Source organism: Pseudomonas kurunegalensis, from assembly GCF_030291635.1.
Classification (GTDB): domain Bacteria; phylum Pseudomonadota; class Gammaproteobacteria; order Pseudomonadales; family Pseudomonadaceae; genus Aquipseudomonas; species Aquipseudomonas monteilii.
Window position 1 is genome coordinate 285,142 of sequence record NZ_CP127871.1, and the last position, 55,428, is coordinate 340,569.

General features: G+C 61.3%; 51 protein-coding genes, 2 tRNA genes and 1 pseudogene (2 of these 54 cut by a window edge). 21 read left to right on the forward strand and 33 right to left on the reverse strand.

Going from position 1 to position 55,428, the window contains the following annotated elements:
* The 3 genes from hslO to QQ992_RS01145 form a co-directional block, all read left to right on the forward strand.
* Window positions 1-170: the end of an Hsp33 family molecular chaperone HslO gene (gene hslO, locus QQ992_RS01135; protein WP_019096894.1), read on the forward strand. It extends 730 nt beyond the left edge of the window; only the last 170 of its 900 coding nucleotides appear in the window; its start codon lies off the left edge, out of view; it ends in the stop codon at window positions 168-170.
* Between the two features lie 179 nt (window positions 171-349).
* On the forward strand, window positions 350-1,891 hold the full coding sequence (locus QQ992_RS01140) for a phosphoenolpyruvate carboxykinase (RefSeq protein WP_286111981.1): 1,542 nt from the start codon (window positions 350-352) through the stop codon (window positions 1,889-1,891).
* A gap of 261 nt (window positions 1,892-2,152) precedes the next feature.
* Window positions 2,153-2,593: an acyl-CoA thioesterase gene (locus QQ992_RS01145; protein WP_060501251.1), complete on the forward strand. Its 441-nt coding sequence runs from the start codon at window positions 2,153-2,155 to the stop codon at window positions 2,591-2,593.
* Window positions 2,594-2,648: 55 nt separating this feature from the next.
* Here QQ992_RS01145 and QQ992_RS01150 read toward each other — a convergent pair whose 3' ends face one another.
* The 3 genes from QQ992_RS01150 to fdhD form a co-directional block, all read right to left on the reverse strand.
* The gene (locus tag QQ992_RS01150; protein ID WP_060501250.1) at window positions 2,649-3,128 is read right to left on the reverse strand and encodes a YMGG-like glycine zipper-containing protein; all 480 of its coding nucleotides are present in this window, start codon (window positions 3,126-3,128) and stop codon (window positions 2,649-2,651) included.
* Window positions 3,129-3,324: 196 nt separating this feature from the next.
* Entirely contained in the window at window positions 3,325-5,670 is a 2,346-nt protein-coding gene (locus QQ992_RS01155) for an FdhF/YdeP family oxidoreductase (protein WP_286111982.1), read from the reverse strand.
* Between the two features lie 5 nt (window positions 5,671-5,675).
* A complete protein-coding gene (gene fdhD / locus QQ992_RS01160; protein WP_286111983.1) occupies window positions 5,676-6,506 on the reverse strand; it encodes a formate dehydrogenase accessory sulfurtransferase FdhD in 831 nt (276 codons plus the stop codon).
* A 177-nt stretch (window positions 6,507-6,683) separates the two neighbouring features.
* On the opposite strand from fdhD, the gene lysM reads away from it, so the two are divergent.
* Window positions 6,684-7,124: a peptidoglycan-binding protein LysM gene (gene lysM, locus QQ992_RS01165; RefSeq protein WP_286111984.1), complete on the forward strand. Its 441-nt coding sequence runs from the start codon at window positions 6,684-6,686 to the stop codon at window positions 7,122-7,124.
* Window positions 7,125-7,174: 50 nt separating this feature from the next.
* Here lysM and yrfG read toward each other — a convergent pair whose 3' ends face one another.
* Entirely contained in the window at window positions 7,175-7,837 is a 663-nt protein-coding gene (gene yrfG / locus QQ992_RS01170) for a GMP/IMP nucleotidase (RefSeq protein ID WP_286111985.1), read from the reverse strand.
* A 64-nt stretch (window positions 7,838-7,901) separates the two neighbouring features.
* On the opposite strand from yrfG, the gene nudE reads away from it, so the two are divergent.
* Window positions 7,902-8,468 carry an ADP compounds hydrolase NudE gene (nudE, locus tag QQ992_RS01175; RefSeq protein ID WP_060501240.1) on the forward strand — a complete coding sequence of 189 codons (567 nt, stop codon included), beginning with the start codon at window positions 7,902-7,904 and terminating at the stop codon, window positions 8,466-8,468.
* The gene (gene cysQ / locus QQ992_RS01180; protein ID WP_286111986.1) at window positions 8,465-9,283 is read left to right on the forward strand and encodes a 3'(2'),5'-bisphosphate nucleotidase CysQ; all 819 of its coding nucleotides are present in this window, start codon (window positions 8,465-8,467) and stop codon (window positions 9,281-9,283) included. Before nudE ends, cysQ begins: the two co-directional genes overlap by 4 nt.
* Window positions 9,284-9,395: 112 nt before the next feature.
* Here the strand turns inward: cysQ and QQ992_RS01185 are convergent, their stop codons facing one another.
* From QQ992_RS01185 to rfbC, 4 genes are read right to left on the reverse strand one after another with little or no spacing between them, the layout of a single operon-like run.
* Window positions 9,396-9,851, reverse strand: coding sequence for a thioesterase domain-containing protein (locus QQ992_RS01185; protein ID WP_110741907.1), 456 nt, complete (start codon window positions 9,849-9,851; stop codon window positions 9,396-9,398).
* The gene (locus tag QQ992_RS01190; RefSeq protein ID WP_060501234.1) at window positions 9,851-11,257 is read right to left on the reverse strand and encodes a sigma-54-dependent transcriptional regulator; all 1,407 of its coding nucleotides are present in this window, start codon (window positions 11,255-11,257) and stop codon (window positions 9,851-9,853) included. Before QQ992_RS01190 ends, QQ992_RS01185 begins: the two co-directional genes overlap by 1 nt.
* Window positions 11,254-13,068 (reverse strand): sensor histidine kinase, encoded by a 1,815-nt coding sequence (locus QQ992_RS01195; protein WP_060501232.1) that lies wholly within the window; start codon window positions 13,066-13,068, stop codon window positions 11,254-11,256. The genes QQ992_RS01190 and QQ992_RS01195 overlap by 4 nt, the downstream gene beginning before the upstream one ends.
* Before the next feature lie 42 nt (window positions 13,069-13,110).
* Complete coding sequence (gene rfbC / locus QQ992_RS01200) at window positions 13,111-13,656, reverse strand: dTDP-4-dehydrorhamnose 3,5-epimerase (RefSeq protein ID WP_286111987.1); 546 nt, start codon at window positions 13,654-13,656, stop codon at window positions 13,111-13,113.
* Between the two features lie 278 nt (window positions 13,657-13,934).
* Between rfbC and aguA the strand changes: the two genes are divergently transcribed.
* Both aguA and QQ992_RS01210 read left to right on the forward strand, forming a co-directional pair.
* A complete protein-coding gene (aguA, locus tag QQ992_RS01205; RefSeq protein ID WP_286111988.1) occupies window positions 13,935-15,041 on the forward strand; it encodes an agmatine deiminase in 1,107 nt (368 codons plus the stop codon).
* Window positions 15,042-15,236: 195 nt separating this feature from the next.
* Window positions 15,237-15,434, forward strand: coding sequence for a hypothetical protein (locus QQ992_RS01210; RefSeq protein WP_019096882.1), 198 nt, complete (start codon window positions 15,237-15,239; stop codon window positions 15,432-15,434).
* A gap of 68 nt (window positions 15,435-15,502) precedes the next feature.
* Here the strand turns inward: QQ992_RS01210 and QQ992_RS01215 are convergent, their stop codons facing one another.
* A complete protein-coding gene (locus tag QQ992_RS01215) occupies window positions 15,503-17,599 on the reverse strand; it encodes a TonB-dependent receptor (RefSeq protein ID WP_286111989.1) in 2,097 nt (698 codons plus the stop codon).
* A 476-nt stretch (window positions 17,600-18,075) separates the two neighbouring features.
* Here QQ992_RS01215 and QQ992_RS01220 point away from each other — a divergent pair, with 476 nt between their 5' ends.
* Complete coding sequence (locus tag QQ992_RS01220; protein WP_105947381.1) at window positions 18,076-19,395, forward strand: OprD family porin; 1,320 nt, start codon at window positions 18,076-18,078, stop codon at window positions 19,393-19,395.
* 29 nt (window positions 19,396-19,424) lie between these two features.
* On the opposite strand, the gene QQ992_RS01225 is transcribed toward QQ992_RS01220, so the two are convergent.
* The 3 genes from QQ992_RS01225 to QQ992_RS01235 all read right to left on the reverse strand — a co-directional run bounded on the left by QQ992_RS01225 (window position 19,425) and on the right by QQ992_RS01235 (window position 23,321).
* A complete protein-coding gene (locus tag QQ992_RS01225; RefSeq protein WP_286111990.1) occupies window positions 19,425-21,092 on the reverse strand; it encodes an FMN-binding glutamate synthase family protein in 1,668 nt (555 codons plus the stop codon).
* Between the two features lie 137 nt (window positions 21,093-21,229).
* Window positions 21,230-22,606: an ATP-binding protein gene (locus tag QQ992_RS01230; protein ID WP_286111991.1), complete on the reverse strand. Its 1,377-nt coding sequence runs from the start codon at window positions 22,604-22,606 to the stop codon at window positions 21,230-21,232.
* Window positions 22,599-23,321, reverse strand: coding sequence for a response regulator (locus QQ992_RS01235; RefSeq protein WP_286111992.1), 723 nt, complete (start codon window positions 23,319-23,321; stop codon window positions 22,599-22,601). The genes QQ992_RS01230 and QQ992_RS01235 overlap by 8 nt, the downstream gene beginning before the upstream one ends.
* A gap of 140 nt (window positions 23,322-23,461) precedes the next feature.
* Between QQ992_RS01235 and QQ992_RS01240 the strand changes: the two genes are divergently transcribed.
* Window positions 23,462-25,759 carry a TonB-dependent siderophore receptor gene (locus QQ992_RS01240; protein WP_286111993.1) on the forward strand — a complete coding sequence of 766 codons (2,298 nt, stop codon included), beginning with the start codon at window positions 23,462-23,464 and terminating at the stop codon, window positions 25,757-25,759.
* Window positions 25,760-25,943: 184 nt separating this feature from the next.
* On the opposite strand, the gene QQ992_RS01245 is transcribed toward QQ992_RS01240, so the two are convergent.
* Window positions 25,944-26,150 (reverse strand): DUF3079 domain-containing protein, encoded by a 207-nt coding sequence (locus QQ992_RS01245; protein WP_286111994.1) that lies wholly within the window; start codon window positions 26,148-26,150, stop codon window positions 25,944-25,946.
* Between the two features lie 218 nt (window positions 26,151-26,368).
* Between QQ992_RS01245 and QQ992_RS01250 the strand changes: the two genes are divergently transcribed.
* The 4 genes from QQ992_RS01250 (at window position 26,369) to QQ992_RS01265 (ending at window position 29,615) form a co-directional block, all read left to right on the forward strand.
* Window positions 26,369-26,842 (forward strand): helix-turn-helix domain-containing protein, encoded by a 474-nt coding sequence (locus tag QQ992_RS01250; RefSeq protein WP_286111995.1) that lies wholly within the window; start codon window positions 26,369-26,371, stop codon window positions 26,840-26,842.
* 283 nt (window positions 26,843-27,125) lie between these two features.
* Complete coding sequence (locus tag QQ992_RS01255) at window positions 27,126-28,721, forward strand: sensor domain-containing diguanylate cyclase (RefSeq protein WP_286111996.1); 1,596 nt, start codon at window positions 27,126-27,128, stop codon at window positions 28,719-28,721.
* Between the two features lie 223 nt (window positions 28,722-28,944).
* Window positions 28,945-29,175 carry a DUF4160 domain-containing protein gene (locus QQ992_RS01260; RefSeq protein ID WP_286111997.1) on the forward strand — a complete coding sequence of 77 codons (231 nt, stop codon included), beginning with the start codon at window positions 28,945-28,947 and terminating at the stop codon, window positions 29,173-29,175.
* Window positions 29,163-29,615, forward strand: a complete 453-nt coding sequence (locus QQ992_RS01265) for a DUF2442 domain-containing protein (protein ID WP_286111998.1) — start codon at window positions 29,163-29,165, stop codon at window positions 29,613-29,615. The genes QQ992_RS01260 and QQ992_RS01265 overlap by 13 nt, the downstream gene beginning before the upstream one ends.
* 216 nt (window positions 29,616-29,831) lie before the next feature.
* Here QQ992_RS01265 and QQ992_RS01270 read toward each other — a convergent pair whose 3' ends face one another.
* The 9 genes from QQ992_RS01270 to QQ992_RS01310 all read right to left on the reverse strand — a co-directional run bounded on the left by QQ992_RS01270 (window position 29,832) and on the right by QQ992_RS01310 (window position 38,834).
* Window positions 29,832-30,179, reverse strand: coding sequence for a hypothetical protein (locus tag QQ992_RS01270; protein WP_286111999.1), 348 nt, complete (start codon window positions 30,177-30,179; stop codon window positions 29,832-29,834).
* A 336-nt stretch (window positions 30,180-30,515) separates the two neighbouring features.
* A complete protein-coding gene (locus QQ992_RS01275) occupies window positions 30,516-33,032 on the reverse strand; it encodes a TonB-dependent siderophore receptor (protein WP_286112000.1) in 2,517 nt (838 codons plus the stop codon).
* Between the two features lie 98 nt (window positions 33,033-33,130).
* Window positions 33,131-34,114 carry a FecR domain-containing protein gene (locus QQ992_RS01280; RefSeq protein WP_286112001.1) on the reverse strand — a complete coding sequence of 328 codons (984 nt, stop codon included), beginning with the start codon at window positions 34,112-34,114 and terminating at the stop codon, window positions 33,131-33,133.
* Window positions 34,111-34,626 carry a sigma-70 family RNA polymerase sigma factor gene (locus QQ992_RS01285; RefSeq protein WP_286112002.1) on the reverse strand — a complete coding sequence of 172 codons (516 nt, stop codon included), beginning with the start codon at window positions 34,624-34,626 and terminating at the stop codon, window positions 34,111-34,113. Before QQ992_RS01285 ends, QQ992_RS01280 begins: the two co-directional genes overlap by 4 nt.
* Window positions 34,627-34,746: 120 nt before the next feature.
* Window positions 34,747-35,022 (reverse strand): hypothetical protein, encoded by a 276-nt coding sequence (locus QQ992_RS01290; RefSeq protein ID WP_286112003.1) that lies wholly within the window; start codon window positions 35,020-35,022, stop codon window positions 34,747-34,749.
* Complete coding sequence (locus QQ992_RS01295; protein ID WP_286112004.1) at window positions 35,019-35,999, reverse strand: integrase domain-containing protein; 981 nt, start codon at window positions 35,997-35,999, stop codon at window positions 35,019-35,021. The genes QQ992_RS01290 and QQ992_RS01295 overlap by 4 nt, the downstream gene beginning before the upstream one ends.
* A gap of 929 nt (window positions 36,000-36,928) precedes the next feature.
* Window positions 36,929-38,248 carry a tyrosine-type recombinase/integrase gene (locus QQ992_RS01300; protein WP_286112005.1) on the reverse strand — a complete coding sequence of 440 codons (1,320 nt, stop codon included), beginning with the start codon at window positions 38,246-38,248 and terminating at the stop codon, window positions 36,929-36,931.
* 163 nt (window positions 38,249-38,411) lie between these two features.
* Window positions 38,412-38,487 (reverse strand) — tRNA-Thr (locus tag QQ992_RS01305).
* A gap of 98 nt (window positions 38,488-38,585) precedes the next feature.
* Window positions 38,586-38,834 carry a hypothetical protein gene (locus QQ992_RS01310; RefSeq protein WP_016714488.1) on the reverse strand — a complete coding sequence of 83 codons (249 nt, stop codon included), beginning with the start codon at window positions 38,832-38,834 and terminating at the stop codon, window positions 38,586-38,588.
* A 524-nt stretch (window positions 38,835-39,358) separates the two neighbouring features.
* On the opposite strand from QQ992_RS01310, the gene QQ992_RS01315 reads away from it, so the two are divergent.
* Complete coding sequence (locus tag QQ992_RS01315) at window positions 39,359-39,649, forward strand: DUF3077 domain-containing protein (RefSeq protein ID WP_286112006.1); 291 nt, start codon at window positions 39,359-39,361, stop codon at window positions 39,647-39,649.
* A 292-nt stretch (window positions 39,650-39,941) separates the two neighbouring features.
* On the opposite strand, the gene QQ992_RS01320 is transcribed toward QQ992_RS01315, so the two are convergent.
* The 5 genes from QQ992_RS01320 to QQ992_RS01340 all read right to left on the reverse strand — a co-directional run bounded on the left by QQ992_RS01320 (window position 39,942) and on the right by QQ992_RS01340 (window position 44,229).
* Window positions 39,942-41,147 (reverse strand): methyltransferase, encoded by a 1,206-nt coding sequence (locus QQ992_RS01320; RefSeq protein WP_286112007.1) that lies wholly within the window; start codon window positions 41,145-41,147, stop codon window positions 39,942-39,944.
* 108 nt (window positions 41,148-41,255) lie between these two features.
* Window positions 41,256-41,945 carry an ABC transporter permease gene (locus QQ992_RS01325; RefSeq protein WP_016497592.1) on the reverse strand — a complete coding sequence of 230 codons (690 nt, stop codon included), beginning with the start codon at window positions 41,943-41,945 and terminating at the stop codon, window positions 41,256-41,258.
* Window positions 41,945-42,637: an ABC transporter permease gene (locus tag QQ992_RS01330; RefSeq protein WP_119368530.1), complete on the reverse strand. Its 693-nt coding sequence runs from the start codon at window positions 42,635-42,637 to the stop codon at window positions 41,945-41,947. The genes QQ992_RS01325 and QQ992_RS01330 overlap by 1 nt, the downstream gene beginning before the upstream one ends.
* 54 nt (window positions 42,638-42,691) lie before the next feature.
* Window positions 42,692-43,444, reverse strand: a complete 753-nt coding sequence (locus tag QQ992_RS01335) for an ABC transporter substrate-binding protein (protein WP_011953233.1) — start codon at window positions 43,442-43,444, stop codon at window positions 42,692-42,694.
* An 11-nt stretch (window positions 43,445-43,455) separates the two neighbouring features.
* Window positions 43,456-44,229, reverse strand: a complete 774-nt coding sequence (locus QQ992_RS01340; RefSeq protein WP_003255746.1) for an ABC transporter ATP-binding protein — start codon at window positions 44,227-44,229, stop codon at window positions 43,456-43,458.
* A gap of 631 nt (window positions 44,230-44,860) precedes the next feature.
* Here QQ992_RS01340 and gabP point away from each other — a divergent pair.
* On the forward strand, window positions 44,861-46,246 hold the full coding sequence (gabP, locus tag QQ992_RS01345) for a GABA permease (protein WP_019096869.1): 1,386 nt from the start codon (window positions 44,861-44,863) through the stop codon (window positions 46,244-46,246).
* A gap of 181 nt (window positions 46,247-46,427) precedes the next feature.
* Here gabP and QQ992_RS01350 read toward each other — a convergent pair whose 3' ends face one another.
* A complete protein-coding gene (locus QQ992_RS01350; RefSeq protein WP_286112008.1) occupies window positions 46,428-46,871 on the reverse strand; it encodes a hypothetical protein in 444 nt (147 codons plus the stop codon).
* A gap of 222 nt (window positions 46,872-47,093) precedes the next feature.
* Between QQ992_RS01350 and QQ992_RS01355 the strand changes: the two genes are divergently transcribed.
* A complete protein-coding gene (locus tag QQ992_RS01355; RefSeq protein ID WP_286112009.1) occupies window positions 47,094-47,315 on the forward strand; it encodes a hypothetical protein in 222 nt (73 codons plus the stop codon).
* A gap of 40 nt (window positions 47,316-47,355) precedes the next feature.
* Here the strand turns inward: QQ992_RS01355 and ppk2 are convergent, their stop codons facing one another.
* Complete coding sequence (ppk2, locus tag QQ992_RS01360; RefSeq protein ID WP_286112010.1) at window positions 47,356-48,336, reverse strand: polyphosphate kinase 2; 981 nt, start codon at window positions 48,334-48,336, stop codon at window positions 47,356-47,358.
* Between the two features lie 149 nt (window positions 48,337-48,485).
* Here ppk2 and QQ992_RS27955 point away from each other — a divergent pair.
* A pseudogene (locus tag QQ992_RS27955) lies at window positions 48,486-48,626 on the forward strand (type II toxin-antitoxin system RelE/ParE family toxin); the annotation flags it as partial.
* A 9-nt stretch (window positions 48,627-48,635) separates the two neighbouring features.
* Window positions 48,636-48,938, forward strand: coding sequence for an addiction module antidote protein (locus QQ992_RS01370; protein WP_119368535.1), 303 nt, complete (start codon window positions 48,636-48,638; stop codon window positions 48,936-48,938).
* Window positions 48,939-49,074: 136 nt separating this feature from the next.
* On the opposite strand, the gene QQ992_RS01375 is transcribed toward QQ992_RS01370, so the two are convergent.
* From QQ992_RS01375 to QQ992_RS01390, 4 genes are all read right to left on the reverse strand, one after another.
* A tRNA-Phe gene (locus QQ992_RS01375) sits at window positions 49,075-49,150 on the reverse strand.
* A 90-nt stretch (window positions 49,151-49,240) separates the two neighbouring features.
* Window positions 49,241-49,513: an oxidative damage protection protein gene (locus tag QQ992_RS01380; protein ID WP_003255742.1), complete on the reverse strand. Its 273-nt coding sequence runs from the start codon at window positions 49,511-49,513 to the stop codon at window positions 49,241-49,243.
* Window positions 49,510-50,577, reverse strand: coding sequence for an A/G-specific adenine glycosylase (gene mutY / locus QQ992_RS01385; RefSeq protein ID WP_286112012.1), 1,068 nt, complete (start codon window positions 50,575-50,577; stop codon window positions 49,510-49,512). Before mutY ends, QQ992_RS01380 begins: the two co-directional genes overlap by 4 nt.
* Window positions 50,574-52,832: an AsmA family protein gene (locus tag QQ992_RS01390; protein ID WP_286112013.1), complete on the reverse strand. Its 2,259-nt coding sequence runs from the start codon at window positions 52,830-52,832 to the stop codon at window positions 50,574-50,576. The genes mutY and QQ992_RS01390 overlap by 4 nt, the downstream gene beginning before the upstream one ends.
* 250 nt (window positions 52,833-53,082) lie before the next feature.
* Here QQ992_RS01390 and QQ992_RS01395 point away from each other — a divergent pair, with 250 nt between their 5' ends.
* Together QQ992_RS01395 and hisB are read left to right on the forward strand one after the other, a co-directional pair.
* Window positions 53,083-54,744, forward strand: a complete 1,662-nt coding sequence (locus tag QQ992_RS01395) for an OFA family MFS transporter (protein WP_286112014.1) — start codon at window positions 53,083-53,085, stop codon at window positions 54,742-54,744.
* Window positions 54,745-54,965: 221 nt separating this feature from the next.
* A protein-coding gene (gene hisB / locus QQ992_RS01400; RefSeq protein WP_009682881.1) for an imidazoleglycerol-phosphate dehydratase HisB crosses the window boundary here: on the forward strand, window positions 54,966-55,428 show its 5' portion. 131 nt of this gene lie beyond the right edge of the window; only the first 463 of its 594 coding nucleotides appear in the window; it begins with the start codon at window positions 54,966-54,968; its stop codon lies beyond the right edge, outside the window.

A 55,428-nucleotide genomic window follows, 5' to 3' on the forward strand; every position in this document is an offset into this window, starting at 1 on the left:
CGCTGGTCAGCCTGGGTGAGCACGACGCCAAGGCGCTGGTGGAAGAATGTGGCGGGACCGTGGAGATCGATTGCCAGTTCTGCAACGAGCGCTATTTCTTCGATGCCAGCGATGTGGCGCAACTGTTTGCCGGTGGCGGCACGGACGTAGCCTCAGAAACTCGTCACTGAAACGTTTAATTGCAGGGAAATCTCCTGTCGAATTGCGCAAAAGCGCGGTTACGACAGGAGGGGCCTACTTTTTTTGGGCGTTTCTGGCATAATCCGGCCACTTTTTTCGCTGTAGTAGTTTTTTCAAGACAACTACAAAACGTTTGGAGCACTCGGCCTCGGGCCGGATGGGGTATCTCATGACGCAAGCCAACAACACCGTGTACACCGACCTGAGCGTCGATGAGCTGGTAAAAGAAGCGCTGCAACGCGGTGAAGGCGTACTAGCCGATACTGGTGCACTGGTCGTGGAGACTGGTCACCGTACTGGCCGTTCGCCGGCTGACCGTTTCATCGTCGAAGAACCTTCCACCCAGGACGCCATTTCCTGGGGCCCGATCAACCGCAAGTTCCCGGCCGACAAGTTCGATGCCCTGTGGGACCGCGTCGAGGCGTTCAACAACGCCCAGGATCACTTCGTTTCCTACGTTCACGTAGGGGCGGCGGCCGAGCACTACCTGCCGGTGAAGATGACCACCCAGACTGCCTGGCAGAACCTGTTCGGTCGTTGCCTGTTCATCAACCCGGAGCAGTTCAACCTGGCTAAACGCGACGAGTGGCAGATCCTCAACGTTGCCAACTTCGTGTGCGAGCCTGAGCGTGACGGCACCAACTCCGACGGTTGCGTGATCATCAACTTCGCCGCCAAGAAAGTGCTGATCGCAGGCATGCGCTACGCCGGCGAAATGAAAAAAGCCATGTTCTCGGTGCAGAACTTCCTGCTGCCGGCTGCCGACGTACTGCCAATGCACTGCGCGGCCAACATCGGCGAAGAAGGCGATGTGACCCTGTTCTTCGGCCTGTCCGGCACTGGCAAGACCACCCTGTCGGCCGACGAAAGCCGTTACCTGATCGGTGACGACGAGCACGGTTGGGGCGAAGGCGTTGTCTTCAACATGGAAGGCGGCTGCTACGCCAAGTGCATCGACCTGTCCGAGAAGAACGAGCCGGTCATCTGGAAAGCCATCAAGCACGGTGCAGTGCTGGAAAACGTCGTGCTCGACGCCAACAAGCACGCCGACTACACCGATGTCAGCCTGACCCAGAACAGCCGTGCGGCCTACCCGCTGGAGCACGTTGCCAAACGTTCCGAAGCGAACCTGGGCGGCGAGCCTAACGCAGTCATCTTCCTGACCTGCGACCTGACCGGTGTTCTGCCACCCGTTTCGATCCTGAACAACGAGCAGGCGGCCTACCACTTCCTGTCCGGCTACACCGCGCTGGTCGGTTCGACCGAAATGGGCTCGGGCGGCGGCATCAAGTCGACCTTCTCCACCTGCTTCGGCGCACCGTTCTTCCCGCGCCCGGCTGGCGAGTATGCCGAGCTGCTGATCAAGCGTATCAACGGCTTCAACTCCAAGGTCTACCTGGTCAACACCGGCTGGACCGGTGGTGGCTACGGCGTTGGCAAGCGCTTCAGCATCCCGACTACCCGTGCCGTGATCGCTGCGATCCAGAGCGGCGCGCTGGTCGGTGCTGAAACCGAGCACCTGGACATCATCAACCTGGACGTGCCGAAGGCCGTTCCGGGCGTTGAAACCGAGCTGCTCAACCCGCGCACCAACTGGGCTGACAAAGCGGCCTACGATGAGGCCGCCAAAGGCCTGGCCAAGCTGTTCATCGAAAACTTCAAGAAGTTCGAAGTTTCCGACGCCATCAAGGCTGCTGGTCCACAGCTGTAAGCTGAGCCCAGCCGTAACGAGAAAGCCGCCTTTAGGGGCGGCTTTTTTGTTCCTGCTAATCAGCACCGTCATTGTGGGAGCGGCCTTGCGTCGCGAAAGGGCTGCGTAGCAGCCCCAGGATTTCAGTGATGTATAGATTGCCGGGGCTGCTCTGCAGCCCTTTCGCGACGCAAGGCCGCTCCCACAACGGATCGCAGGCAGCCAAAGTGCGGAAATTCTGTTTCACTGTCAGCATCCATTGCGAAGACAAGAGCCAGACAGATGACCGAATCCCCTCAGCGCACTGCCTTCTCCCACTTCCACCCCATCCTTACCCGCCCTCAGGACAACGACCTGAACGGCCATATCGCCGGCGCCACCGTGCACGGTTTCTTCGAGACGGCCATTCAAGCGTTTCTTGTAGAGCAGGCCGAGCTGGACCTGCGTGACGGTGAACTGGCGGCCTTCGTGGTCAGTTCGGCGGCGGACTTCTACGCGCTGCCGGGCTTCCCGGATGTGCTGGAGGTGGGCTTGGGCGTGACACGCCTGGCGGGCAGTACGGTGGAGTACCGCCTGGCGCTGTTCCGGCCGGGCGAGCCGGAGGCGTGTGCGGCAGGCACGGTGGTGCAGGTGTTCATCGAGCGGGCCAGTGGCCGGCCTGTGACGCTGCCAGAGGCGCTGCAGGTGATCCTGTCCGGCCTGGTGCTGGAACCACAGGCATAAAAAAGCCCCGCCGGCAGGGGCGGGGCTTTTGTTGCCGGGGCGAGGCCCTCAGGCATTAGTCGCGCCAGTGGCGCTTGTGCTTGCGGTGGCCGTAGTGGTGGCCACGGTCGTAGTGACGACGGTCGTCGTAGTCGCGACGGTAACGGCGGTTCTCGTGGCGCTCGTCTTCGTCGGCCTTGTTGCCCATGTAGTTACCCAGTGCGCCACCGGCACCACCGCCGGCTGCTGCGCCAATGTAGCTACCAGTGGTGCCGCCCACCGAGCGACCGACCACGTTGCCGCCTGCGGCGCCCAGTGCGCCGCCGATAGCGGCCTCACCGCGCTGGCGCTTGTCGGCGCCCAAGGCACCGCCGGCTGCGCCGCCAAGGCCGGCACCAATGGCGCCGCCGGTGCTACCACCGATGGAGTTGCCCACCACTGAGCCCAGTACCCCACCCAATGCGCCGCCAATGCCGGCCTCGGTGGTGCCGCCTGCCATGGCCACGCCGCTGAGCAAGCTAAAAGACAACAACAGAATCGAGGAGTACTTCTTCATCAAGAGAGCCTCATAAGGATGACGAGGCGAATTTGAGGCTATCGAGCGTGGCTGGCAATGGAAATCCGACGAGTAACACGAGTTGTACACAATTCTCTAAGTTACTGTATTTGCTGTGAAACTTTATCGATTTTCGGCTGTCTGAGACCTTTATGACAAAGCCCTGAACCGTTACGGAACAGGGCTTTTTTCGTTTTTACAGGATACGCCCGTCGTCCTGCGCCCGCTCCAGTTTGATGGCGATGAACTTCGAGGTTGGCGTATGGCTGCCATCGCCAATGCTCTCCAGCGGCACCAGCGGGTTCACCTCGGGGTAGTACGCCGCCGCCTGCCCGGCCGGGATATCGAAGGCCAGCAGGGTGAAGCCCTGCACCCGGCGCACATGCTCATCCCCCCACAACGAGACGATGTCCACTTTCTGCCCCGGCTGGAAGCCCAGGCGGATGATGTCGGCTTCGTTGGCGAACAGCACCTCGCGCTGGCCGCGCACACCACGATAGCGGTCGTCCAGGCCGTAGATGGTGGTGTTGTACTGATCGTGCGAACGCATCGATTGCATGATCAGATCCGGCAGTTGGCCGCTGGCGCGCACGCGCTCGTCGAGCAACGTATCCGGCAGCAGGTTGGCCTTGAAGTTGGCGCGGCCGGTACCGGTCTTCCACTCGCGGCTCGCAGCGCTGTTACCCAGGTAGAAGCCTCCGGGGTGTTGCAGGCGCTGGTTGAAATTACTGAAGCCCGCGATGGTATCGCCGATCAGGTCGCGAATACGGTCGTAGTCGGCCACCAGCCAGTGCCAGTCCACCGGTTGCTTGCCCAGGGTAGCGGCGGCAATGCCGGCCACCACTGCCGGTTCCGAGCGCATCTGTGACGACAGAGGCTTCAACTGCCCGTTGGAGGCATGGACCATGCTGAACGAGTCTTCCACTGTCACTGCCTGTGGCCCGTCGGCCTGCAGATCAATGTCGGTGCGGCCCAGGCACGGCAGGATCAGCGCCTGCTTGCCATGCACCAGGTGGCTGCGGTTGAGCTTGGTGCTGATGTGCACGGTCAGTTCGCAATTGCGCAGCGCCTGGGCGGTACGCTCGGTGTCTGGCGTGGCTTGGGCGAAGTTGCCGCCGAGACCGATGAATACCTTGGATCGGCCATCCAGCATGGCGTGGATCGCTTCGACGGTGTTGTGGCCGTTGTGCCGCGGTACGGGGAAGCCGAAGCGTTTTTCGATGGCATCCAGCAGCGCTACCGGTGGGCGTTCGTTGATGCCCATGGTGCGGTCACCCTGCACGTTGCTGTGCCCGCGTACCGGGCACAGGCCTGCGCCTGGTGCGCCGATGTTGCCGCGCAGCATTTGCAGGTTGACGATTTCCTGGATGGTCGGCACCGAGTGGCGGTGCTGGGTGATGCCCATCGCCCAGCACATGATCACCCGTTTGCCACGGCAGTACATGCGCGCGGCCAGTTCGATATCCGCCAGTGTCAGGCCGGACTGTGCCTGGATGTGTTCCCATGGAGTGGCATCCACCACTGCCAGGTACTCGTCGACGCCGTGGCCATGTTCAGCGATAAAGGCATGGTCGAACACGGCCGGCTCGCCGTTGGCCTGGGCCTCGCGTTCCCACTGCAGGACGAACTTGGCCATGCCGCGCAGCATCGCCATGTCGCCGCCCAGCGCCGGGCGGAAGAAGGCGGTGTTGGTCGGCCGGTCGCTGTTGGTGAGCATCTCCAGCGGGTTTTGCGGGTGCTGGAAGCGCTCCAGGCCACGTTCCTTGAGCGGGTTGATACACACCACCTGGGCGCCACGCTTCACCGCATCGCGCAGCGGGTCGAGCATGCGTGGGTGGTTGGTGCCCGGGTTCTGGCCCCAGACGAAAATCGCATCGGCATGCTCGAAGTCGTCGAAGGTGACGGTGCCCTTGCCGACCCCGACGCTCTGCCCCAGGGCAACGCCACTGGCTTCGTGGCACATGTTCGAGCAGTCGGGGAAGTTGTTGGTGCCGTAAGCACGGACGAAAAGCTGGTACAGGTACGCCGCTTCGTTGCTGGCGCGCCCCGAGGTATAGAACTCGGCCTGGTCAGGGGTGGCCAGTTTGTTCAGTTCGCGGGCGATCAGGGCGAAGGCAGCATCCCAGCTGATGGGTTGGTAGCGATCGCTGGGGGCGTCGTAGACCATTGGCTCGGTCAACCGGCCTTGGTACTCCAGCCAGTAGTCGCTCTGTTGCAGCAGCGAGGTGACGCTGTAACGGGCAAAGAAGGCGGCATCCACGCGGCGCTTGGTCGCCTCCCAGTTCACCGCCTTGGCGCCGTTCTCGCAGAACTTGACCATGCCGCTTTCCGGCGAGTCGCCCCAGGCGCAGCCCGGGCAGTCGAAGCCACCGTTCTGGTTGGTCTTGAGCAGGGCGCGAATGTTCTTCAGCGCGTTGTCGCTGCCGACCCAGGCCTTGGCCACGCTGCGCAGTGCGCCCCAGCCACCGGCGGGGCCGTGGTAGGGCTTGTAGCGAGGGGTGGAGGCTGGGGCGTTGTCCGGAAGGTGCTGGTACGAGGTCACGGCTGTTACGACTCCGCCGCTGGGCTGTAGACCCGCGGTGCGCTGTGCTTGGGCAAGTGGATGAGATTGAGGTTGTGCTTGCGCGCCCATTGCAGGGCAAGGCCGGTGGGCGCCGACAGGCTGACCAGGGTCTGGATGCCGGCACGCAGCACCTTCTGGATCAGCTCCAGGCTGCAGCGGCTGGTGACGATGGCCAGGCCGCCCTGGCTGTCGATGCCCTGGCGCAGCAGTGCGCCGATCAGTTTGTCCAGGGCGTTGTGCCGGCCGATGTCTTCGCGGCCGAGCAGCAATTCGCCATGGCGGTTCATGAACAGCGCAGCATGCACGGCGCCGCAATGCTGGCCCAACGGCTGGAAGGCATCGATACGCTCGCGCAGGCCGGCCAGCCACTGGGCCGGGGGCAAGGGCGCACCGGGCAGTACGGCCAGGTCCGGCAGGGCCTGCTCCAGCGCTTCGACCCCACACAGGCCGCAACCACTGGTGCCGGCCAGTTGGCGGCGCTGGTTTTTCAGGTTCCAGAAGGCCCGGCTGGAAATTTCCAGGTCGGCGTACATTGCCGAACCGCTGCCGGAGAGCTTCAGGTCGTAGATTTCTGCCGTGCCTTCGACAATGCCGCTGCCAACGCTGAATCCGACGGCAAAGTCTTCCAGGTCGGTGGGGCTGACCAGCATCACTGCCTGGTTGAGGCCGTTGTAGACGATGGCCAGGGCTACTTCTTCGGCCAACGGCGTGCTGTCACGTTCGGCGTCGTTGAGCTGGACGTAATCGTAGGTGTTGCTGGCGGCGGGCATGGACAAGGGCGATGAGGCCGCGCAGACCGGAGGTTTGCTGTTCATCGGGGGCGTTGAATACCGGCGGCTTTCTGATAGCACAAGCCTAGGCTTGCGGGCCGGCGGCGTCTAATCGCTAGGGTCTATGCCGTGATAGACCGCGTCGATTGGTCGCACAGGGGCGGGAGTGGAAAAGCTGGCCTAGACTCGTGTGTCCGAGGTTTCGTCAACAAGGAGAACGCAATGAGCCTGTTCAGTTTCGTGAAGGAAGCCGGCGAGAAGTTGATCGACCTGCTGACCCCCGGTAACGCCAATGCCGAAGAGCAGTTGAAGAAGCACGTGGAAAGTGTCGGCCTGGGCAACCCGAACATCAGTGCCACTGTAGAGGGTGACAAGATTATCCTCAAGGGTGAGGTGGCCAGCCAGGAGGAGAAGGAGAAGATCATTCTGGCGGCAGGCAATATCAATGGAGTAGCCAGTGTGGAGGACCAGATTACCGTGACCGGACCGGTGGTGGCGGCGGCCAGGTTCGTTACGGTGAAGAAGGGCGACACGCTGTCGGCCATCTCTGTGGTGGTTTACGGCAATGCCAACCAGTACAACAAGATTTTCGAGGCCAATAAGCCGATGCTCAAGCACCCGGACAAGATTTATCCGGGGCAAGTGCTGCGAATCCCTGACTGATCTCTACTGCCTGTGATGGCCTCTTCGCGGGTTCACCCGCGAAGAGGCCATCACAGGCCTACCAATAATTCCCGGTAATCCTCGACCGCGGCAAATTCCTCGGTATCTCGCGGCCCAGCCTGGCTGTCCGGCTGGCGCACCGCCAACAAATGCCCCACACCAAACCGCCGCGCACTGCGCAGTATGGCCAGCGTGTCATCAATGAAAAGGCTGCGCGCCGGCTCAAAGCCGATATCCGCCTGCAACGCATCCCAGAACTGTGGGCTCTCTTTCGGATAGCGATAATCGTGTGAGCTGATCAGCCGCTCGAAATACGGCGCCAGCTCCACCCGCTCGAGTTTCAGCGACAGCGAATCACGATGCGCGTTGGTAATCATCACCACCCGCTTGCCGGCTTGGCGAATCGCCGCCAGGAAAGTGTCGGCATCCGGCCGCAGGGCAATCAGGTCGGCGATTTCCTGTTTCAGCTCGCGAATCGGCAGGCGCAACTCGCGGCTCCAGAAGTCCAGGCAATACCAGTTCAGCGTGCCGGCATTGCGTTCGAACAGCGGCTGCAGCTCCATTTCCGCCATGGCCCGGCTTACCCCGTGCAGCTCGGCATAGCGTTGGGGCAGGTGCTCCAGCCAGAAGCGGTTGTCGTAGTGCAGGTCGAGCAGGGTGCCGTCCATGTCCAGCAGGACGGTATCGATGGCAGACCAGGGAAGAACAGGCATGGGAAACTCTCGTTCAGTCGGCAAGCCACGGTATAGTAACCCGTTCACGCCAAGGAGCCGCCCCATGCGCCAGAAACCCACCGTCCTCAGCCGCGAAATCGTCGCCAGCAGCCGCCTGTTCCGCGTCGAAGCCGTGCAATTGCGTTTCAGCAATGGCAATGAGCGTACCTACGAGCGTTTGGTGGGCCGGGGCAACGGCTACGGCGCAGTGATGATTGTGGCCATGCTCGACGCCGAGCACGCCGTGCTGGTGGAGGAATACTGTGGCGGCACCGATGAATACGAGCTGTCGTTGCCCAAGGGCCTGATCGAACCGGGCGAAGACGTGCTGGCCGCCGCTGACCGGGAGCTCAAGGAAGAAGCCGGTTTTGGCGCACGTCAGCTGGAGCATCTGACCGAGCTGTCGCTGTCGCCGGGCTACATGAGCCAGAAGATCCAGGTGGTGTTGGCCAGCGACCTGTACGAAGAACGCCTGGAAGGCGACGAGCCAGAGCCGATGCGGGTCGACAAGGTCAACTTGCGCGAGCTGTCGGCATTGGCCATGCACCCGCAGTTCACCGAAGGACGCGCCTTGGCGGCGCTGTACCTGGCGCGTGACCTGCTGATCCAGCGGGGGCTGCTGGAGCTATGAACGACCTGCAACTGATGCATGAAGTGGTCAAGCTGGCGCTGACGGCGGGCGAGGCGATCCTGCCGTTCTGGCGCGCCGATGTAGCGGTTACCAACAAGGCTGATGACTCGCCGGTAACCGCCGCCGATCTGGCCGCGCACCGGGTAATTGCCGAGGGCTTGCTGGCGCTGGCCCCGCACATTCCGGTGTTGTCCGAAGAAGACTGCAACATTGCGCTGGCCGAGCGCCAGGGCTGGAGCCGCTGGTGGCTGGTCGACCCGCTGGACGGTACCAAGGAATTCATCGCGGGCAGTGAGGAGTTCACGGTCAACATCGCCCTGGTTGAAAACGGCGAGGTGGTGTTTGGCGTGGTGTCGATGCCGACCAATGGGCGCTGCTACTTTGGTGGGCGCGGGTTGGGTGCTTGGCGTGCGGAGGCCGGTGAGTTTGCCCAGCCTATCCAGGTGCGCAACGCACCGGCGCAGGGCGAGCGCTTTACCGTGGTGGCCAGCCGTCGGCATTCCAGCCCGGAGCAGGAAGCGCTGTTGGCCGGGCTGGGTGCTGCGGTGGGGGAGCTGGAGCTGGCCAATATCGGCAGTTCGCTGAAGTTCTGCCTGTTGGCTGAGGGTAGTGCCGATTGCTATCCGCGCCTGGCGCCGACTTCGCAGTGGGATACTGCGGCGGCGCAGGGGGTGGTGGAAGGGGCCGGTGGCGAAGTGATCGGCTTGGATGGCTTGCCGTTCAGGTATCCGGCGCGGGAGTTGCTGCTTAACCCGTACTTCCTGGCATTGCCGGCCAATGCTACGTGGCGGCAGGCCTTCCTGAAGCTGATCTGACGCGTATCACCCTACCCTGTGGGGGCGGGTTTACCCGCGAACACCGGCGAAGCCGGTGCCATGCACCGCGCTGGATTCTTCGCGGGTAAACCCGCTCCCACAGGGATCCGCGTTAGCGGTGCAGCACGTACTGGCCGCTGAATTTCACAGCAGGCTCGTCACTGCCGACATTGCTCACCGTGGTCTCCAGCGTCAGCCGCGCCCGCCCGCGACGCTGGTACATGTTCACGAACCGCTCCCAGGTTTTCTCATCCGGCGCCGCGCAGCGCGCCACCGCTGCACCGGTAACCGGCAGCGGGTAACTGATCTGCCCCTCCTGGATGACGATATGCCCGTCATCGATCCCCAACTCACGCAGGCGCAGGTGCAGCCAGCCCCAACCCACCAGCACCGCTGCGCAGTACAAGCTGCCGCCGAACATGGTGCTCTTGTGGTTGACGTTGGCCGCCAGAGGCAATTGCAGGCGCAGGGTGTGCTGCTGCCAGTCGAGTACTTCCAGCCCCATTTCGCGGGTCAGGGGGATGTCGCCGTGCAGGACGGACTGCAGGTATTGGCTATCGGTGTTCATCAACGGTTGTCCTCATGGTCGTCATGCCCGCCGCTGCCGCCGTCAAAGCTCAAGCCGTGCTTGCGCAGTTTGTCGTGCAGGGTCTTGCGGGGGATGCCCAGCGCCTCGGCCAGGCTGCGCATGGAGCTGTGTGGCTGGGCCAGTTCGGCAGCGATCAGCGAGCGTTCGAACTGCTCGACCTGTTCGCTCAGGTTGCCAATCAGCACGGGCGCTGCAGGTACCGCTGCCGGTGGCGCCTGACCGTCCAGGGCCAGTTCCAGGCCAAGGGCGAAGCGTTCGGCCGCGTTCTGCAGTTCGCGTACATTGCCTGGCCAGTCGTGGCGCAGCAGCACGGCGCGCTGGGCCGGTTGCAGGGTGTGCGGTGGCAGGCCATGACGCTGGCTGGCAGCGTCGGCGAAGTGCTGGAACAGCACCAGAATGTCGTCGCCGCGTTCGCGCAGCGGTGGAATACGCAGCGGTGCCACGTTCAGGCGGTAGTACAGGTCAGCGCGGAAGCGGCCTTGGTCGGCAGACTGGCGCAGGTCTTCCTTGGTTGCGGCGATGATGCGGATGTCCAGCGGGATCAACTGGTTGCCGCCCAGGCGTTCGACTACCCGCTCTTGCAGCATGCGCAGCAGCTTTACCTGCACATCCAGGCTCATGCTCTCGATTTCGTCGAGGAACAGCGTGCCGCCGTTGGCAAACTCGAACTTGCCGATGCGGCGCTTCTGCGCGCCGGTGAACGCACCGGGCTCATGGCCGAACAGTTCGCTCTCGACCACCGACTCGGCCAGCGCGCCGGCATTGATTGCCACGAACGGCCCCTCGCGGCGGCTGGACAGATCGTGCAGGGCGCGGGCCACTACCTCCTTGCCGGCGCCGGTTTCACCCAGAATCAGCACATCGGCGCGGGTACCGGCCAAGGCGCCGATCTGTTCGCGCAGGCGCAGCATGGACGGCGAATGGCCTACCAGTCGGGTGGCCAGTTGTTGGCGGTCGCTCAGCGCCAGGCGCAGGCTGCGGTTGTCCAGCACCAGGCGGCGCAGGGCCAGGGCGCGGCGCACGCTGTCGAGCAGCGCGTCTGTGGCAAAGGGTTTTTCCAGAAAGTCATAAGCCCCGGCGCGCATCGCCTGCACCGCGAGCGGTACATCGCCGTGACCGGTAATCAGCAGCACCGGTAGCTCGCTATCGCGGCCATGCAATTGCTCCAGCAGTTGCAAGCCATCGATGCCGGGCATGCGAATGTCGCTGACCACCACGCCCGGCCAATCAGCCTCGATACGGTCGGCCAGGCCTTGGGCATCGGCCAGCGCGACCACCTTGAGGCCGGCCAGGTCCAGGGTCTGGCTCAGTGCCTGGCGCAGGTGCGGGTCATCGTCGACCAGGATGACCTGGGCTCGGCTGTCGATCAGTGTCTCGGTGGTCATGCCGAGGGGTCCTCCGAATTGGGCAAAGTAGCGCCAGGTGCGGCCACGCGCAGCTGCAAGGTCAGCAGCGCGCCCCCTTCCGGGTGGTTGGCCAGCAGCAGTTCACCGCCCAGGGCACGCATCAGGCTTTCACAGATGGCCAGGCCCAGGCCCAGGCCCTGGGTGCGGGTCTTGGTGGTGAAGAATGGCTCCTTGGCGTGCTCCAGGGCCTGGCGGCTGAAACCGGGGCCGTTGTCGCGGATGTACAGGTAGACGCAGTCATCACGTTGCTCGGCACTTAGCCACAAGCGGCGCGGGTTGGCTTTTTCGGTCAGGGCGTCGAGGGCGTTGGCCAGCAGGTTGCCCAATACCTGGCGCAGGCGAGTCTCGCCGGCTTGTACCCACAAGGTGGCCTCGGGCAGGTCGCGGATCAGCTCCACGGCCATGGCCCGGCGGCGCTTGGCCAGCAGCGCCAGGGCATCGTCCAGGGCAGGTTGCAGGGCTACGCTCTCCGGGGCGTGCCGGTCGCGGCGGGCGAAGGCGCGCAGGTGGGCAATGATCGAGGCCATACGCCCGGTCAGTTCGCCAATCAGCTTGAGGTTGCCGCGAGCGTCTTCGGTGCGTTGGTGGTCGAGCAGGATCTCGGCATTTTCCGCGTAACTGCGAATGGCCGCCAATGGCTGGTTCAGCTCATGGCTGATGCTGGCCGACATGGTGCCGAGAACCGACAGCTTGCCGGCCTGCACCAGTTCGTCCTGGGCACGCACCGCTTCCTGCTGAGCGTTCTCGCGCTCCAGCACGGCGCTTTTGAGGCGGGAGTTGAGGCCTTCGAGGTCGGCCGTACGCTCGGCCACACGCTTTTCCAGTTGCTGGCGGCCACGGGCCTCGAAGTCGATACGGTCGATGTAGTGGCGGCGCCGCTGCATCACCAGCCCGGCCAACAGCATCACCACCAGCAGGGTGCCTGCGCCGATGGCCATTACCGTCTGTACCGAACGGTCGACCAGTAGGCGAGGGGCGAGAATGCTCACTTGCCAACCTGTTTCCTTGATATCGCGGGTCTGGGTGATCCAGGCATCCGGGTTGAGCATCAGGGGTTGCGGTGCCTGGGTCGGGTAGGGTTGGATGGCGATGATGGCCTGGCGTTCGGCTTCGGTCAGCACACGGGTAGCGCGGAAGCGCCAGTCAGGCCGCGAGGTGAGGATGACCACGCCATTGTGGTCGGTCAGCAACAGCTGCTCGGGGGTACGGCCCCAGAGGGTCTCGGTGTGGTCGAGGTCAACCTTCACCACCAGCACGCCAACGACACGCTCACGGTCCCGCACGGCGGCGGCAAAGAAGTAGCCGCGCTTGGCCGAGGTGGTGCCTTGGCCGAAGAAGCGGCCCAGGTGGCCGGCCATGGCTTCGTTGAAGTAGGGGCGGAAGGCGAAATTGCGGCCGACGAAGCTGTCGTGCTTGTCCCAGTTGGACGCGGCCAGGGTGTTGCCGCTGATGTCCATCAGGTACATCACCTCGGCGCCGGTCTGCTGCACGATGTCCTTGAGCAGGCGGTTGGCGTTGGTTACTGCTTCCAGGCGGAACGGGTCGGCCAGTACACCCCGCAGCGCCGGCAGGTCGCCAAGGATTTGTGGCAGGGTCTCATAACGGTGCAGGGTGCCGAGCAGGTTGGCGACGTACAGGTCGAGGGTCTGGCGGTTCTGCGAGGCCAGCTCATCCTGGTAGTAACGCTCGGCCAGGTGGTGCAGGGGCCACAGGAGCGGGGCCAGGCACAGGGCCAACAAGGCCAGGCTGCGCCAGCGGGGACGGCGTGGGGGCGTGGGTTTTGCAATCATCACGTAAATGCGCCAGAAAAGTCTGGCGCAATTATGCGCTAGTTAAGGCAGCAGTTCCGACTCTGAGAGTGGCAGCCCTAGCTTGTCCTTGTCTGATAGCACCGGGGGTTGCTGCAGCCCCCAGTTGATTGCCAATTGTGGGTCGTCCCAGCGGATGCAGCGGTCGGCCTCCGGGTTGTAGTAGTCGGTGGTCTTGTAGAGAAACTCGGCCGACTCGCTCATTACTGCAAAGCCATGGGCGAAGCCGGGTGGAATCCACAGTTGACGGTGATTGTCGGCCGACAGATGCACGGCGACCCATTGGCCGAACGTTGGCGAGCTTTTGCGCACATCAACGGCGATATCACGGATTTCCCCCTGCACCACGCGCACCAGCTTGCCTTGGGTGTTTTTCACCTGGTAATGCAGCCCGCGCAGCACGCCCTTGATGGAGCGTGAGTGGTTGTCCTGGACGAATTCGGCTTTCACGCCGGTTTGCCGCGCGAACTCACGCGCGTTGAATGCTTCGAAGAAAAAACCACGGCTGTCACCGAAAACCTTCGGCTCGATGATCAGTACTTCAGGGATTGCAGTAGGAATGATGTTCATAGCGGCTCGCTGGCCCGTTGCCCAAGTATTGACCCTAGTCGGCCCCGCTGGAATTTTCCGCTGGGAGCTGTAACAGGATGCATAAGGTATGGCTATGGTAGACGTCAGACTGTTATCGGCACCAGACAAGGGCAGATTAGGTTCGATTGTTATCGGTACAAATTTGTTATTTCAGCGGAAAAGTCCCGACTGCCGGGCTTTAAGTGTCGATATATATCGGTTATAAACTCACAAACGCCCCAGCACAGTCCGGCTCAGGGCCATCACAGAGGTCACCCATGAAAACCCTCAACACCACGCCCCGTGCCGATGGTTTCCACATGCCCGCCGAGTGGGCCCCGCAAACCCAGGTGTGGATGGTCTGGCCGGAGCGCCCGGACAACTGGCGCCTGGGCGGTAAGCCTGCCCAGGCAGCTCACGTCACCTTGGCCAAGGCCATTGCCCGCTTCGAGCCTGTGACCGTCGCAGCCTCTGCCGGCCAGTACGAAAATGCCCGTCGCCAGCTCGACCAGCCGAACATTCGTGTGGTCGAAATCAGCAACGATGACGCCTGGGTGCGTGATACCGGCCCGACCTTCGTCATCAACGACCAGGGTGAAGTGCGTGGTGTGGACTGGGGCTTCAATGCCTGGGGCGGCTTCGATGGCGGCCTGTATGCACCCTGGAACCGCGACGAGGAACTGGCCGCCAAAGTGCTGGAAATGGAGCGCTGCCAGCGCTACCACACCGAAGGCTTCGTGCTTGAGGGCGGCTCGATTCACGTGGACGGTGAAGGCACCGTGATCACCACCGAGGAATGCCTGCTCAACCGCAACCGCAACCCGCACCTGAGCCGCGAGCAGATTGAAGCCGTGCTGCGTGATCAGCTGGCGGTCGACACTGTGGTGTGGCTGCCGGATGGCCTGTATAACGACGAAACCGACGGCCATGTCGACAACTTCTGCTGTTACGTGCGCCCAGGCGAAGTGTTACTGGCCTGGACCGATGATTCCAACGACCCCAACTATGCGCGCTGCCACGCGGCCATGGAGGTGTTGAAGAACACCCGCGACGCCAAGGGCCGTGAGTTCATCGTGCATAAAATGCCGATTCCGGGCCCGCTGTTCGCCACGGCTGAAGAGTGTGCCGGTGTCGATCAGGTGGCCGGCAGCCAGGAACGTGACCCGTCGGTGCGCCTGGCCGGTTCGTATGTGAACTTCCTGATCGTCAACGGAGGCATCATCGCGCCAAGCTTCGATGACCCGGCAGATGCCGAAGCCAGAGCGATCCTGGCGAAGATCTTCCCCGACCACGAGGTGGTGATGATTCCGGGCCGTGAGCTGTTGTTGGGCGGTGGCAACATCCACTGCCTGACCCAGCAGCAGCCGGCGCCGGTCAAGCGCTGAGCGCGTGGTGAATGAAAAGGCCCGTCATGTGACGGGCCTTTTTTTTGGGGCGACATCCGGAGGCCGGACTGGCATACGTTTTGTATTGATTTTCAAACAGATAGCCAATCAGATAGCTCGGCCAGGTCGCGCTCTCGGATCTGTAACAATACTTACGTAAATTTGCCGCTCACGGGCCAGGGAGTACGTGTAGAAATGAACGCAGCAAGTGAGTCGGCATTGCGCCCATCGGCAGTGAATCACCAATCGCTCAAGCGGGTTGCGAAGTGGTTGAAGCACCATGGAAGCAACAAGGTCAGGACGACCGACCCACAGCGGCTGCTTGCAGGGCGCTACCCCCAGGGGCTGATCAGCGATGCAGAAATGCAGGCGTTGATGGGGGTGTGGCACTGATTGATTGCTTAAACCTGTGCCGGCCTCTTCGCGGGCTGGCCCGCGAAGAGGCCGGCACAGGCTAAAGATCAGAAGCTGTAGCTACCCGTCACCACCAGGCTGCGAGGATCCCCTACCATGATCTGCGCAGCACTGGTCGCCGAACTGTAGTAAGTCTTGTCGGCAATGTTGCTCAACGCCGCCCGCACATCCCAGTCATGGGTGCGGTACCCCGCCAGCGCATCCCAGCGGCCATACCCCGGCAGCACCGTGGTGTTCTGGTTGTCCGCGTAACGTTCACCCACCAGCGTCAGGCCGGTTTCGGCATACCAGCCCAGCTCCGGTTTCCAGGTGACGAACAGGCTGCCATTGCGCTTGGCCACATCGTTGATGCGGTTACCTTCCTGGCCGTTGTTGTCCTCGACGATGATCGCATCCTGCAGACCGATGCCGCCGCGTACATACCAGTTGCCGACGATGTTGCCGGTGGCGGTCAGCTCGATGCCGCGCGAGCGCTGCAAGCCGCTAAGCAAGATGTTATTCAGGTTTTCCGGATCACGGGTGCGGCGGTTGTACAGTTCCAGCTCGTAGACGGCCAGGGTGGTGGTCAGGCGCTGGTCGAGCCATTCGCTTTTCACCCCGATTTCTTTCTGGCGAGTCTCTTCCGGCTTGGCGTCGTTGCCGTTGCCCGGTGCATCCGGGGTGATGCCGATCAGGCCGCCGCCCACCGGCGAGAAGGTCTTGCTCCACGAGGCGTAGAACGAATGGTCACGCCATGGCGTGTAGACCACGCCCAGGCGCGGGCTGGTGCCGTTGCTGTCCTGCGGTTCGCGTATGCCGTCCTTGTTGGTGGTTTCCACGTCGAACTGGTCGAAGCGCACGCCAGCCAGGATTTGCCACTGATCGTTCAGGCGGATCTGGTCTTGCACGTAAAGGCCACGGCTATCGACCACGGTGTGGTTGTTGCTAGACACCGTCATCGGGCCATTGTGCTGCAGGCTGCGGTCTGGGTTGTTCAGGTCCAGGCCCGGAACCTGCTGGCCACCCTTGTTAACAGGCAAGGTGGTGTACAGCAGCGGGTCACGCCGCTGGTGACCGAATTCCAGGCCCACAAGCAGCTTATGTTCCAGGCCCATCGAGTCGAAGTCGCCCTCGGCTTCCAGGTTGTTGAACAGGTTGCGGGTGTTCAGGTCCTGCTGCCAACGCTGGCGGGTAACGGTGTTGGTACCGGCGTTGTAGCCGACGACGTAGGTGTTGTCGAACTCACTGTCGAGCTTGAACAGGCCCAGGGTATGGCGCAGCTGCCAGGTTTCGTTCAGTTGGTAGTTCAGGCGTGAGCGCAGGGACTGGGCGCGATCATCGATGTAGTCGCGCTGGTCGCCGTAGGTGGTACTGCGGCTGACGTCGGCTGGGCGGCCATTCACCCCGGGGATGCCACGGTCGGGCGTGCGGTTGTAGCGGCTGTATTCGTACTGCACCAGCCAGTTCAGGTCGGGGTTGATCTGCCAACTGATCGATGGGGCGAACAACTGGCGGCTGCCGTCGATCCCGTCGCGGAAGCTGTTGTTATCTTGGTTGCCCATGTTCAGGCGCAGGCTGACGGTGTCGCTGGGGTCGGCGCTGAGGTCGGCATACAGGCTGCGCAGGTCTTCGCTGCCAGCTTGTGCCTCGATGGTCGAACGGCGGCCTTGTTCCGGTGCCTTGCTGACCCGGTTGACGATGCCCCCTTGGCTGCCACGGCCATACAGCACTGCCGCTGGCCCTTTCAGTACCTCGACCCGCTCGATGTTGTGCAGGTCGCGGATGTACTGGCTGTCGTCGCGAATACCGTCCAGGTAGAAGTCGTTGCTGGCCTCGAAACCGCGAATGCGCACGCTGTCGAAACGGGTGTCGGCGCCACTGCTGACGTTGGGGATGCCTTCCAGCGCCTTGCCCAGGGTGTTGCTGCCGTAGTCCAGCACGTTGGCGGTTTTCACCGTGTCGATCGCCTGGGGCACGTAACGCACTGGCGTTGAGGTGCGGGTGGCGGTGCTCACCTCTTTGACACGCGGGTTGTCCTTCTCGCGCTCGCTGTCGGCGGTAACCGATGACTCCGGCAGCGTGGTGGTGGCGGCACTGGCCAGGCTGGCGCTGAACAGCAGCGACAGGCCAAGCGTGAGGGGGGAAAGGCGGCAGGGTACAAGCATGGGCACATCCGGACCGGGCAGGTGAAAAAAGAGGTGCGAATGGTAATGCTTGCTATTTGCTCTTGCTTGGGTAATTGTAAAGGCTTGTCTTTACATATGTGTCTATTTGTAACAGGTGCTTTTGCTGCGAAATCGCCCTTCGCAGGGAATTTGTCCGTTCGATCAAAACGCCTTTTCCGGGACAAGATAAATTGCCCACTGATAGCGCAAGGTGGCGTGAAAATGCACCAGACCTGCCGGTCATTTTGGTTATATCAACCTGCATTTCACGACTTTTTGACATTTGTAATCGCACACGGCTAGGATTCGGCCAACGCCTGCTGGCCATGATCTTGGCCAAGCTGCTGCCAAGGGCCGCCGTGTACTTACCGGCAGGCCCACCAGGCTGGATCCGCATAGCGTCGAACCTACGAAGGGGCGTTGGTTCCTGGCGTCATAGTGCAGAGCGTTTTTGATTAAGAAATAAGGAAAACAACATGTTGAAAACCAGGATCAGCCTGGTCGCCCTGGCGATGATCGCCGCGACCCAGGCACAGGCCAATGACCAGGCCGACAGCAAGGGCTTCATCGAGGACAGCCACGCCAACGTCCTTCTGCGCAACGCCTACATCAACCGCGACAAGAAGCACGGCACCGACGACCAGATCGAATGGGGCCAGGCGTTCATCGGCACCTTCAACTCCGGTTTCACCCAGGGCACCGTTGGCGTCGGCGTCGATGCATTCGGCTTGTACGCTGTTCGCCTTGATGGCGGCAAAGGCCACAACGGTGGCGGCGGCGTCGACTTCTTCAAGCCGCACGAAACCACCAACGCCGAAGGCAACGCCAGCTCGCCGCACAACCTGGCCCGCGCCGGTGCAGCAGTGAAATTCCGCATCTCCAACACCGTGCTGAAGTACGGTGACCAGATGCCAGCACTGCCAGTGCTGCAATACGACGATGCGCGTCTGCTGCCAGAAAGCTACACCGGTACCCTGATCACTTCCAAAGAGATCCAGGGCCTGGAACTGAACGCCGGTCGCTTCACCCAGGAAGCGCGCAAAAGTGCCGAGGGCCGCGATAGTGGCGGTCTGAAGTCGATCAACGTCTTCGGTGGTAGCTACAAGTTCACCGACAACTTCACCGCTTCGCTGTACACCGCCGACACCGAAGACGTGATGAAGAAGCACTACCTGGGCTTGAACTACGTCTTCCCGATTGCCAGCGACCAGTCCCTGACCCTGGACTTCAACGGCTACAAGTCGGACATCGACAAGCAGTACGTCCAGGCTGCCGGCCTGAACGGCGACTCCAACACCATCTGGAGCCTGGCTGCCACTTACGCGTACGGTGCACACTCGTTCACCCTCGCCCACCAGCGCAGCACCGGCAGCACTGGCTACAACTACGGCTTCTACCAGAACGCCGGTGGCGTGGGTGACGGTGGTTCGACCATCTACCTGGCCAACTCGTACTGGTCTGACTTCAACGCCGAAGACGAGCGCTCCTGGCAGCTGGGCTATGGCCTGGACTTCGGTGCCTACGGCATCCCGGGCCTGACCTACAAGCTGGCCTACGTCGTGGGTGACAACATCAACACCCGCAACGTCGCCAACCCGCAGGGCTTCGGCGAAGGTAAAGAGCGCGAGATCTTCAACCAGATCCGTTACGTGGTGCAGGACGGCCCGGCCAAGGACCTGTCCATCAAGCTGCGTAGCTCGTTCGTGCGTACCAACAACGCCGTGCAGCAGAACGGTTACAACGACGACGGCAACGAAGTCCGCGTATTCGTTGAGTACCCGATCAGCATCTTCTGATCCTGGTCTGATGTATCAACAGCCCTGGCTTATGCCGGGGCTGTTTCTTTTCGGCGCACGGCCTTTGCCGTCATGGGCGTCACCTCTCCATTCTCCGGTGCAAAGCTGTCGCTGCGTGCCATTCGCCACATCCGCGCATAAAACTCGCTTTCAATCGAGCCACTGAGCAGTTCGCCTGGCTTGAGGAAGGTGTGCAGGTCCGAGAACAACCCGATTTCGCTGGGGCTGATGCGCCGCGCCAGGTGCTTGGGCTTGAGCTCCGAGGGGTGCTCCAGGCCCGCGGCAGCCAGCATTTCGGCCAGTGCATGCAGTGTGTTGCGGTGGAAGCTGGCAACCCGTTCGGCCTTGTCTGGCACCACCAGGGCGCGCTGACGCAGCGGGTCTTGCGTGGCCACGCCGGTCGGGCATTTGTTGGTGTGGCAGCTCTGCGACTGGATGCAACCAATGGCGAACATGAAGCCGCGTGCCGAATTGACCCAGTCCGCGCCGATGGCCAGTACGCTGGCGATATCGAAGGCACTGACGATCTTGCCCGCCGCGCCAATACGAATGCTGGAGCGCAGGTTCAGGCCAACCAGGGTGTTGTGCACGAACATCAGGCCTTCACGCATGGGCACGCCCATGTTGTCGCTGAACTCGCGAGGTGCCGCGCCGGTACCGCCTTCCTTGCCATCCACGACGATGAAGTCCGGGGTGATGCCGGTAGCCAGCATGGCCTTGGCGATGCCCATGAACTCCCACGGGTGGCCCAGGCAAAACTTGAAGCCAACGGGTTTGCCACCCGACAGCTCACGCAGGCTGGCAACGAACTGCAGCAATTCCACTGGTGTGCGGAAGGCGCTGTGCGCTGCCGGCGAGATGCAGTCCTCGCCTACGCGCACACCACGGGTTTCGGCAATTTCGGGGCTGACCTTGTGCCCTGGCAAGATGCCGCCGTGCCCCGGTTTGGCACCTTGGCTGAGCTTGATCTCGATCATCTTCACTTGCGGCGAACGGGCTTGTTCGGCGAAGCGTCGAGGGTCGAAGCGGCCGTCCTCGGTGCGGCAGCCGAAGTAGCCGCTGCCGATCTCCCAGATCAGATCACCGCCATGTTCGCGGTGGTACGGGCTGATGCTGCCTTCGCCGGTGTCATGGGCAAAACGGCCCATGCGCGCACCCCGGTTCAGGGCGGCGATGGCGTTGGCGCTGAGTGCGCCGAAGCTCATGGCCGAGATGTTGAAGATCGAGGCCGAGTAAGGCAGGCGGCATTGCGGCCCGCCAATGGCGATGCGGAACGATGCCGGGTCTGGCGTAGCCACTGGCAGCATGGAATGGCTGATGAACTCGAAGCCGGGCTTGTAGGCATCGTTGAGCGTGCCGAAGGCTTTCTCGGCGCTTTCGTTCTTGGCGCGGGCGTACACCAGCGAGCGCTGCGAGCGGGAGAACGGCAGTTTGTCGTCGTCACCCTCGATCAGGTACTGGCGGATTTCCGGGCGGATGGTTTCGATCAGGTAGCGGATATTGCCCAGAATCGGGTAGTTGCGGCGCACGGCATGGTGGCTTTGGCGCAGGTCGTTCAGCCCGACCAGGCTGAGCAGGGCGGTGATCAGCGTGAGTGGCCAGAGCCAGGCATGCTGGGGCAGCAGTGGCAGGCTGGCGAAGGTGAACAACAGGCAGATGGCAAGGCAGGCGTAGCGGCTGGGCAGAGAGTGTTTCATGGGTCCATCGCAGGCAGGATGACCGGGCATAGGATAGGCAAAGGCGGGCAGGGGAAAACCTGGGTAATCGGTAAAAGACTGTTACCTGATTGCGTATTCCAGAGCGTTCGCGGTCCCCTGTAGGACCGCGTCTGCCTTTAAATGGGCAGCAGTATGCTGACCCGCAACCCACCGCCTTCACGATTTGCCAGCATCAGCTCCCCCCCATGGCTGTTGGCAATCCGTTGAGCAATGCTCAACCCCAACCCATACCCACCGGATGCCTGGTTACGCGACCCTTCACCACGCACGAACGGGTCGGTGATGGTCGCTAGCAGCGCTGGCGCAATCCCTGGCCCACGGTCATCGATATGGATGAACACCCCCGTGGTAGCCCGTTCCAGTGTGACCGAAACGTCCTTGGCGTATCGCAATGCATTCACCAACAAGTTTTGCAGGCAGCGCTGCAGCAGCAGGGCATCGAGCTGTGAATGACCCGCTTGGCCATGCACCGGTAGCGGTTCTTCAGGGGTAGCCAGTTCGGCGCACTGGCGTGCCACCAGCCGGTCCAGGTCCACTTGCTGCAGGTTCAACTGCTCCCCTGCGCGCAGGTAGTCGAGTACCTGGCCGATCATGTCGTCCATCTGCGTAATGTTCTGCCGCAGACGCTGTCGGTGCTCATCGTCGGGCAGGCGCTCCAGGCGCAGGCGCATGCGGGTCAGCGGGGTACGCAGGTCGTGAGACACGGCGGCCAGGAAGTAGGCCTTGTCGTTGACCATGGCAATCAGGCGTTGCTGCATGGCATTGAAGGCCTGGGCAGCCTGGCGCACTTCCTCCGGGCCATCCAGTGCCAAAGGCGGTTGCTCAAGGTTGCTACCCAGGCCACGTGCGGCATCGGCCAGGCGCCGCAAGGGGCGCAAGCACAGGCGTACGGCTATCAGGCACACCAGCAACACCGCGACGATGCGCAATGCATATACCCGCAACAGGTAATCGCTGATCAGCACCCAGGCCGACTCGCCGCTCCAGCCTTGCAGTTCCTGGCCGTCGATGGTCAGCCAATGGCCATCGGCCAACGGCACCGCGAACTGGATATGCGCCTGGGCCGTGCGCAGCCCGAACAGGCTGCGCCAGACGATTGGCTGGCCCAGCTCATCGGTAAGCTGCACCTTTATCAGGCGCACGTCCTGAGCATGCCCCAGTTCGTATTTGAGGGCCTGATGCAGCAACAGCTCGACACGCCTGCGCCCGCGGCGCTCGTCATGTTCTGGTGTGGGCAAGGTTTCGGCACAACGCAGGTGATAGTGGGCGGGTACCTGCAACGTGCCCGCGTGGCAGTCGGCCTGGGCGATGAGCGGTGCACTGCGTGCGGCGATCAGCCGAATGGGGGCTTCGAGTACCTGGGCGAAACGCACATCGAACCAGATGCTGCTCGACATCAACTGAATCACCAACGTACCGCTGACCATGATCAGCAGCAGTTGGCCAAACAAGGTACGTGGCCACAGGCGGCGAAGCCAGCGCACCTCAGGCATCCGCCACGTTACTGGCGATGCTCAGCAGGTAGCCTTCATTGCGGATGGTGAGGATTTGCGCGGCACCTGTCGGCGCGCGGCGCAGGTGCTGGCGCAGGCGGCTGACGCACATGTCCACCGAGCGGTCATCGGGTAGGTGGTCGCGGCCGAACGCGCTGCGGGTCAGTTGGTCGCGCGAAACCACCCGGTTGTTGGCTTCCAGCAGTTCGCGCAGCACGCGGTAGTCGGAGCGTGGCAGGGTCAGGGTTTCGCCATCGGGGCGGGTGAGCAGGCGCTTCACATGTTCCAGGCGGAAGCCCGCGAACACTTGGGCATCCACCACGGCAGGTTCTTCGACAGCGGGCTCCAGCCGTTGCGGGCGCCGCAGCACGGCCTTGATCCGGGCGATCAGCTCACGAGGCTCGAAAGGCTTGGCCAGGTAGTCGTCGGCGCCGACTTCCAGGCCGATGATGCGGTCCAGCGTGCTGCCCTTGGCCGACAGCATGATCACCGCCAGCCCTGGGGTCGCTTGCAACTGGCGGCACAAGCTAAGGCCGTCTTCACCTGGCAGCATCAGGTCGAGCACCACCAGCTCCACTTTGTGCCGGGCCAGCTGGTCGCGCATTTGCTCGCCGTCGGCAGCCGCCAGCACGTTGTAGCCGGCATCTGTCAGGTAATCACAAAGAAGTTCGCGGATCTCGTCGTCATCGTCGACAACCAGCAGGGTCGTGCTCATGTGGAAAAACACCTGTTTGGTGAGGGCCTGTGGCGCTCATTACCTTCAATTACATCCCCGTACATGTCGGGTCTGGAGCCCGGAGGGCCGATCCCTAGAATCCTAACAAAAAATCATCTGCAAATACGAAGCCTTCCCAAATGAATCCCATGAGTACCTCGCAAGCCTTCACCCCCATCAGCCGAAGCGGCAACCGCATCAAGCCGCTGACCTTCTTCGTCGCCGTCACCATTAGCGGTGGTGCCATGGCGGCCGACAGTAAACCCCTGGAGCTGGACGCCACGCAGATCGAAGACAGCGCGTTGCTACCCGCCGACGATGCGGGCCAACTGGGCTACACAGTCGAGAGCACCCGCAGTTCCACCGGCCTGGCGCTGACACCACGACAGACGCCACAGTCGGTCACCACCATCACCCGCCAGCAGATGGATGACCGCGACATCCACACCATCGAGCAAGCGCTGGAAACCACGCCGGGCGTCACGGCCAACAAGTCCGAGGTGGGTGGGCGTACCGACTACCGTGCCCGTGGTTACTCGATCAGCAACTGGAAGGTCGATGGCTTGCAGACCCAGGGCGGTTCCGACTTCAGCGGCAGCGGCAACGCGCTGAACATGGACCTGTACGAGCGCATCGACATCGTGCGCGGCGCCAACGGCCTGCTGGGCGGCACCGGCGACCCTTCGGCCACCGTCAACCTGATCCGCAAGGCCCCCACCAAAACCTTTGGCGGCAGCGCCTACGCCACCTACGGCAGTTGGGACAAACGCCGCCTGGGCGCCGACCTCAACCTGCCGCTGTCCGAAGACGGCCGCCTGCGTTCGCGCTTCGTGATGACCCAGCAGGATGCCAATTCGTTCCGCGACAACCAGTCCGAGCGTTCCCGCGCCGCGCTGGCAAACTTCGAATTCGACCTGGACGACGCCACCACCCTCGGCGCCGGCTACCAGTACGAGTACAACAAGGTGGTGGGCGGCGGCTGGGGCGCGAACATCCCGATCTGGTACCGCGACGGCAGCAAGACCGACCTGCCACGCAGCACCAACGTGGTACCCAGCTGGAGCTTTGGCGAGTACACCACGCGCACCGCGTTCGGCTCGCTGGAACACCGCTTCGACAACGACTGGACGCTGGACCTGAAAGCCGCCCAGGCCACTACCGAAGCCCTGAACCACCGTGGCCTGGCCAAGGTCAACTCGGCCGGTCGCGGCACCTATGGCGGCTACTGGGACCAGGACGGCAGCGGCGCTGTGCTCAACGGCCTGCACAGCTCCAGCGACACCACCCAGCAGTCGGCGCAGATCGACCTGTCCGGCCCGTTCCAGCTGTTCGGCCGCACCCACCAGGCCATGGTCGGCTACAACGACAGCCGCACCGTGGGCTGGTCGCCGGAGTACACTTGCACCATGGTTGGCGACGGCATGGCCAGCGCGCCTGCATTGGGCTGCCAGTTCCGCGCCAACAACGGCTTCCCGTTGACCGACTGGCGCAATGGCGTGGATGACGACTACGACATCATCGCCTCGCGTACCGGCCGCCACAGCAAAACCACCACCCGCCTGCAGGGCATGTACGCCGCCACCCGCCTGAGCATCACCGACCCGCTGTCGGTGATCGTCGGCGTGCGCACCAGCAATTATGCCTCCGTCACCCGCAGCGTGGCCGGTGCACGCAGCAGCCAGGAAGAAAACGGCATCGTCACCCCCTACCTGGGTGCGGTGTACGACCTCAACGACAACTACTCGCTGTACGCCAGCTACACCGACATCTTCACCCCGCAAACGTCTGAAACCAGCAGCGGCAGCAAAGTGGAGCCGATTCGTGGTCAAAGCTACGAAACCGGTATCAAGGGCGAGTGGTTCGACGGCCGCCTGAACGCCTCGGCGGCGTACTTCCGCACCAAACAGGAAAACAAGGCGGTGCTGGACGGCGACCTGACCACCCCGACCGGTGGCAACGCCTACAAGGCCGGCTCCGGCCAGGAAACCGACGGTATCGACCTGGAAGTCGCGGGCGCCCTGACCCCGAACTGGAACGTGTATGCCGGCTACACCTACCTGCACTTCCGCCGCGTCGACAGCGATGGCCGCAGTGATCCATCGCACCTGTTCAAGGCCTCGACCACCTATCGCCTCAGCGGCCCGCTCGACCGCCTGACCCTGGGTGCCGGTGTGACCGCGCAAACCAACATCCGCGCCATTTCCAGCCCGGCTGGGCAGCCCACCAATGGCGTGAGCAACGGTGCCACCGACGTGAACTGGTCCGGTTATGCCATCTGGAATGCCATGGCCAAGTACCAGCTGACTGACGACACCAGCGTCAGCGTCAATGCCAACAACCTGTTCGACAAGCACTACTACACCCAGTACGGGTTCTATGCGGGGGCGATTTATGGTGATCCGCGTAACCTGTCGCTGACCGTTAGTACGGCGTTCTGATCAATACTGCCTGGGGCTGCTTCGCAGCCCATCGCCGGCAAGCCGGGCTCCCACAGGTACAGCGTAGCCCTCTGGCATACGGGGCTCCTGTGGGAACTGTCTTGCACTAGACCTGAAAGCTGGCGCGATCACTGTAGGAGCGGCTTTAGCCGCGAACACTGGCGCAGCCGGTGCCATCCCCCTGCTATCCGGTCTCTGCCTCCCGTCCTTGGTCAGTCGGCTTCTCCAAGCCCCCCTCGAAACGGTCCCAATCCTCACCAAACAACTCCACCGGGTGCATGGTCCGATCCGCACCATTGCCACAGGCCAGTGATTTGGCTGAGCAGTAAAGATCGCATCCCCAGCAGATGCGTTCGGGATGGCTGGGGTTTGTGGGGAATTTCTTGGCCATGCTTCCGTCCCTCAATTGCTGACAGATCTCAGGCTAGGCTGCGTGCTCATCTCAAGCTTGATTGAGATCAAACTTGGGAACGAATCCCAAGCGGTGCTCACATTCTGAATCAACATCGAGCACCACTCTTCCGCATGATGAGTGCGGCAAGTGCTAAAAAGGTCATCTCGCAGCGTGACTGCTCGGACGAAGTCTCTATTTATTCGACAGGCGACTCAATGACGACTGACAAAATTGAAGGTGAGGGGCGAGATGCCTTCATCGCTAATATTTCACCCATGCTCGATGGCCTGAACGACCAGATGGCAACCATGGCCCAGCTACTGGCTGCCTGCCATGACCCGATCAAGGACGATGCTGAACTCCAGGCGCGGATGGCATTGATCGATGAGCTCTACTCCCACGCGGACAGCGAAGGTCACGCAGCGTCGCGCTTTGCGGAGATGGTGGCGGATCGAGTGTACGAGTATGAGAGTGAGTCGGTATTGGTGCCGTTCGCGAGCCAGGCCGAAGCGCTGGCCTTCCTGCTGTCGGACAGGGGCGTGAAGCAAAAGGACCTTGCGGCAATAGCGACCCAGAGCGCGGTTTCAGAGATTCTGAATAACAAGCGGAAGATGACAGTTGCCCAGATAAAGGGCTTTGCTGAGTTTTTCAGCGTACCGGTCGAGTTTTTCATGCATGGGGTTTTTTGAGATCAAAGCCTTTGCTTCACCGAAGGGCGCATGCAAAGCGACCAAGTATAAACATCCGCTCCATTTGTGCATCGCTACCGGAGCAGCCACATGAAACATTCGGCCGGTACGCTGAGTGTTTAAGCAAAGCCCTGTATCCAGGTAACCTCTTTTAGCCACCCTGCTGGTAAGTAGACGTTCTGCCAATACACTGAGGTGAATGTTTTACAATCTTGCGAACCCCGTTTCGATGGGGTGTCGCAGGGTCGATGATGCACCTTGCCGTATCGCAAAAGGAGTTGCTTTGGAGCACCATTCAACTGGCAGGCGCGGCGTGAGCTACGCGTCGGCGCAGCGGCGGCAACGCAGGGACATCCCTTCCATTATGCGCCGGGTGACGCTGGGCGTTGTGCTCGTCTGGTTGGCATTTGTGGCAAGCCTGGGCGTGTGGATAGCGCAGCGCCTTACGGCAGAAGAGCTTAAAAACCTGGCCGCAGGCGCCGAATACGAAGGCCAGATAACGGGGCGTGTCGTAGACCGCCTGTTCACCGAAATGGCCAGTGTGGCCAATATGGTGGCCCGCCAGAGCGAGGTCATCCAGCTCGCTGCCCGATATCGCCATGATCCACCCGGTTTCGCGGCACTCACGCGTGAAGAACGCGCGTCGAATTTCACCCGTGACCCGTTGGTTCGAAGCGTGGGTGATTTCATGGACCGATTGTCCAGTGATCTGCACTATGCCCGCATCTACATGAACAACCTTTCCGACGATACGGTGACGGCCAGTAACTGGGCGGAGTCGTTCAGCATTGTTGGCCAGATCTATTCGGGCAGGGCTTACCTCATCGATGCACTGCGCACTGGCAGTGGTGAAATGTTCGGCATCGCCCGCCTGAACAAGACACCCTCCTATTTCGTAGCCAGCCGCATTGACGGTGCCGATGGCAAGCCACTTGGCTCTGTCACGGTCAAGTTCGATGCCCCGGACATAGCCCTTTATCTCACGGGGCGTCACATAGCTTTGATTGTGGACCGTCAGGGGCGTGTGACTACCGCGTCCAGCGAGTTGTTCATGCTGCGCAACGTGGCGGCGCTGCTGCCGCCTGATATACCCAAGCCAGTGGATGGCGACGAAGAGCCGGGTGAGCCTATGGATATCCGCCCTATGGCCGATCAATGGCTCATTGACGGGCAGCCTTACCTGGTGCGGCGCCAGCCCCTGAACGACGCGCACTACCAGTTGCTGACGTTGGCAACGCTTGACCACCTCCAGCCGATGCGCCAGCAGTACTACTGGACCGTGGCATCTGTGGCAGCGCTGGGGTTGATTTTGATTTTGCTCTCCAGCCGTGTGACCGCGCAAATGCTGATGCGCCGCCAGGAAGAACGCTATGCGGCAAACTATGACGCGTTGACCGGCTTGAAGAACCGGCGTGCGATTCTGGCGGCCTTGCATCGGCATTTCGCGTTGGCGAAACGAACGGGGCAGGGGGTGTTAGTGGCATTTATCGACCTCGACGAATTCAAGGCGATCAACGACACCTACGGGCATGAGGTGGGGGACCAGTTCCTGATCGAAGGCAGCCGACGACTTCAGGGCGGGTTGCGGGCGACGGATGAGCTTGGGCGCTGGGGTGGCGACGAATTCGTTGTGATCGGGTTGACGGCTTCGGTCCATCCAGGCGAGATGGCGCAAACGGCCTCAGACATGCGCCGACGGCTGGTACCGCTGCTGGTTGGTAGCTACGAGTTTGACGAATGCCGTTTTGATTATTCCGGAGCGAGCATAGGTATTACGAGTGTCGACCCTGCTGCGACATCGCTGCAGGCGGCGCTTAGAGCGGCGGATCAGTTGATGTATGACGATAAAGAGGTGCGGCGGGGGTTGCGGAGGGCTTGAGGGGGGCTGCTGGGAGCCGCTCTACAGCCCCGTTTGGAAGTACCTGCGCGGAGGACTTTCATGGGGTGCTGTAGGTAACTTCGCAGCTGGTCTGCAACGCTGGTCCGGCGGATTACTCGGTGAAAGCGCGTAAGGTACTCAGCTGCCTGAATCGCGAACTTATGCGGCTTCTCGTGCTCCTTTCGGTGTTGCTGTATCGCCAAATTGGCGATACGATCAGGCCATGTCTACCAAATACCGATTTCGCGACAAGTACCGCATCGAGCTCAGGGAACGGGACCATCTGCCGCCCCACGTCCACCTTACGGGCGGTGGAGTGGATGTGGTGATCAGTCTGGAATCTGTAACTGTTACGCAAGGCAGGGCACCTGCCAAAGTAGTGCAAGACGCCCTGGCCTGGGTCGCGGCCAATCAGGCCGATTTGTTGAAGGAGTGGATGAAATGGCATCGATGAAACGTCCCCGTCTGAAGGCTGTTCAGCCTCGGTCGGGCGCCACCCTTGAGCTTACCTTTACCAATGGTCAGCATTTCACCCTCGATATGACCGATGCGCTCAAGGCGTATCCGGGATTGGCGCCACTTTCCAAGCGACAAGCCTTTGAAGGCGTCGTATTGGGCGACGGGGGATGGTCAGTGGAGTGGCCAGCGCTGGATATTCAGATTGGAGCGGATACCCTGCTGCTGGACGCGCTTGCGCAGAACGCTCCTGATGAAAATACCCGGGTTTTCATTCGTTGGCGTTTGCGACACCGGATGACGCTCGATCAGGCTGCCGAAGCGCTGGGCGTCAGTGCCCGTAGCATCAGCCGTTATAGCAGTGGTCGTGAAGCGGTTCCGCGCACATTGGCGCTGGCTTGCTTGGGGTGGGAGAGTTTGGAGCAAAAAGCTGCCTGACAAGGTCTACTGAGTCCTGCCGATGGGTTTGAGGTTTGCTGTTCTGGTCTGAGATTGCCAGGGCCGCTTTGCGGCCCATCGCGGCACAAGGCCGATCCTACAATTTGAACTGCGCCCGTGCGTTGTGTGCCAAGGCCCTATAGTCGTCGATGATGTCCTCCCTGCAATTATCTCCGTAGTCCTCGTAGAAGCCACTTTGGAATGGCGCCGTGTGAATCACGGTGAATCTCTCATGCCACCCCCCGGTTGAGTGATGAGTGCGTGAGGGAGAGCTGTATCGAATTGGTCGGCGGTGATATCCAGATTGTGATCTTTGAGCCTCAGCCAGATGTGGCGTTGCTCCGTATCTTCCTTCAACTCACCCGTTACCACGTCGATGGTGACGCCTTCGTGTTCCTCGCACAGAAACCACGCCAGCAGCAAACTCGCGAATTCGCAGCAGTTAGTGGGAAACATGGAAAATAGACGGAACGCGAACCATCGCGGAGGGGTTTGCCGGAACGCCTTTGAGAATGCCAACGCGGACTGCTCAACGTCTAGCGCAAGGCTGGGGGAGTTCGTCATCTGAGTCATTCCTCATAGCCGAAAACAAAAAAGGCCCACCTTTCGGTGAGCCTTTTGAGTACTGCGTATGGTGCGGCACTAGGAGTCGAATCGTAGGGTAGAGTATTGATTCTAATATTATTTTTCTAGTTTATGAAAAATTCTATCTCTTAAACTATCCTTGGGCATCCGTCCAATCCCTTGCGGCCAAGATATGTAGCAACTTTTTTTACTTAACTTACAGGCGCGAGTAGGTTGGCTCCATTTTTGATACTGAAGCGTACAGCCACCCCTGGGGTCAACTACTGAGCCAGGGGTGGAGTCAATTAAACCAAAGTTTCGGTCTATATAACGGACTTAGAATGTACCTCGCAGGGTCACCATGTAATTGCGTGGATCCCCATAGAAGTTGCCATTCGCCGCGCTGGAGACCGTCTGGTAGTAGGTCTTGTCGAACAGGTTGTTGGCATTGAGCGATACGGTCCAATAATCGTCCACACGATACCTCAACAGGGCATTCCAGACCGCATAGCCACTTTGCTTGTAATCGAAAGGAATGTTCGACTCCACCACGTTGCCATTACCATCCACCCGCACCGTGGTGCCACTGACGTAGGTGGCGCTTTGGACGTCGACGCCGCCGCCCACGGTCCAGTCCGAGAACTCGCCAGGCAACTGGTAGGTCGACCACAGCTTGAACTGATGCTTGGGCGTGATCGTGCTCAGGGCCGTGCTATCGGTCTCGTTCTTGTTGTAGTTGTACACGTAACTGGCCATCAGGTTCCAATCCTTGAGGATTTCGCCCGTCGCCTCAAGCTCGATGCCCTTGCTGATGACCTCGCCCTGGTTCACGTAGCAGCAACTGCCGCCATACAGCACAGATGCCTGCGGGTAGTTGGTGTCCTGCACCGCACCGTTCTTGCGTTTGGTGTAGAACACGGCAAGGCTGGTGTTCAGGCGGCCGTCGAACAGCTCGCCCTTGATACCCAACTCGGTGGTCTTGCCCTCCAGCGGCTCCAGTACGTCGTTGCTGCCGATCGGCCCGCGCAGGTAGCTTTGCTGCGGCTTGTAAATCTTCGAGTAACTGCCATACAGCGACCATTGGTCATCGAGGTCATAGATCGCGCCGAAGTACGGCACGAAGCGCGTCGGCTCGCGCATGTCGATGTCGCTCTGCACTACACCGGCGTTGGTATAGACCTGCTGGAAGTGATAGCGGGCCGCTCGGCCGCCGAGGATGACCTTGAGCGGGTCGGTCACCTGCAATGTCAGCCGCCCGTAGAGGCCGTACTGTTCCTGGGTGTTGGGGCTGTAGTCACGGGGAGTCACCAGCGAGATGGTGGTCGGCTTCCAATAACCGGGGTCGAACACATCGATCGGCACACCGGTCCCGGTGAACACCCCCGAGCCCTGCCAGCGGCTGGTGACGCGCTGATAGTCGGCGCCCAGTACGAACTGGTGCTCGCGGCCAAAGGCGTCGAAACTGCCGGACAGGTTACTGTCGATGAGGTCCTGACTGGTGGAATAGACGTTATAGCTGGCGCGCCAAACGGGCCCGGCCAAGGTCACCGGGTTGACGGCGTTGCCCGATACCGCTGCCAGTGCCTCGCCGGCGTCACGGGTATTGGTGTACGAGACGTTCAATTTCCAGTCGTTGTCGAAGTAGTGGTCGACCTTGGTGAAGATCTCTTGGGAGATGTTGTCCATGTAGGACCAGTTCTGCCCAAGGTTGGTGTGACGCGCAAGCCCGATGTCCTTACCCGTGGTGTAGCGTGGCAGGCCCAGAGACGAGTTGGAGTGGGTGCTTTCATACATGCCGCCCAGGGTGAAGATGGTCTGAGGGCCCAGATCGACCTCGAACACCCCGTAGATCGTGGGTTTTTGCGTGGCCAGTTTATCTGTGAAGTACTGGCGGTCGGTATAAGCCGTCACCAGGCGCCCGCGTACGTTGCCGCTGTCGGTCAAAGGGCCGGTCACGTCGATTTGCGAACGGTAGTTGTCCCAAGAACCGGCGGCGGCCTCGAACTTCAACTGAAAGTCCGAGAGCGGGCGTTTGCGCACGAGGTTGATGACGCCACCGGGGTCGCCCACGCCGCCGAACAGCGCACCAGATCCCCGTAACACTTCTATGTGGTCAAATTCGGCCAGGTTATAAAGCCGGCGCGAGTAGAAGCTGGTGGCCACCGAGGAGAGTGCCATAGGCGCCGCCCCGTCGATCTGGATGCTGTCAATGTTGAATCCGCGCGAGTAGAACTCGTAGGTGTCGCTGGTGGTTTTCTGCACCGTGACCCCGGGAGCCATTTTCAACGCATCCTGCAGGCTCGTGACACTACGATCTTCAATCAGCTGGCTGGACAGCACCGACACCGATTGTGGCGTTTCGCGCAGGCTGGTCGGGCTCTTGGAGCCCACGCTCACCGCACCGGTGGTGTAGGACCCACTGTTCTCGGTCATCTCGCCCATGCCCTGCCCACTGACCAGCGTACTCCCCAGCTCCAGCGCCACGCCGCCAGTGGTGGCCACGGGGTCTAGTATCCAGTTGCCATTGGCCGCTTGGGTGGCGCCAAGGCCTGAGCCCTGCAATAGCATGTTCAGGCCCTGCTGGACGGTGTAGTCGCCGTTGATTGCGGTCGCATACTTGCCATGGACCAGCGCGGGGTCAAATGGCAAGTTGATGGCGGCAGCCTGTGCAAACGTACTGAGTGATTGCTCCAGCGTGCCTGCAGGCAGATTGTAGTGACGTATTTCGCTCTGCTCGGCATGTACCGCGCAAATCGGCAGCGCAATGCTTGCAGCGCTGGCAAGCAGTACGCCACGCAGCGCTATGGCAAGGCGGGTCCTGGGAACATGGCGAGGTGAATACGCGGATGACATGTGGATCGAGCTCCATTCGTTTGGCAGGGTGTTTTCCCTATTGGCCGAAGTGCTCGGAAAAACCCGCAGCGTGAAACCCGTTTTTTTGCAGATTGTTCTCAGCGGGCAACAACGCGACGCCAGAACCGTGTGAAACGCTCGACCCTGACGGGCATCGAATCGCCCAATGCATCTAGTGCCAGGTCGATATCGTCAAGCTGGAAAACTCCAGACACTTTCAACCCCGCGACCTGGGGGCTACAGCTAATCCAGCCTCGCTGATAGCGCGCCAGTTCCAACAGCAGTTCCTGCAGTGGCAGGCTACGCGCTACCAACTGACCTCGGGTCCAGGCGCTGGCATCCATTTCGCTTTGCTGAAGTTTGCGGCTACCCTCGGTGCTGATCGAGTATTCCTCGCCTGCAGCAACCAACTGCTGCTGCGTGGACTGGTGGATGAGGACCCTGCTCTGTTCGACCAAAAGCTGGGTACGCGTTTCTTCTTGGCGTACCGCAAAAGCTGTACCCAGCGCCTGTAAACGCGCCTGGGCGGTATGCACCCAGAAGCTGCGACGACCGGCAGGTGAGCCTTCGTCCGGGCCTGTGTCGATGAAGATCTCACCCTGCAGGAGATTGATGAGGCGCTGGCTATTAGTAAATGCCACCTCCACGGCGCTGTTGGTATTGAGCTGCAGCCGTGTACCGTCGGCGAGTATCACCGTTCGTCGTTGGCCTACGCTGGTGGTGTAGTCGGCGCCCCAGAGCCGAACCTGCTCTTGGCTTTGCCAGCCCACGCCCCCAATGACCAAGCCCGTGCCCAGCACCTGAAGCAGCCGCCGACGGCCCAGCTGGTGATGTTGCATGCGCTCGAGAGTGTCACGCGCGACACCGCCCGGTACGCCTGGGAGGCTAGCGAGCTTGCTGAAGGTAGACTCATTGCTCTGCAATGACTGCCAGGCGGCCTCATGCAGGGGATGAAGCTTGCGCCAATACAGGCAACCTTGCAGGGCAGGTTCATCAGCATATCCGGACTGCAGGCGCACCATCCATGTGATTGCTTGGTCGAGCACTTCATCCGGTATTTCGGCGCGTGTTGCACTGCTCATGAGTTGGCGAAGTAGCAATGACGAATCGCTTTCGCCATGTAGCTTTCCACAGACCTCAGGCTGACCCCCAGCTGCGCAGCGATCTCCTTGTAGCCCAACCCGTCCAGGCGCGATAGTAAAAATGCGGTTCGCACCTTGGGCGGCAAGCCATCGAGCAAGGCATCCACCTTGGCCAAGGTCTCAAGCAGGATCATCTGTGCTTCCGGGGAAGGCATCAACGCCTCAGGCAAGTTGGTCAATGCATCCTTATATGCCCTCTCGACTCGATCTCGGCGTGCGCGGTCTATCACCAGAGCGCGGGCGATTGTACTCAGCCAGGCTCGTGGCTGACGAACATCCTGAATGCGATCAACTTTGCCTAGCACATTGACGAACGTATCCTGAGCTAGGTCGGCAGCGTTATCCCCTTGGCGCAGACGTTTGCGCAGCCAGTCGACTAACCAAGCATGATGGTCGACATAGAGGGACTGAACATCAGCCTGCGTTGCAGATGACACGGGCGGTGTAGGCACTGCAGCCCTCTTGTTGGCATAGAGTTGCGTTTGAGAATATCTCTCATCTTATATGGGCTCAATTGTGCTTGACAAGCTACTGCAATGAGAGGCGTTCAAAAATTGAAAACATCGGTTCTTTCAAACGTTGAACACCCATAGCTTTTGCATTCGGCGAACGAGCAGACGTACGGTCAGCACATAGCGATACCTCGTAGCTGCACTGTGTTCGCCTAGGCAATGGTCAAGAAACCAAGCGACGTGCTTTCTCTGCCAAGACCACGGCGTCTTCCGTTGCCAGCGTTCTGCGATTTCGGCTTGGATAATCTTTGCCTGCTGCAAGTGGCGTTGTCGCGTAGCGTGCGATCCCTTCAGCACCGCAGACAAGAACAATTCCATATCGAATGCCTTACTCATCTGCGACCTCCTATGTAGGCAACGACCACGTCAAAGCGCCCGTGCCCCAGTTCATAGCTGATTTGCCATCGGGCCTCGCGGTCAAGACGCCAATTGAACTGGCAACATTCACCGCCGTTAATTGGCGCGCGGTGTTGGGTAATTTGCTCGTAGCGTTCACACGCGAACGCTGCCCGTAGTTCGTGGAAGCCTTTGAGGTTGTGCGCATGCAGAATGGAGCGCGCTGGGCGGATGATTTTTTGCGCAACATTCAGGTAGCTTTCGTGTGGCGCAATCAGGTTGTGACTACCCGCGGGAGAGACCTGCCGTGCAAACTCAAGTGCTGCTCGAACATGGTCATCCACCGCAATCCAACGTGGCGCCGAGGCACAGGCGCGACCGCCTTTGGTGCCGTCCTGGATGTTGATCCTGCCGAGATCTTCAGCCTCACGGGCAAGTCGTAGCAGGTCAGCCAAGATGGCCTCACGCAAGCGCATGCCGGTGGCTCTTGCCAGCAGAAGGATCGCTGCAGCCCTTCTCTGGTCACGGCGGCAAAGCGCATCGACGATTTGTTTAACCTGTTCGCGATCTTGGCCCTGCGGCACCGAGTGTCGAACCCCTGTGCGCAGCATACCCAGCGCCTGGCTCGGGCTGGGCAACTTCACGCACTGATCACCGCGAAGCGCCGCCATGGTCCTGTTAACGCTGGATAGCCGGTTCTGTGCGGTGCTGATAGCCAGTTCACCACGCCCAATAACGTCGCGCAGATAAACTGCATAGTCGGCCAACACCCTTCGATCAATCTGCCGCGCATCATTGATACCGGGCCCCTGTTCGGACCGGCACCACCTCACGAATGCCAGCCACCGATCACAGTGTGCCTTGACCGTGCCGTAGTGGCCGCCGCCGAACATGTCTTTTAACGCCTGCGGCCCTGCATAGCTCAGTTGTCTGCCGTAACCGAAATTGCGGCCATCGCGTCTGCCTATCAATGCCATGTCGATCACCTCATCTACCGTTCTCCGATCCTCACCCCACGTCATCCCGCCAAGAATGTTGAGTGTTATCAGGGATCAAGGCCCCTGCGACCTGTGGGGAATGTCCACTACGCGGGACTGGCGGCTCCTTACGTCCGGGAGCAAGGGCATCTCATGATCTGACCTCCTGAGCACCGTTACCGGTGGGCGGGTGGAGGCTGCACTGGCTGACGAGACAAGTGCCGCGAGATCCTGAGCCGGGTGAACGCAGCAATGCGATGACCGGGGCATGCCTGACTGTCAGTCAGGTGCAGTCCATTCCTTGGTCTGCGGCACCATCATCTACAGCGCTGTTGCTGGTGACATCGGCGTTTGTCACGCCGATTGTCACGAGGGGGAATGCCGCAAAGCCTTGTGCGATCAGGGCTGCTGCAGTGGTAGAAGTGCCCGTCTCTTTCCACAGAAAGAGACGGGCACAGGTTGGCGCAATCTTCGGCCAAGCGGATAGGTTGCTGCAGGGCAGCGAGGTACGGAGTATCTGGCGCACGAGCGCTATGTGTGTAAGAGCATCCATCACATGGGTAGTGACCGGGCGAGCTGCCGGATGCGAATCGCCCTTGGGGAGAACCACCGCCAGAGCGGCGTGACCTTCAAGGTTCGGGTCACCTAGGGTGCTGTCATCGACAGCGCTTGCAACTCCCGGTCTACGCCTGTGGACAATGTTAGTCAAGCAAAGCGATTTCAGGGATTTAGCGCCTGTGGATAAAACTATCCCCCGGTGGACATCTGTGGTTTTCCACAGACGTACGCTGTGCCAGCGGTTTTTTTTCTTAGGTATGGTCCTTTCAAACAGGGCGGCTTTGCAGCCCCGTTTGAAAGGACCCGCGCGGAGGAGCTTCATGCGGTGCTGTGGGTAACTTCACAGCTAGTTGAGGTGGTGGTGCGGCGGGTTACTCGGTCCTCTTGGCACTGCGAAGGCGCGTGACGTTCTCGCCCGTCTGCTTGGCAAACTCATGCGGCGTCACATGGTCCTCGCGGTTCGCCTCCAGAAACCGGCTCCACCAGGTCATGATCATCCGGCGCTCTTCGAGGAACTCGGCCTTGTGGGTATAGGCGGCGCGCACGTTGTTGCGTTCCTTGTGGCTCATCTGGCGTTCGATCGCTATCTCTGACCACAGCCCGGACTCGACCAGTGCACTGCACGCCATGGCTCGGAACCCGTGGCCGCAGATATCCACCTTAGTGTCGTAGCCCATCGTTCTGAGCGCGGCATTCACCGTGTTCTCGGACATCGGTTTCCACGGTTTTGCATCTCCCGCGAACACTAGGTCGAACTTGCCGGTGATCGCGTGGATCTGCTCAAGCAAGCTCACTGCTTGCGGCGATAAGGGTACAACGTGAATGTCTCCGGCCATTTTCGTACCCCTTGTGGAAAACGGTACGCCGTCGAGCGCCGGGCGAGTGTCGGGGATCTCCCAGATGCCGCGATTGAGGTCGAACTCGTTCCAGCGGGCGAAGCGCAGCTCACTGGAGCGTACGAACACGTGCAACGACAGCATCACGGTAAGGCGTGTGAGTGGACGACCTTTGTAGCCGTCGATGCGCGCCTGTAGCTCTGGCAGCCTCGATAAGGGTAGTGCGGGTCGATGTGTAACCCGTGGTGCTCTGATTGAGCCATCGAGGTCGTGGGCTGGATTCGTCGTAATCAGCCGCAGCCGTTTGGCTTCGCGCATGATGCTTTGCAGGTAGTTCTTGATCCTGAGCGCCACGTCGATGGTGCCGCGCTTCGTCACGGCTTCCAGTGGCTGCATGAGGTCATGGGTGTCCAACTCAATGATTGCCCTGGCACCGAGTAAAGGGAATACATGAGTCTTCAACCGGCTGAGTACAGTCTTGGCGTGGCCCGGCGCCCACTTGGGCACCATCCCGGCATACCAATCGAGCGCAACGCTTTCGAAGGTACGGCCATTGATTACGGCTTGCACCTTGGCCTGCTGCTTGGATTGGATGGGGTCAATGCCGTTGGCGAGCTGCTGTTTGAGCTCGAAGCGCTTGTGGCGAGCGTCAGCCAGCCCGACCACCGGGTAATTGCCGAGTGAGGTCAGGCCCTCGCGACCATCGGGCTTCACGTACCTGAGCCGCCAGCCTTTGCGACCGTTGGGCTTCACGAGCAGGTAAAGACCATCGCCGTCAAAAAGCTTGTACTCACGTTCGCGAGCCTTTGCAGTGCGGCAGGCGTTGTCGGTAAGGGGAGCCGTTGTGCGAGCCATAAGGGTACTTTCCAATGTCGAATTGGTAGGTATCCTTAAAAGTACCCTTATTAGCGCTGGCTACCCTCGGAATCCGACGGAACGCCAAAACGAAAAAACCCGCCAGAAGGCGGGTTTTTTCGGGGGTTCCAGAGATTTTGAAAGCTTTCTATGGAACCTTGAATGGTGCCGGCACCAGGAATCGAACCCGGGACCTACTGATTACAAGTCAGTTGCTCTACCATCTGAGCTATACCGGCAATGGGGCGTCATTATAACGATCGTTTGGCGCCTGTAAACCACTTCGTTGCGAATGTTCGCAAAAGACCTAAGTCACCGGCCCAAAAGGAGAATTTTCCTACCAGCCGCGGTGGATCGTGGTAACGCTCGGCTCGCTTTTGCCCGGGTTGAAGAACAGCTTGTCGTTGTCGCAGCCGCGCTTGCGGCAAGGGCTTTCGGTGCGCAGGGGCAGGCCGTTGTCGCCGCCCAGTTGCATGCCGGGGTGGTTCCAGCCCAGGTTGCTGTTGGCGTGGGGTGCGGTGCCGCTGGCACAGCCGGTCAGGGCCAGGGCGAGGGTCAGCAAGGCGAGGGGTTTGGCTTGGGTCACGATGGTCAGGTCCGTTGGTCCACTGTCGGTTCTGGCGCAACGCCAGAAGGTCGCGGGGCTGGCGGGCAGCGCGCGACGTCACTTTTTAATGATTTGGGGGAGGGATCATACACGGTTGCGAGGGTGGGGTATTAGCCTTGTGTTGCCTGTCAGGGCCTTTTCGCGGGTGAGCCCGTTCCCGCAAGGGCCGCGTAAGCGGCTGCGATCTGTGTAAGGTAATTCTGAACCATGGGGCCAGGCGCTTCAGGGTTTGGCTGCTTAGGAAGTATCCTACGCGCGCCGCCGAAGTATCGCTGTTGTCGGGGAAGTGGCTCACGGATACCGTTTTCGGGTCGCTCTGGCGACCGGGTGTGAGAACCCGACGTTGAACGTATCGGCTGCGTAATGGCGACCGTGCGCGGGCAGACCTTGGTCTGGCCGGGCTTCCTATGTTCACTCGGTTTCTCACCTCGTGCACGGTTGCCGCCTTTGTTCCGTGAGAAAGAATGAACACGGCAACTCCTCTGAACTAGGGAGTTTGAAAATTGAAAACGATCGATACTGATCCCGGCAGCCCCAAGCCAATCACCACCGCAGGCGTGGAAACCTTCCTCGCAGCCGGTAACCCCTCCCTCAACTTGCTACGCGTAGAGCCCGGCATCCCGGTCGATGCGGCCTATGAGCATGTTTCGATCCTGATGGGCTACATCAAGCATCTGGTGCGCGAGGGGGATATGGAGGATGACCATAAATTCCTGGGGGCGGCTGATTACTTGTGCGATATGGCCAAGGCGCTGATGAACGATATCGAGATTGCCAAGAATAAATCGCATTGAAAATGTGAGATCGCCGGGGCCGCTTTGCGGCCCTTTCGCGACGCAAGGCCGCTCCCACAAATGACCCCGCAGACGCCTCTTGCGCAAACCACAAGAAATGTTTATGCACAAGTGGCATTGACAGCTTGCGCGAAAGGCATGCCGGATTGCTGCGCCGCCGGTCTTTGCGCAAACGCCTGTTTTTACTGGGCTTGACGCACAAGCAGGAATAAGCCAAGCGCTAGAAATAGCGTTGGGATCCAACAGGTAATCACAAGCTTGTTCACAGACTTATCCACAGGTTGTGCTGCGGCTAACGGTCGCGTTCCGCGAGGATGAGCAGGTTGCGCGGAGTCAGAGGGTAGTCGCAGAAAAGGCCCAGGCGCACCTCAAAGCCTTGTTCTTCGAGGAACAGGGCGCGATCGAGCACCAGCCACAACTCCAATGGCCGACGGAACAGGTTGCGCACGCGCTCCAGGTTGCGTACTTCGGCCAGGCGTTGCCAGCCGGCGGCTTCCAGAGCGGCCCAGTCCGGGTTGCCATTCAAGGGCAGTTGCTTGAGTTCGGCCAGGTCGCGGCAGTACTGCTCGAAGGGCTTTTCCAGCCAGGCTACCGGCAGCGACGGTGTTGGCAGGTATTCATCGCGCTGGCGCTGCTGGCGTTGTAGCAGGTCGAAGCCCAGGCGCCGGGCCATCGAGGTGTCACGTTGGCGCCTTACGCGGGCCCCGGCGGTAACGGTTTCGCTCAGGGGCAGGCCCAGATCGTCCAGCGACAGCTGCAGGCCGGACGCTTGCGCGGCTGTGGATAACGGCTGGTATTGCTGCACTGCAATGCGGTTGTAGCAGCAGGGGGCTATCGCCAATTGCCGGCAACCTTGCTGGCTGGCCAGTTGCATCAGGCGTACATGCAGGTCGCCGCAGGCGTGCAGGGCTACCACGCTTTTGTCGCCTGCCAGGTGGCGGGCGCTGTCGCTGGCCATTACATCCTGATGCAGATGTTGCGCTGGCAAGTGGTGGTGCGCACTCAGGGCCTGGCCGGCGGCGACCAGTTCGGCATCGTACTCCAGGCAGGTCAGTTGCTGGCCGGGTTGCAGCAGGCGGCGGCCGAGGTGGCCTTTGCCGGAGCACCAGTCCAGCCAGTGGCGGGGCTGGTGGTGGAAGGCCAGGTGGCTGGCGAAGGCTTCGATCTGCTGCCATTTGCGGCCGGGGACGGCGACGTCCAGGCGGTGGGCCGCGAGGGGCAGGTCGGTTTGCGGCAGGCTGCCGAGGGCGGCGAGCTGTTGGGCTTGCTGGGCCAGTTGCGGGAACGGGGCCGGCAAGGCGTCAGCGGGGCATTCGGTGTCGGCGTCGGCCAGCGAACATTGGCGCAGGTGGGTGGCCAGTTCGGGGTGGGTGGTTTCCCAGTCCAGCTGCAGGGTGGTGAAGGGGCGGGGTTTCCACAGCTGTTGGTGCTCGATCAGGAACTGGTCGAGGGCCTGGAAGCGGGGGCTTAGGTGGTGGCTGTGAAGGTGGCTGGGCATGGGAGGATGTGTGTTGGGATTGAGGGCCTCATCGCGGGCAAGCCCGCTCCTACAGGGATTTATATAGCCTGTAGGAGCGGGTTTACCCGCGAAATGGCCAGTATGGTCTCAGCGACCCTGGCAGGCATCCACGCGCAACCAGCGCTCCAGCAGCTTGAAGCCTTGCACCAGCAGGAACGAGATCACCAGGTAGAACACGCCAGCAGCAAAGAAGATCTCCACCGGCAAGTAGGTGCGGGCGATGATGGTACGGGCCATGCCGGTCAGTTCCAGCAGGGTCACGGTACTGGCCAAGGCACTGGCCTTGAGCATCAGGATCACTTCGTTGCTGTACGCCGGCAGGCCGATGCGCGCAGCGCGCGGCAGCATGATGTAGAACAGTGCCTTGCCCCGCGACATGCCCAGCGCCCGTGCCGCCTCGATCTCACCTTTAGGGATCGATTGCAGCGCGCCGCGCAGGATCTCGGCGATGTACGCGGCGGTGTGCAGGGTCATGGTCAGCACGGTGCACCAGAACGGATCGCGCAGGTACGGCCACAGCGAGCTGGAGCGCACGGCATCGAACTGCGCCAGCCCGTAGTAGACCAGGAACAGCTGCACCAGCAGCGGCGTGCCGCGGAAGAAGAAGATGTAGCTAAACGGCACAGCGCGCACGTACCAGTGGCGCGAGGAGCGGGCGATGCCCAGCGGGATGGCCAGGATCAACCCGGCAACCACCGCAATGGCCACCAGCTCCAGGGTCAGGACCGCGCCCTCGGCCAGGCGTGGCAGCCATTTGAAGATGACTTCCCAATTCATTATTCAGCCCTCGCAAAGCCGCGAGCGGCGCGTTTTTCCATGAAGTGCATGCCGGTCATGGCGATGACGGTCAGGCTCAGGTAGATGCAGGCCGCCACCATGTAGAAGGTGAACGGTTCCTTGGTCACGGTCACGCCGATTTGTGCGTGGCGCATGATTTCTTCCAGGCCGATCACCGACACCAGCGCGGTGTCCTTCATCAGGATCATGAACAGGTTGCCAAGGCCGGGCAGGGCGATGCGCCACATCTGCGGCAGGATGATCCGCGAGAGGATGCGGCCCTTGGACAGGCCCAGTGCCAGGCCCGCTTCACGGTGGCCCTTGGGGATTGCCAGGATGGCGCCACGAAACACTTCGGTGGCGTAGGCGCCGAAACACAGGCCCAGGGCGATCACGCCCGCAGCAAAGGCGCTCAGCTCAAGGCCCGGCATGTTCAAGGCCTCGCCGAGGGCGTTCATCAACCCGACGGTGCCGAAATAGATAAGCAGAACCCACAGCAGTTCGGGCACGCCACGAACCAGGGTCGAGTAGAAACCGCCAAGCCATTGCAACGGCTTGATCGCGGAGGTTTTGGCCAGGGCGCCGAGCAGGCCCAGCACCAGCCCCAGCAGCAAGGCGCAGAGCGCCAGTTTTACGGTCATCAGGGTGCCGGCCATCATGGCCGGACCGAATCCGTGCAGGTCGATATTCATGGGCAGGTCATATTAGGGACTGGCGCGCCACGGGGGCGCGCCGGTCAGGGCGGGTCATTCGATGCTGAACGGGAAGTACTTGTCGTTGATCTTCTTGTACGTGCCGTCGGCTTTGATTTCGGCCAGGGCTTTGTTCAGGTCGTCGCGCAGCTTGGTGTCACCTTTGCGCACGGCAATGCCGATCTTGTCGCTGTCCATCACCGGCTCGCCCTTGAACTCGAAGTTCGAGCCGTCTTTGCTCTTCAGCCACTCGTACTGCACGTACTTGTCGGCCAAGATGCCGTCGATGCGGCCGGACACCAGGTCCAGGTAGGCGTTTTCCTGGGTGTCGTACAGCTTGATGTCGACGCCTTTGAAGTTGTCTTCCAGGTAGGTACCGGCCAGGGTGGCGCGCTGGGTGCCGATGACCTTGCCCTTCAACGACTCTTTGTCAGTCTTGAAGTCGACGTTTTTCGGCGCAATGAACTGCAGCTTGTTGGAGTAGTACGGCTCGGTGAAGTCCACGGCCTGCTTGCGCTCGTCGGTGATCGACAGCGATGACACCAGGAAGTCGAACTTCTTGGCGTTCAGGGCCGGGATGATGCCGTCCCAGTCGGAGGTGACGACCGAGCACTCGACTTTCATCTTGGCGCACAGGGCGTCGCCGATGTCTTTGTCGAAGCCGACCACGTTACCGCTGGCGTCCTTGTTGTTGAACGGTGGGTAGGCGGCTTCGATGCCCATGCGCAGTTTTTCTGCGGCCATGGCGTTTGCCGACATCACCAGCGTGGCAGCAGCTGCCAGGAGGAACTTCTTGTAAGTGTGCATGTATTGCTCCGTTAGCGGTGGCTGGACATGAATTGCTTGCAACGCGCCGAGGTCGGGTTTTCGAAGACCTGTTGCGGCGATCCCTGCTCTTCTACCAGGCCCTGGTGCAGGAAGACGACTTCACTGGACACATGGCGGGCAAAGCTCATCTCGTGCGTTACCAGCAGCATGGTACGGCCTTCTTCGGCCAGTGCGCGGATAACGTTAAGCACTTCCTGGACCATTTCCGGATCGAGTGCCGAGGTTGGCTCGTCGAACAGGATGACCTTGGGCTTCATGGCCAGGGTACGGGCAATGGCGGCGCGCTGTTGCTGGCCACCGGAAAGCTGGGCGGGGTAGCTGTGGCGTTTGTCGTAGATGCCAACCTTGTTCAGCAGCGCTTCGGCGGCCTCGATGGCCTCGGCCTTGCTCTGGCCGAGCACGCGGCGTGGCGCCTCGATGATGTTGTCGAGGATCGACATGTGCGGCCACAGGTTGAAGTTCTGGAAGACAAAGCCGATTTCGCTACGCAGGCGGTTGATCTGGCGGTTGTCGGCTGCGATCAGGTCGCCGTTCTTGGCGGCCTTGAGCTTGAGGGCTTCGCCGGCAACCAGGATTTCGCCCTGGTGCGGGTTCTCGAGCAGGTTGATGCAACGCAGCAGGGTGGACTTGCCGGAGCCGGACGACCCCAGGATGGAGATCACGTCACCGTCGCGAGCGGTCAGCGAAATACCCTTGAGAATTTCCTGCTCGCCGTAGCGTTTGTGCAGATTGCGGATTTCCAGCGCGGGCGTGGCCTGAGCCATGTGCGGTCCTCATGTGTTCGGGTGCGTTCCCAGCTGTTGGCGGCCTTCCTGGCGTGCGCCAAGCTAGCATAGCGACATTATGACGGCCAACAGGGTCGCCGGGGACTGTAGGCAATGGTGGGGCAGTTTGTCGCATCGCTACAGCGTAACGTCGCGCAGATGTCCGCGAAGGTGTCGCCCAGCACCAGAGCCTTGATGAAAAAAGGCGCGATGGTGCCAGCTTTGGCCCGCTCATGGAAGCGGTTTTGGCCCTTTCAAGGGGTAAACCCTACCTTCAGCTAGCAGGAGCGGGTTTACCCGCGAAGGCGTCATGTGCTCATCAGGTTGTACCCGTGGGTTGCACTTTTTTTGCATTGCGGCGGTGCACAGGTGTTACCGGGGAGCACCTTTGGTGCGTTTGTAAGTGGGTATTTCAGTAATCCGATGATTTGGCGCCCTTTCGGTCAAGGTGTGGCCGAAAGCCCTCCAAACCTTGTCCTAAGAGGCCTGCGGAATTTTCTGACGAATGCATTCAGCACATGGCGCGCTTATTGCCAGTAGGAAACCGCCGATTGCAGCGACGCCTAGGTCAACCCTTGGCGCGCTCCGTACCCGCAGTCGGAGTGGTCCACTCCTTACAAAGGTAGTTTCAATGAGCGGTAACAATTCCAATGACCTCGCTCAGGGGCTCAAACAACGGCATGTCACCATGCTGTCCATCGCTGGCGTCATCGGTGCCGGCCTGTTCGTAGGCTCCGGCCACGCCATCGCAGCGGCCGGCCCGGCCGTGCTGCTGGCTTATGCCGCTGCCGGTACGCTGGTCGTGCTGGTGATGCGCATGCTGGGTGAAATGGCGGTCGCTTCGCCAGACACCGGTTCGTTCTCTACATATGCCGACCGCGCCATCGGGCGTTGGGCCGGTTTCACCATTGGCTGGCTGTACTGGTGGTTCTGGGTGCTGGTGATTCCGCTGGAGGCCAACGCCGCCGCCGCCATCCTGCATGCCTGGTTCCCTGCGGTCGACCTGTGGGCGTTCTCCCTCATCATTACCCTGGCGCTGACCCTGACCAACCTGTGCAGCGTGAAGAACTACGGCGAGTTCGAGTTCTGGTTCGCCCTGCTCAAGGTGCTGGCGATCATCGGCTTCATCGCCGTGGGTTGTGCTGCCATGTTCGGCTTCGTGCCAAGCAGCCAGGTGAGCGGTGCCAGCCACCTGTTCGATACCCAAGGCTTCATGCCCAATGGTCTGGGCGCGGTGCTGGCAGCCATGCTGACCACCATGTTCTCGTTCATGGGTACTGAGATTGTCACCATCGCCGCTGCCGAGTCGAAGGACCCGGGCAAGCAGATCAGCCGCGCCACCAACTCGGTGATCTGGCGTATCTGCCTGTTCTACCTGGTGTCGATCTTCCTGGTCGTGGCCCTGGTGCCGTGGAACGACCCGGCCCTGGCCGAGACCGGTTCCTACCAGACCGTGCTGAGCCGCATCGGCGTGCCGAATGCCAAGCTGATCGTCGACATCGTCGTGCTGATTGCCGTGACCAGCTGCCTGAACTCGGCGCTGTACACTTCTTCGCGCATGCTGTTCTCGCTGAGCAAGCGTGGCGACGCCCCGGCCATTGCCCAGCGCACCACCAAGTCGGCGACCCCGCATGTGGCGGTATTGCTGTCCACTGCAGCGGCGTTCCTCTGTGTGTTCGCCAACTTCGTGGCACCGGCTCAGGTGTTCGAGTTCCTGCTGGCCAGCTCGGGTGCCATTGCGCTGCTGGTGTACCTGGTGATTGCCGTGTCGCAACTGCGCATGCGTGCCCAGCGTGAAGCCCGCGGTGAGAAGATTACCTTCAAGATGTGGCTGTTCCCGGGCCTGACCTGGGCGACCATTGCCTTCATCGTTGCCATTCTGGTGGTGATGGCGCTGCGTGAAGACCACCGTGCGGAGATCATCGCGACTGCGCTGCTGAGCATTGGTGTGGTGGCGGCTGGCTTGCTGGTGCACCGCAAGCGTGAAGCTGCCGGGCGGGTGGCGCTGGATAACTGATCCGCGCTGGCTGTAACGAAAAGGCCGCGCCTTGTGTAGGGCGCGGCCTTTTTTGTTGCCTGTGCCGGCCTCTTCGCGGGTAAACCCGCTCCCACAGGTTCACCATCGGCCTCGGTGTCGGCGGGGTCTCTGTGGGAGCGGGTTTACCCGCGAAAGGGCCGGAACAGGTTATATAGCTCGATCAACCAAACTGCTTCTGCTGTTGCTGCTGTTTGGCCACAAGTTCGGACGCGGCAATGTAGGCCTCCTGGAACTCATCGCTCTCCAGCCAGGCCATGGTGGCCTCTTCATCAGCGCCGTCCAGCCATTTGCGGTAGGCGTTGAACACCAGCACGATGTAGTCGGTGGCGTGTTCTTCCTTGTGCCCCTTGAGCACCAAGGCCAGCAGCGGGTCTACCAGGAACACCGAGATCATCGGTACCAGGCCGCCTTCCTGGGCTTCCTTCATTTTCTTGAACATCGCGTCGTAGCTGCCCGACTCCATGGCCTTGTTGTACACCTGCTCGACGCTGGCGCTGTCGCCGGCACTGGCCTTTACCGCCTGGCCGCTGCGTACCATGCGGTTCTGCTTGGCCTTGCTGGCGGCGCGCTTGGCGCGTTTCTGTTGCTTGGTAGGGGTGGCCATGGGGCAAGTCCTGGGGTTGTCTGAAAGTGCGCGTATTGAAGCGCAATTACCCGAGAAACCCAAGCTGTGTGGTAGCGCTGCGCAGGCTGGCGGGATCTGACATGGAGGCGCATCCAGATTATGTCGGCCAGGTGGGCGCTATAGCTTCTCTCTCGCTGTAGCCCAGCCCTACGCCATGTCGGCGTTTGGAAAATGCGCAAGTGTGCGCTGAGAGGAAGAGCCATGAAGCATTACTATCTTGTAACCCTGTACGGCTATGACGAAGAGGGAGACCTTTACTTTCCGACTGTGTTCGTCAAGTGCAATCAGCAGCTGATCACGAAGGCTGACTTGATTGCATGTATCGAGGATGGCAAAAAGCACGGTGAGCTTCAGTTGCACACAATCGCCTACATGGGGCACATGACCGAGGACGCTTTCGAGCACCTTCGCTCCGCCGCGTAAGCGGCGGCCCGCAGCCCTTTTCCGGGCTGCGGGTTGAGCTTCAGGCTGCTGGCTGAGCCCCCTCGTCTTCTTCGAAACCTCGCGAGGCCCGGCCAACCAGCAGCGGGTCGGGAGCATGTGCTACGTGAGGGTCTTTGCCTGGATAGTCCAGTGCATGCAGAAAGTGGCGGATGCAGTTGATCCGTGCACGCTTCTTGTCATCGGACTTGATCACTGTCCACGGCGCATCGGCGGTGTCGGTATGGAAGAACATCGCTTCCTTGGCGCCGGTGTAATCATCCCACTTGTCCAGTGACTTGATATCGATGGGCGACAGCTTCCAGTGCTTGAGCGGGTCGTCACGGCGCGAAATGAAGCGGCGCAGTTGCTCTTCGCGGTTCACCGAGAACCAGTACTTGAACAGCAAGATGCCGCTGTTGCACAGCATGCGCTCCAGGTCCGGAGCTTGGCGCATGAACTCCAGGTACTGCAGCGGCGTGCAGAATTCCATCACCTTCTCGACCCCGGCGCGGTTGTACCAGGAGCGGTCGAAGAACACCATTTCGCCTGCGGTGGGCAGGTGCTGGATGTAACGCTGGAAATACCACTGGCCCTGTTCCTGTTCGGAGGGCTTCTCCAGTGCAACGATGCGTGCGCCGCGTGGGTTGAGGTGCTCCATGAAGCGCTTGATGGTGCCGCCCTTGCCTGCGGCATCGCGCCCTTCGAACAGGATCACCACACGCTGGCCGGTTTCCTTCACCCAGCTTTGCACCTTCAGCAACTCGATCTGCAGCGCGTGCTTGGCTTTTTCGTAGTTCTGGCGTCGCAGGCGGGTGCGGTAGGGGTAGCTCGCCGGCAGGCGCGCCGAGGTGCTGTCTTCGTTGCTGCCCTTGGGGGCGGTGGCCACTTCCAGTGCGGCGGGTTGCTGGCTGATGTTGGTGATCGTCGGTTCCGGCTTGCGCTGGCGTGGGCGCCGGGAGCGGACTGGATTGATGGCAGGTTCGCTGGGGGCGGGGAGCAGGAGGGGAGATTCTTCGCTCATGGAGGTCCTTGCTGATCGATTCGGATGTCCATCCAGCACTTTAGGGCTCGGCGAATGATGGCCATTTGATGCTGGTCAACTGCGTGCCCATATACAGTTTGAAACAGCTACAAATTGGCTGTAGTGTGAACTGCGGTTTACATTTCCCCATGCGGATCGACTATGGTCCGGGCTATCGGGTGTATTTCGTTCAGCGAGGTTATGAAGTGATCATCCTGCTGGCCGGTGACGATAAAGCCAGCCAGGCCAGAGATATCAAATCTGCACTCAAGCTGGCTCGCGACCTCTAGGAGGCCACCATGACAGACATCAAGTTGAGCAAATGGGACGCTGCGGACCATTTGAAAACAGAAGAGGACATGGCCTTGTACCTTGAAGCCTGCCTGGAAGAGAACGACCCAGCGCTGCTCGCAGCTGCCTTGGGTGATATCGCTCGTGCCCGTGGCATGGCTCAACTGGCGCGTGACACCGGGCTTACGCGGGAAGGCTTGTACAAGGCGTTGTCTGCTGAAGGTAACCCAAGCCTGGCGACCATCATGAAAGTCATGGCGGCGCTTGGGGTGAGGTTGCACGCTGAGGTGCTGCCACGCTCGGTGGGGTAAAGCCTGCTATTGGGTTTGGCAGCAGCATCACTTGGCTGCCGAACCTCAGCAAAAACTGCAGACAACAAAAAACCCGCACTAGGCGGGTTTCTTGTTGTCGCTTCGGGTAACTTTGCAACCACCAGAAGCTTGAAGGTGGTGCCCAGAGACGGAGTCGAACCGCCGACACGAGGATTTTCAATCCTCTGCTCTACCGACTGAGCTATCTGGGCGACGAGGTGAATTAAATAGATTTCCGGACCGCTCGTCAACGACTTTTTGAAAAAATTTTAAATTAATTCCGTCGCTTACGATTTTTGGGGTCATTCGGCCGGTGGAACGTAGCCTTCCGCCTGCGCGTATTCTTCGCCGGCGAAAAACTTGTCCATCTCGGCCTGGAGGAATTTGCGGTCCTCGGCGTTCATCATGTTCAGGCGCTTTTCGTTGATCAGCATGGTCTGGTGCTTCTGCCAGTCGGCCCAGGCCTTCTGCGAGATGTGTTCGAAGATGTCCTGGCCCTTGGCGCCTGGGTAGGGCGGGCGCTCCAGGCCTGGCAGTTCTTCTTGGTACTTGCGGCACATCACGGTGCGGGTCATCGGGCGTCTCCTGCAATCAGTTCGTCGGCCGCGCGTTTAAGCAGCTTTTTCACCGGGGCGGCAAGGCCCAGGCGCGGCGGGGTGGCGAGGTTATACCAGAGCCAGTCGGCCTCGGCCATGTGCTGGCCGACCGGGTCGACACGGACAAGCCAAGGCTCGATGGCCAGCTGAAAGTGGCTGAAGGTGTGGGTCAGGCCGTCCATGGCGCGGCTGTCAGCCAGGCGCAGGCCGTGCTGGTAGGCCAGGTCATCGAGCTGGGCGATGTCGTCCAGTTCCGGCAGGCTCCACAACCCTCCCCACAGCCCGCTGGAGGGGCGGCGGTAAAGCAGGATGGCGCCTTCGGGGTTGGCCAGCAGTGGCATCAGCGTGCGCCGCTGCGGCAGCGCCTTGCGCGGCTTGGGCTCGGGGTAGCGGGTTTCTTCACCGTGCAGGTGCGCTTCGCAGCCGCGCTGCAGCGGGCAGATCAGGCAGCTGGGCTTGCTGCGCGTGCACAGCGTGGCGCCCATGTCCATCATCGCCTGGGTGTAGTGGTTGGCGCGCTGGTGCGGGGTAAAGCGCTCGGCCGTGGCCCACAGCTGGTTGGCCACCTTGGGTTCGCCGGGGTAGCCCGCCTGGGCGGTGTAGCGGGCCAGTACGCGCTTGACGTTGCCATCCAGAATCGGCGCCCGAATGCCCATGCTGATGCTGGCGATGGCGCCTGCGGTGGAGCGGCCGATGCCGGGCAGCTCGGTGAGCTGCTCGACACTGCGTGGGAATTCGCCGCCTTGTTGCTCGACGACGATCCTGGCGGCCTTTTGCAGGTTGCGTGCACGGGTGTAGTAGCCCAGCCCCGTCCACAGGTGCAGCACTTCGTCCTCCGGCGCTTCGGCCAGGGCCTGCACGGTCGGCAGGGCCTGCATGAAGCGGTCGAAGTAGTTGAGCACGGTGCTGACCTGGGTCTGCTGCAACATGATTTCCGACACCCACACCCGGTACGGGGTGATGCCCTGTTGCCAGGGCAGGTCGTGCCGGCCGTGCTCGTCATACCAATCCAGCACAGCGCTGGAGAACTGCTCGGGGCTCATCGCTTGAACAGCCCCTTGAGCGCGTCTTTCACTTCCGGGCTCACTTTGTCTCCGAGTTTTTCATCAAGCTTTTCGTCAATCTTGTCTTTCAGGCGGTTGCCGGCCAGCTTGGCCGCGACCTTACCCAGGCCGTTCTGGTCCAGGCGGCAGGCCTTGGCACCAAGTTCCAGCGGGCCACGGCAGCGCAGCGGCACTTCAACGCCAACGTAGCGTTCGTTGACCTGGCAGGCTGGGTCCGGCATGGCACGTTGGTCGCCTTCGACGATCACACCCACGTTGTAGTCCATGCCCAGCACGCGCAGGTCGAGGTCGCCGTTACCGTTCACGGTCAGGCCCGGGATGCGTGCCTTGAGGTCGGGGTTGCTGGCGACGCCATTGCGCACCACCAGGCTACCGCGCAGCTCCTGGAACGGGGTGTCCTTGCCGCGTGGCTCGCCGCTCAGGGTCTTGCGGTTGAGCGTGGCGATGGCCTGGCACAGCTGCTGCTCCAGGTTGGCGTTGACCAGCACGCCATCGTTGATGGTGAAGTTTGCGCTGCCGTTAAGGGTGTCGACCAGTGCCTTCTGGCTGTTGCCGGTGGCGGTCAGATCACTGGTCAGGGTCAGCAGCCCCTTCACAGGGGGTGCCTGTTCCTTGCCTTCGGTCTTGATGAAGTGTTCCACCGGCACCCGCTGGATGTTGGTGTTCACACCCAGTTGCGGGACGGCAGGGCGCACGTCGACCGTGCCCTTGGCTTCGAAGGTGCCGTTGTACAGCTCGCCGCGCAGGGTTTGCAGGGTCAGCAGGCCGCCCTGGCCGATGGCTTTGAGCTGGGCGTCTTCGATTGGCAGTTTGTCCAGGGTCAGCGAACCGAAGGCCAGGTCGGCCTGCAGGTCCAGGGCACGCAGGCGGTCGACGGGCAGCAACTTGTCGTCGCTCCAGGCCACTTGGGTCGGGGCATTTGGCAGTGGCGTGGTGCCCGCACCGGCCACGGCGCTGGCCTCTTGCTGCTTGACCTCGGCCTGGCGTGCAGCGGTGGCGCCCTTGGCTTCTTCGCTCTTGGCGGGGAAGTAGCGGTCGGCGTCAAAGGCATCGCCCTTGAGCTGCAGGCGCAGGGCCTGCTTGGCGAAGTCTTCCACGGCCACGCGGCCGCTGAAGGTGCTGTCGTCCAGCTTCACGGCCAGGTCTTCCAGCGCCAGGCTGTTGGGCGTGCCCTGCAGGCGGGTGACCAGCTCCAGCTTGGCGAAGGCCGCCGGGTCGTTGGTAGCCGGCAGCGGGCGGCCAATGCTGTCGAGGAAGGTGCGCAAGTTGAACTGGGCGATGGACAGGCCGCCGCTCAGTTGTGGCGCCTTGTCCAGGTCACGCAGGTTCAGCTCGCCCAGGGCACGCAGCTGGTTGGCCGAGACTTTCAGGCCGTTCCAGGAGGCGACATTGGCAGCCAGGTCGACCAGCAGCTGGCCTTGGGCGGCGAATGTCACGGTCTTGCCGCCGGTGGGTTCACCCGAGGTTTCGCCCGACAGGCGCATGTCTTCGAAGTTGTAGCGCTTGAGCTTGCGGTCGAAGCGCAGCTCGCCGGCCAGTTCGGTGCGGGCTTTGATGTTCGGCTCGCTGGCGCTGATGAAGGCGCTGGCCTTGAGCGGAATGTTGGCGCCTTCGTGGACCGGGCCCGTGCTTAGCTGGATGCTTTCGGCGCTATAGCTTTGGCCGGTCTTGGCATCGGTGTACTGCACGCGGGCGTTGTTCACGGTCAGGCTGTCGATGTCCAGCTTGACGGCACGCTCGTTGCCTTCGGCAGGTGCCGGCTTCTGTTCAGCGGGTGCCTGAACGGCGGCATTGGCCTGTGCATCGGCAGGGGTGGCGTTTTGCGCGGGCAGCGGCTTGCCGATGTCTTCCCAGTTGCCGTGGCCGTGTTCGTCACGGGCCAGGGTCAGGTTCAGGCCCTCGACGCGCACATCGCTCATCTGCACTTCACGGCGCAGCAGCGGCAGCACACGCACGGACAGGCCGAGCATTTGCAGGTCGGCGAACGGCTCCTTGGGTTTGGCCAGGGTGGCGATGCTGGCCTCATGCAGCTCCAGGCCGAGCCACGGGAACAGGCTCCAGCCGATATCCCCGTCGAGTGTCAGTTCGACGTTAGCCTTGTCGCGTGCCAGCTGGCGAATCTCGTCTTTGTAGTCGTTGGGATCAAAGAGGTGGGTCAGGGCGAAGCCCAGCGCCACGATGATCAGCAGCAACCCGAGAAGCCCCAGTCCCAGGATTTTGCCGAACGCTTTCATGGGCGAGTCCTTGTAGTCCGTTAGTGAAATTCAGGCGGCAGAGTATAACGCCGCAGTGGTTGTCCCTGCGTATTCGACCAGAGATACAGGGCATTTCTTACGCTTGCAGCAGATGGTTCGGCTTTCCACAAGCAAACATGACCGTTTCAGCCGGGCAAAAACTAACGATATCAGACTGCTTTCACGCTACTTGGCTCTGCTACCCTTGCGCCGCTTTGCGAGCACCCTCCCTATAAAAAGGATCAGATCCATGACCAGTACCGTCGCAACCGGCTCTGTGGCCAGTGCGCCTGGCTTCCTGTCGAAGGAGCGCATCATCGCCCGCCCGGGCTTCAACCGCTGGCTGGTCCCGCCAGCCGCCCTGGCCATTCACCTGTGCATCGGCATGGCCTATGGTTTCTCGGTCTTCTGGTTGCCCCTTTCGCAAGCCCTCGGCATCACCGCGCCTGTCACTTGTGCAGCGGACATGGGCTTCATGGCCCGTATGTTCAGCGCCGAATGCGACTGGCCGATCTCGATGCTGAGTTGGGTCTACACCCTGTTCTTTGTTTTCCTGGGTTGCTCGGCGGCCGTGCTGGGCGGCTGGCTGGAGCACGCCGGCCCGCGCAAGGCCGGCCTGGTCTCGGCGCTGTGCTGGTGCGGCGGTATGCTGATCTCGGCCATTGGCGTGAAAACCCACCAGCTGTGGCTGATGTGGCTGGGCTCGGGTGTAATCGGCGGTATCGGCCTGGGGCTGGGCTATATCTCGCCCGTGTCGACGCTGATCAAATGGTTCCCTGACAAACGCGGCATGGCCACCGGCATGGCGATCATGGGCTTCGGCGGCGGTGCCATGGTGGGTGCGCCACTGGCCACTGCGCTGATGGGGCACTTTGGCAATGAGCACGAAGTGGGCGTATGGCAGAGCTTCGTCGCCATGGCGGCGATCTACTTTGTATTCATGACCGCTGGCGCCCTGGCGTACCGCGTGCCGCCGACTGGCTGGAAGCCCGAAGGCTGGGTCGCTCCGGCCAAAAAAGCTGGCAATGCCATGGTCACCGACCGCCATGTGCACGTCAGTGTGGCCTGGAAAACCCCACAATTCGCCTTGATCTGGCTGGTTTTGTGCCTTAACGTGTCGGCCGGCATCGGCATTCTCGGCATGGCATCGCCACTGCTGCAGGAAGTGTTCGCGGGCAAATTGCTGGGCAACGAGCTGACTTTCAGTGAGCTGAATGCGGCTCAGTTGGCGCAGATCGCCGCGATTGCTGCCGGCTTTACTGGCCTGTTGAGCCTGTTCAACATCGGCGGGCGGTTCTTCTGGGCGTCGTTCTCCGACTACATCGGCCGCAAGAACACCTACTTCGCCTTCTTCGCCCTGGGTGTGGGCCTGTACAGCCTGGTGCCGAACATGGGGCACCTGGGTAACGTTGCGCTGTTCGTGGCGGCGTTCTGCATCATCCTTTCAATGTATGGTGGTGGTTTTGCCACGGTGCCGGCCTACCTGGCCGACCTGTTCGGTACGCAGATGGTCGGCGCCATTCATGGTCGCCTACTGACCGCCTGGGCGGCGGCGGGGGTATTGGGGCCTGTGTTGATCACCTACCTGCGCGAATACCAACTGGCGGCGGGGGGCGAGCGTGCGGCGGCCTACGACATGACCCTCTATATCCTCGCCGGCCTGCTGGTGCTGGGCTTTATCTGCAACATGCTGGTGCGGCCGGTGGCCGACAAGCACTTCATGAGCGATGCCGAACTGGCGGCCGAGCGAGCGTTGAGCCATGACAAAGGGGCCGACGGTGCACGTTCGCTGGAGTGGAAAGCCGCACCGGGCAGCCTGCCGCTGGTGCTGCTGGCCTGGGCGGTGGTGGTTGTGCCGTTGGCCTGGGGGGTGTGGGTAACCTTGCAGAAGACTGCGGCGCTGTTCCATTGATGTAGTTCTGCCAAGGCCATTGGGGGCGCTTTGCGCCCCTTTCGCGACACAAGGCCGCTCCTACAGGTGAGCGCATGCTTTCAATCCCAGGTTGTATAGACTTGTAGCGGTATCCAGCCCCCGTAATTCCGCGCGTTGCCATATGTCATCCGCGTTTCAAGCTGGCGCGTTCTGGGCCTATAATGGAGCCCTTTTCGCCCAATGATTTTGCGGAGCTGGTGATGGTCGAACGTAAGGCTTCCGTCGAGCGCAATACCCTGGAAACCCAGGTCAAGTGCTCGATCAACCTCGATGGCAGTGGCAAGGCCCGATTCGATATCGGCGTGCCTTTCCTTGAACACATGCTGGACCAGATCGCCCGTCATGGGCTGATCGATCTGGATATCGAGTGCAAGGGTGACACGCATATCGACGATCACCATACCGTCGAAGACGTCGGTATCACCCTGGGCATGGCATTCGCCCAGGCTATCGGTGACAAGAAAGGCATCTTCCGCTACGGCCACGCCTACGTGCCGCTGGACGAAGCATTGTCGCGCGTGGTCATCGACTTCTCCGGCCGCCCAGGCCTGCAGATGCACGTACCGTACACTCGCGCCAGCGTCGGTGGCTTCGATGTCGACCTGTTCCAGGAGTTCTTCCAGGGCTTCGTCAACCACGCCCTGGTCACCCTGCACATCGACA

What these genes read in the sequence shown, in the direction of transcription:
- QQ992_RS01140 (WP_286111981.1), top strand. Translation starts at nt 350, where the DNA reads ATGACGCAAGCCAACAACACCGTGTACACCGACCTGAGCGTCGATGAG.
- QQ992_RS01145 (WP_060501251.1), top strand. Translation starts at nt 2,153, where the DNA reads ATGACCGAATCCCCTCAGCGCACTGCCTTCTCCCACTTCCACCCCATC.
- QQ992_RS01150 (WP_060501250.1), bottom strand. Translation starts at nt 3,128, where the DNA reads ATGAAGAAGTACTCCTCGATTCTGTTGTTGTCTTTTAGCTTGCTCAGC.
- fdhD (WP_286111983.1), bottom strand. Translation starts at nt 6,506, where the DNA reads ATGAACAGCAAACCTCCGGTCTGCGCGGCCTCATCGCCCTTGTCCATG.
- lysM (WP_286111984.1), top strand. Translation starts at nt 6,684, where the DNA reads ATGAGCCTGTTCAGTTTCGTGAAGGAAGCCGGCGAGAAGTTGATCGAC.
- yrfG (WP_286111985.1), bottom strand. Translation starts at nt 7,837, where the DNA reads ATGCCTGTTCTTCCCTGGTCTGCCATCGATACCGTCCTGCTGGACATG.
- nudE (WP_060501240.1), top strand. Translation starts at nt 7,902, where the DNA reads ATGCGCCAGAAACCCACCGTCCTCAGCCGCGAAATCGTCGCCAGCAGC.
- cysQ (WP_286111986.1), top strand. Translation starts at nt 8,465, where the DNA reads ATGAACGACCTGCAACTGATGCATGAAGTGGTCAAGCTGGCGCTGACG.
- QQ992_RS01185 (WP_110741907.1), bottom strand. Translation starts at nt 9,851, where the DNA reads ATGAACACCGATAGCCAATACCTGCAGTCCGTCCTGCACGGCGACATC.
- QQ992_RS01190 (WP_060501234.1), bottom strand. Translation starts at nt 11,257, where the DNA reads ATGACCACCGAGACACTGATCGACAGCCGAGCCCAGGTCATCCTGGTC.
- QQ992_RS01195 (WP_060501232.1), bottom strand. Translation starts at nt 13,068, where the DNA reads ATGATTGCAAAACCCACGCCCCCACGCCGTCCCCGCTGGCGCAGCCTG.
- rfbC (WP_286111987.1), bottom strand. Translation starts at nt 13,656, where the DNA reads ATGAACATCATTCCTACTGCAATCCCTGAAGTACTGATCATCGAGCCG.
- aguA (WP_286111988.1), top strand. Translation starts at nt 13,935, where the DNA reads ATGAAAACCCTCAACACCACGCCCCGTGCCGATGGTTTCCACATGCCC.
- QQ992_RS01210 (WP_019096882.1), top strand. Translation starts at nt 15,237, where the DNA reads ATGAACGCAGCAAGTGAGTCGGCATTGCGCCCATCGGCAGTGAATCAC.
- QQ992_RS01215 (WP_286111989.1), bottom strand. Translation starts at nt 17,599, where the DNA reads ATGCTTGTACCCTGCCGCCTTTCCCCCCTCACGCTTGGCCTGTCGCTG.
- QQ992_RS01220 (WP_105947381.1), top strand. Translation starts at nt 18,076, where the DNA reads ATGTTGAAAACCAGGATCAGCCTGGTCGCCCTGGCGATGATCGCCGCG.
- QQ992_RS01225 (WP_286111990.1), bottom strand. Translation starts at nt 21,092, where the DNA reads ATGAAACACTCTCTGCCCAGCCGCTACGCCTGCCTTGCCATCTGCCTG.
- QQ992_RS01230 (WP_286111991.1), bottom strand. Translation starts at nt 22,606, where the DNA reads ATGCCTGAGGTGCGCTGGCTTCGCCGCCTGTGGCCACGTACCTTGTTT.
- QQ992_RS01235 (WP_286111992.1), bottom strand. Translation starts at nt 23,321, where the DNA reads ATGAGCACGACCCTGCTGGTTGTCGACGATGACGACGAGATCCGCGAA.
- QQ992_RS01240 (WP_286111993.1), top strand. Translation starts at nt 23,462, where the DNA reads ATGAATCCCATGAGTACCTCGCAAGCCTTCACCCCCATCAGCCGAAGC.
- QQ992_RS01245 (WP_286111994.1), bottom strand. Translation starts at nt 26,150, where the DNA reads ATGGCCAAGAAATTCCCCACAAACCCCAGCCATCCCGAACGCATCTGC.
- QQ992_RS01250 (WP_286111995.1), top strand. Translation starts at nt 26,369, where the DNA reads ATGACGACTGACAAAATTGAAGGTGAGGGGCGAGATGCCTTCATCGCT.
- QQ992_RS01260 (WP_286111997.1), top strand. Translation starts at nt 28,945, where the DNA reads ATGTCTACCAAATACCGATTTCGCGACAAGTACCGCATCGAGCTCAGG.
- QQ992_RS01265 (WP_286111998.1), top strand. Translation starts at nt 29,163, where the DNA reads ATGGCATCGATGAAACGTCCCCGTCTGAAGGCTGTTCAGCCTCGGTCG.
- QQ992_RS01270 (WP_286111999.1), bottom strand. Translation starts at nt 30,179, where the DNA reads ATGACGAACTCCCCCAGCCTTGCGCTAGACGTTGAGCAGTCCGCGTTG.
- QQ992_RS01275 (WP_286112000.1), bottom strand. Translation starts at nt 33,032, where the DNA reads ATGTCATCCGCGTATTCACCTCGCCATGTTCCCAGGACCCGCCTTGCC.
- QQ992_RS01280 (WP_286112001.1), bottom strand. Translation starts at nt 34,114, where the DNA reads ATGAGCAGTGCAACACGCGCCGAAATACCGGATGAAGTGCTCGACCAA.
- QQ992_RS01290 (WP_286112003.1), bottom strand. Translation starts at nt 35,022, where the DNA reads ATGAGTAAGGCATTCGATATGGAATTGTTCTTGTCTGCGGTGCTGAAG.
- QQ992_RS01295 (WP_286112004.1), bottom strand. Translation starts at nt 35,999, where the DNA reads ATGGCATTGATAGGCAGACGCGATGGCCGCAATTTCGGTTACGGCAGA.
- QQ992_RS01300 (WP_286112005.1), bottom strand. Translation starts at nt 38,248, where the DNA reads ATGGCTCGCACAACGGCTCCCCTTACCGACAACGCCTGCCGCACTGCA.
- QQ992_RS01320 (WP_286112007.1), bottom strand. Translation starts at nt 41,147, where the DNA reads ATGCCCAGCCACCTTCACAGCCACCACCTAAGCCCCCGCTTCCAGGCC.
- QQ992_RS01325 (WP_016497592.1), bottom strand. Translation starts at nt 41,945, where the DNA reads ATGAATTGGGAAGTCATCTTCAAATGGCTGCCACGCCTGGCCGAGGGC.
- QQ992_RS01330 (WP_119368530.1), bottom strand. Translation starts at nt 42,637, where the DNA reads ATGAATATCGACCTGCACGGATTCGGTCCGGCCATGATGGCCGGCACC.
- QQ992_RS01335 (WP_011953233.1), bottom strand. Translation starts at nt 43,444, where the DNA reads ATGCACACTTACAAGAAGTTCCTCCTGGCAGCTGCTGCCACGCTGGTG.
- QQ992_RS01340 (WP_003255746.1), bottom strand. Translation starts at nt 44,229, where the DNA reads ATGGCTCAGGCCACGCCCGCGCTGGAAATCCGCAATCTGCACAAACGC.
- gabP (WP_019096869.1), top strand. Translation starts at nt 44,861, where the DNA reads ATGAGCGGTAACAATTCCAATGACCTCGCTCAGGGGCTCAAACAACGG.
- QQ992_RS01350 (WP_286112008.1), bottom strand. Translation starts at nt 46,871, where the DNA reads ATGGCCACCCCTACCAAGCAACAGAAACGCGCCAAGCGCGCCGCCAGC.
- QQ992_RS01355 (WP_286112009.1), top strand. Translation starts at nt 47,094, where the DNA reads ATGAAGCATTACTATCTTGTAACCCTGTACGGCTATGACGAAGAGGGA.
- ppk2 (WP_286112010.1), bottom strand. Translation starts at nt 48,336, where the DNA reads ATGAGCGAAGAATCTCCCCTCCTGCTCCCCGCCCCCAGCGAACCTGCC.
- QQ992_RS01370 (WP_119368535.1), top strand. Translation starts at nt 48,636, where the DNA reads ATGACAGACATCAAGTTGAGCAAATGGGACGCTGCGGACCATTTGAAA.
- QQ992_RS01380 (WP_003255742.1), bottom strand. Translation starts at nt 49,513, where the DNA reads ATGACCCGCACCGTGATGTGCCGCAAGTACCAAGAAGAACTGCCAGGC.
- mutY (WP_286112012.1), bottom strand. Translation starts at nt 50,577, where the DNA reads ATGAGCCCCGAGCAGTTCTCCAGCGCTGTGCTGGATTGGTATGACGAG.
- QQ992_RS01390 (WP_286112013.1), bottom strand. Translation starts at nt 52,832, where the DNA reads ATGAAAGCGTTCGGCAAAATCCTGGGACTGGGGCTTCTCGGGTTGCTG.
- QQ992_RS01395 (WP_286112014.1), top strand. Translation starts at nt 53,083, where the DNA reads ATGACCAGTACCGTCGCAACCGGCTCTGTGGCCAGTGCGCCTGGCTTC.